Below are 56,200 nucleotides of genomic sequence, written 5' to 3' on the forward strand. Positions count from 1 at the left end.
CGTACATCGGCGCCTTTGTGGTGACCATTCCGGTGGTGGGCGTCGCGCTGTTCCAGTTCGGTCTTGGCACCGAGTTCTGGAGCTGCTTTGCGGTGTATCTGATCATTCAGGGGCTGGACGGCAACCTGCTGGTGCCGGTGCTGTTTTCCGAGGCGGTGAACCTGCATCCGCTGGTGATTATTTTATCCGTGGTGATTTTTGGCGGGCTGTGGGGATTCTGGGGCGTGTTCTTCGCCATTCCGCTGGCAACGCTTATCAAAGCCGTGGTTCACGCGTGGCCGGATGTTCCTGCGGTGGAAGAGAAGTAGAGCGTGTGTGGCCTGATGCCCTCACCCCGGCCCTCTCCCACAGGGCTGAGGGCGAAAACATGAAAAACGGCAACCTGGGTTGCCGTTTTGCTGTTTATCAGGCGCTTTGTTTCAGCCAGTTCAACACCACGTCGTGGTGGTTGCTGGTTTTGAAGTCGTCAAACACGTGTTCAACCTTGCCGTCAGCGTCAATCAGGAAGCTGATGCGGTGAATGCCGTCGTAGGTTTTGCCCATGAAGGTCTTTTCGCCCCAGACGCCAAACTGCTCGCAGACCTGATGATCTTCGTCAGAGAGAAGCGTGAAGTTAAGCAGCTCCTTTTCAGCAAAGCGGGACAGCTTTTCAGGTTTGTCGGTGCTGATGCCCAGCACTTCCACACCCACTTTTTTCAACTCATCCATGTTGTCGCGTAAGCCGCAGGCCTGCACGGTGCAGCCTGGGGTCATGGCTTTCGGGTAGAAATAGACCAGAACACGCTGTCCCTGGAAGTCGGTCAAATTTACTTGCTCGCCGTCTTGGTCCGGCAGGCTAAATTTCGGTGCGATGTCACCGGCTTTCAGTGGGTTCATTACTCAACTCCATCCTGTTCATGCTGCGAATAATTTACGACGTTTATACTGCCCTGCGCGTTTAATTCTGTACAGAGGGCTTTGAACGCTTGTTCGATATTTGATGCATCCTGTGAGGCAGGACTGTGAGCGGTAATTTGAATAAACAGCGTGGGAATCGCGTTTTCATCACCCGGCTGCGTTCGGGAAACCAGCTCGGCGATATTCATCTCGTGGCCATCAAACAGTGCGGTAAAGCGTTCAATGAGATGCGGAGAGTCAGGCACTTCAACCTGCACCCAGACGGTAGAAGGCATCGCCGGACGCGGTCGCGCGGTGGTGCGCTTCATTACGATCAGCAAATCCAGCTCTGCGCCTTTCAGGGGCAGGGTCGATTCAATCAGCGTGATGGCGTTCCATGTTCCGGAAAGCAGCATGATAAAGGTGAACTCTTCGCCAAGCATAGCCAGACGGCTGTCTTCAATGTTGCAGCCGCAGCTGCTTACGTGGCGGGTAATGGTGTTCACGATACCCGGCCTGTCGGCACCCAGCGCGGTGATAACCAGGTAATGTTGTGATGAGGTTGTCAAACCCGTTCTTCCTTTGCTTGGTTAAGTCTTCCTAAGGAAAGCATAAAAAAAACATGCATACAACCGCCTGAGGGCCTCAGGTCGCTTGCTTTTATTACAGTGACAAACGTAACATTGAGGCTCTTGTTCGCACAGAGGATGGCCCATGTTCACGGGAAGTATTGTCGCGCTTGTTACACCGATGGATGAAAAAGGTAATGTCTGCCGGTCAAGCATGAAGAAGCTCATTGATTACCATGTCGCCAACGGAACCTCGGCGATCGTTTCGGTAGGGACTACCGGTGAATCTGCAACGCTGAGCCACGAAGAACACGGTGACGTGGTGATGCTGACCCTGGAACTGGCTGACGGACGTATTCCTGTCATCGCCGGAACGGGCGCTAACGCCACCGCAGAAGCCATTAGCCTGACTCAACGTTTTAACGACAGCGGCATTGTTGGCTGCCTGACGGTAACCCCTTATTACAACCGTCCTACTCAGGAAGGTCTGTTCCAGCATTTCAAAGCCATCGCTGAACATACTGACTTGCCACAAATCCTGTATAATGTGCCGTCCCGCACCGGCTGCGATATGCTGCCGGAAACCGTTGGCCGTCTCTCGAAAGTAAAAAATATTATCGGGATTAAAGAGGCGACAGGGAACTTAAGCCGCGTTCATCAGATCAAAGAGCTGGTTTCAGACGACTTTATCCTGCTGAGCGGCGACGATGCGACTGCGCTGGACTTCATGCAGTTAGGCGGTCACGGCGTAATCTCCGTCACTGCCAACGTTGCAGCGCGTGATATGGCCGAGATGTGCAAGCTCGCGGCGGCCGGTCACTTTGATGACGCTCGCGTGATTAATCAGCGTCTGATGCCGCTGCACAATAAATTATTTGTCGAACCCAATCCGATCCCAGTGAAATGGGCATGTAAGGAGTTGGGACTTGTAGCAACCGATACGCTGCGCCTGCCAATGACGCCGATTACCGACCACGGTCGCGACATCGTCACTGGCGCGCTGAAACATGCCGGTTTGCTGTAAAGTTTAGGGAGATTTGATGGCTTATTCAGTACAGAAGTCGCGCCTGGCGAAGGTTGCGGGTGTTTCGCTTATTATGCTGCTCGCTGCCTGTAGTTCAGACTCGCGCTACAAGCGCCAGGTGAGCGGTGACGAATCCTATCTGGATGCGACGCCGCTTGCTGAACTTCACGCCCCTGCTGGCATGATCCTGCCGATTCAGAACGGCGACTACAACATCCCCGTGACCAACGGCAGCGGTCCGGTCGGAAAAGCGCTTGATATTCGTCCACCGGCACAGCCTCTGGCGCTGGTGAGCGGAGCGCGCACCCAGTTCACCGGTGACACGGCGTCTCTGATGGTCGAAAGCGCGCGCGGCACCTCGCTGTGGCCGCAGGTTGTCAGCGTGATTCAATCGAAAAATTACGCGATTGATAAACGTGACGACGCCAGCCAGACGTTAACCACGGACTGGATCGACTGGAACCGTCTGGATGAAGACCAGCAGTACCGAGGTCGCTATCAGGTCTCCGTTAAGCCACAGGGCTACCAGCAGGCGGTAACCGTCAAGCTGTTGAACCTTGAGCAGGCGGGTAAACCGGTTGCCGACGCGTCCGCTATGCAGCGCTACAGCACTGAAATGCTGAACGTCATTGCCGCCGGTCTCGATAAAAACGCAACCGACGCCGCGAACGCGGCCCAGAACCGCAGCGGGACAACGTTTGATGTCCAGAGCGCGGCCGACGATACCGGTCTGCCAATGCTGGTAGTGCGCGCACCGTTTAACCAGACCTGGCAGAAGCTGCCTGCAACGCTGGAAAAAGTGGGCATGAAGGTGTCCGACAGCACCCGTTCTACGGGTAGCATGACGGCCACCTACAAGCCGCTGTCCGACAGCGCGTGGCAGGAGCTGGGCGCAAGCGATCCAGAACTGGCCGCTGGTGACTACAAAATTCAGGTCGGCGACCTTGATAACCGCAGTAGCCTGCAGTTCATCGATCCGAAAGGTCACACGTTGACCCAGTCGCAGAACGATGCGCTGGTGGCGGTCTTCCAGGCTGCGTTCAACAAATAAATGTGAGGGCTGGTTAATCCAGCCCTTTTTATTTTCGTGCTACGCAAACGTGTGCGTGGCATAATATGCCCAGTTTTGAACACAAATCATCACACCAGGAGTAATGAAGATGCAGAAGCAAGCTGAGTTGTATCGTGGCAAAGCGAAAACCGTTTACAGCACGGAGAACCCGGATCTGTTGGTGCTCGAGTTCCGCAATGATACGTCAGCAGGGGACGGCGCGCGCATTGAACAGTTCGATCGTAAAGGGATGGTGAACAATAAGTTCAACCACTTCATTATGACGAAGCTGGCCGAAGCGGGTATCCCAACCCAGATGGAAGCATTGCTGTCCGATACGGAATGTCTGGTGAAAAAGCTGGATATGGTGCCGGTGGAATGCGTCATTCGTAACCGCGCCGCGGGCTCCCTGGTGAAGCGTCTGGGTATCGAAGAAGGGATCGAGCTCAACCCGCCGCTGTTCGATCTGTTCCTGAAAAACGACGCCATGCATGACCCGATGGTCAACGAATCCTACTGCGAAACCTTCGGCTGGGTGAGCAAAGAGAACCTGGCGCGCATGCAGGAGCTGACCTACAAGGCAAACGACGTGCTGAAAAAGCTGTTTGATGATGCGGGCCTGATCCTGGTGGACTTTAAGCTGGAGTTCGGCCTGTACAAAGGCGAAGTGGTGCTGGGCGACGAGTTCTCTCCGGACGGCAGCCGCCTGTGGGATAAAGAAACGCTGGATAAAATGGACAAAGACCGTTTCCGCCAGAGCCTGGGCGGGCTGATTGAAGCCTATGAAGCCGTTGCTCACCGTTTAGGCGTTAAGCTCGACTAACGCACTCCGGCGCCTGAGGACAATCGAATCCTCGGGCGTTTTACCGTTGTTTACTATGGTAATCTTGTCGTTAACCGCCTACGATCATAGCTATTAATAATGTAATCGTTTCGAGGTGGTTATGCGCTGGCAAGGGCGTCGTGAAAGTGACAATGTAGAAGACAGACGCAGCAGTAGCGGCGGCGGCCCGTCAATGGGCGGCCCGGGCTTTCGGTTACCGAGCGGAAAGGGCGGTATCATTCTGCTGATCGTGGTGCTGGTGGCGGGCTACTACGGCGTCGATTTAACCGGCCTGATGACAGGTCAACCGCTGCAACAGCAGCAGCAATCCCCGCGCTCCATCAGCCCGAATGAAGATGAAGCGGCCAAATTCACCTCCGTCATTCTCGCGACCACGGAAGATACCTGGGGCCAGCAGTTCGAGAAAATGGGGCGTACCTATCAGCAGCCTAAGCTTGTAATGTACCGCGGCGCGACGCGCACGGGCTGCGGCACCGGGCAGTCGGTGATGGGGCCATTTTACTGCCCGGCTGACGGCACCGTTTATATCGATCTCTCTTTCTATGATGACATGAAGCACAAGCTGGGCGCCGACGGCGATTTTGCCCAGGGCTACGTCATCGCTCATGAAGTGGGCCACCACGTGCAAAAGCTGCTGGGCATCGAGCCAAAAGTGCGCCAGATGCAGCAGAACGCCTCTCAGGCGGAGGTCAACCGCCTCTCCGTGCGCATGGAGCTCCAGGCAGACTGCTTCGCGGGCGTCTGGGGTAACAGCATGCAGAAGCAGGGCGTGCTGGAGGCCGGCGATCTGGAAGAGGCGCTAAACGCCGCAGAAGCAATTGGTGACGATCGGCTTCAGCAGCAGAGCCAGGGGCGCGTGGTGCCGGACAGCTTCACGCACGGGACGTCCGAACAGCGCTACACGTGGTTCAAGCGCGGCTTCGACAGCGGAGACCCGGCGCAGTGTAATACCTTCGGCAAAGCCATGTGATGGCGTCGTTTGAACGCCTGGCGGATTTTCTGCTGCGCAAAGGCCATCGCAGGCTGATTGTTCTCTGCGGCGATGGCGCGTGGGGGGATTCACAGGCGCAGGCGCTGCGCGATAGCGTGCCGGGGGACTGGCACTGGCTGGATGGCAACGCGCCAAAAAACCTCAGCGGTCTGCTGGGGCACGAATTTACCCACGCCGTTTTCGACGCGCGCATCGGGTTTGACGTCGCTGCCTTCGCCGCGCTGAGCGGCACGCTGCGCGCCGGAAGCCTGCTGGTGCTGCTGGTCCCGCCGCTCTCAGAATGGGCGCAGCGGCCAGACGCGGACTCCGTGCGCTGGAGCGACAGCGCGGAACCGATCGCCACACCCCATTTTGTTCACCACTTTTGTCGGACGATCGCTGCCGATCCGGATGCGATCGTGTGGCAACAGCATCAGGATCGGCCTTCTTTTTCCTCCTCTGACGCGCCCGACTGGCATCCGGCGACGGGCGAGCCCCTGCGCGAACAGGCTGCCATTCTGGATGCGCTGTTGAGCATGCCGCCCGGTATTGCTGCCGTGACGGCACCGCGCGGGCGCGGGAAGTCGGCGCTTGCCGGCATGTTGCTGAACCGCACGCGGCGCAGCGCTATCGTCACCGGTCCGGCAAAGGGGGCGACGGACGTGATTGCCCATTTTGCCGGCGATAAATACCGCTTTATGGCTCCGGACGCGCTGCTGGCTTCTTCGCAGACGGCCGACTGGCTGATTGTCGATGAAGCGGCAGCGATCCCCGGTCCGCTGCTTGAGCAGCTGGTCCAGCGCTTTCCGCGCGTGCTGCTCACCACGACCGTTCAGGGCTATGAAGGGACGGGCAGAGGGTTCCTGCTGAAGTTCTGCGCCCGCTTCGAGGGCCTGCGGCGCTATAGCTTGTCCGCGCCCGTGCGCTGGGCGGCAGGCTGTCCGCTTGAGCGGGTAGTAAGCAATGCGCTGCTCTTCGACGATACGCTGATTGACCATCGGCCTGAGGGCGTGGTGCAGTTCACCGCGCTGGAGCAGCAGGCGTGGCAAAGCGACCCCGCGCGTATCGCCAGCGTTTATGAACTGCTTTGCGCGGCGCATTACCGGACGTCGCCGCTGGATTTACGCCGGATGATGGACGCGCCGGGCCAGCACTTTTCCATCGCACAGGCGCAAACGTCGCTTGCGGGCGCGCTGTGGCTGGTGGATGAGGGCGGCTTAAGCGCAGGGCTTAGCCGCGCGGTGTGGGCAGGTTTCCGGCGCCCGCGCGGCAACCTGGTGGCGCAGTCCCTGGCCGCGCACGGCGGGTCTCCCCTGGCGGCGACGCTCCGGGGGCGCAGGGTGACGCGTATTGCCGTTCATCCTCACCGTCAGCGGGAGGGAATCGGTCAGGCGCTGATAAGCAACGCCCGCGGCGAGGATTACCTCTCGGTCAGCTTTGGCTACACCGACGCGCTGTGGCATTTCTGGCGGCGGTGCGGTTTTGTGATGGTGCGCATGGGCAGCCACCGCGAGGCCAGCAGCGGCTGCTTTACGGCGATGGCGCTGCTGCCGCTCAGCGAGGCGGGGCAGGCGCTGTGCGAGCAGGCGCATCGCCGCCTGTGCCGCGATGCGCGCGTACTGTCTGCGTGGAACGACGAAAAGATCCCCGTCGACGACGCCTGGGAAGCTACCCTTAATGATGATGACTGGCTGGAGCTTGCCGGGTTCGCCTGGGCGCATCGGCCGTTTTCAACGTCCGTCGCGGCGCTGACGCGCCTGCTGCTTGCGGTTAGCCTGCCGCTGCCCGCGCTGCGGGGTAAAGCCGAAGCGCGAAAGGACGATGTTCACCTCTGCGCGAAGCTTGGGCTCTCGGGGCGAAAAGCCCTGCTCGCCGCGCTTCGCCAGGAGGCGCGTGAGGCGCTGGAAACCCTGGACGCGAAGCGCAGCCGTCAGCTCAACGCCGACATTTTGCAATGGCAATTTTTTCAATGACTTCTTCAGTAAAGTGGCATGGTCATTACCCTCCAGAGGCGTAGAATCCAGGTCATCAATTAAGGAGACCGCCATGAAACACGACCATTTTGTTGTTCAAAGCCCCGACAAACCGGCAAAACAGCTGCTGCTGCTGTTTCATGGCGTTGGCGATAATGCCGTGAACATGGGCCAGATTGGCAGCTGGTTTGCGCCCATCTTTCCGGACGCGCTGATCGTCAGCATCGGCGGCGTAGAGCCCTGCGGCCCAAACGGGCGGCAGTGGTTTTCCGTGCAGGGCGTGACGGAAGAGACCCGTCAGGCGCGCATCGATGCCGTTATGCCCGCGTTTATCGACACGGTTCGCTACTGGCAGCAGCAGAGCGGCGTAGGCGCTGATGCCACCGCGCTGATTGGCTTTTCGCAGGGATCAATCATGTCTCTTGAGAGCGTGAAAGCGCAGCCAGGCCTGGTCTCCCGCGTGATTGCCTTTAACGGCCGCTTTGGGACGCTACCGACGAGCGCCACCACTCAGACCACGATCCACCTGATCCACGGGGGCGAGGACCGGGTGATTGAGCTGTCGCATGCGGTTGCCGCTCAGGAGGCGCTGTTACGCGCCGGAGGAGACGTGACGCTGGATATCGTTGAGGATCTGGGCCACGCGATTGACGATCGCAGCATGCAGTTCGCGCTCGACCATCTGCGCTATACCGTGCCGAAGCATTACTTCGACGAGGCGCTCAGCGGCGGAAAGCCGAATGATGATGATATCGTTGAGTTTATGTGAGGAAAATATGCCCCTCACCCTGACCCTCTCCCCAAAGGGGAGAGGGAACAAAGCTCCCCTCGCCCCTTTGGGGAGAGGGGCTGGGGGTGAGGGGATGGAAATTACTTCTTCTGGTCCTTATTCGGCCAGTCGTCGTCATCGTCCCACTTGTCGTTGAAATCACGGTGCGGAGGCAGATCCGGCTTGTTGGCGAGAAACTTTTTGTGGTCAACGCGCTTAAGGTCTTTAATCACGTTAAGCAGTACGCCTACCAGAAATACCAACACCAGAATCCACCAGTATTTTGTCAGCCAATCCATTCGCTATTCCTTCTCAGAGCAGTCGTCAGGCGACGAGCTGCTCCATTATACGTTGATACATGCGGGCCAGGAGTTGTAAATCCGCCGCGTTGACGCACTCATTGATTTTATGAATGGTGGCGTTTACCGGACCCAGTTCGACAACCTGTGCGCCCATGCGGGCGATAAAGCGTCCGTCTGAGGTGCCGCCGGTTGTCAGCAGCTGTGGCTTAATTTCATTATAGTGCGCGATAGCGTTCACCACCGCATCAACCAGCTTGCCGCGCTGCGTCAGGAACGGCTGGCCGGAAAGCCACCAGTCCACGGTGTAGCGCAGCTGGTATTTTTCCAGCAGCGCAACGACGCGCGCTTTGATCGTTTCGTCGGTCAGCTCGGTGCTGAAGCGGAAGTTGAACTGAACGAACAAATCGCCTGGGATCACGTTGTTGCTGCCGGTCCCGGCCTTCACGTTGGCGATTTGCATGCTGGTTGGCGGGAAGAATTCATTGCCTTTGTCCCACTCGATGCCCACCAGCTCGCTGAGCATCGGTGCCGCGCGGTGAACCGGGTTATCCGCCAGATGGGGATAAGCAACGTGCCCCTGCACGCCGTGAACGGTGAGATTACAGGTCAGCGAGCCGCGACGACCGTTTTTCACCACGTCACCCACCACTTCGGTGCTGGACGGCTCGCCTACCAGGCAGTAGTCCAGGCGTTCGTTACGCGCCATCAGGGCTTCTACAACCTTCACCGTGCCGTTGTGCGCGCTGGCCTCTTCATCGGAGGTGATCAGAAACGCGAGGCGGTTCTTATGGTTGGGATGCTGGGCCACAAAACGCTCGGCCGCCACGACCATCGCCGCCAGCGAGCCTTTCATGTCGGCCGCGCCGCGGCCAAACAGCATGCCGTCGCGGATGGTAGGTTCGAAAGGCGGGTTAATCCAGCGGTCCGCGTCGCCAGCCGGAACCACGTCGGTGTGCCCGGCAAACGCGAGCGTTTCGCCCTGGCCGCGCCATGCCCAGAAGTTCTGCGTGTCGCCAAAATCCATGCGCTCTACGGTAAAGCCGGTGGCGCGCAGGCGCTCAATCATGAGTGCCTGACAACCCGCGTCGTCCGGGCTAAGGGAAGGGCGGCGAATAAGCTGCTGAGTCAGCTCAATGACCGGGCATGACATACACTACACCTCAACAAAATAGTCTGAATAAAGGGTTTCACTAAAACCCAGCAGCATAGGACGCCCCGGCGCGCAGAGCAATGGGCGTTTGATGATTGCCGGCATTTCACGCATGAGGTTTGCCGCGCTGTCCGCATCATTAATGCCGGAACGCAGGGATTCGTCCAGCTTGCGCCAGGTGGTGCCGCGGGTGTTCAGCAGCGCTTCCCAGCCCAGCTCGCCGATCGCGTTATGCAGAAATTCTGCATCCAGATCGTCGGCGCGATAATCATGAAAACGATACTCAACGTTGTGGGCTTCAAGCCAGCGGCGGGCTTTTTTGATGGTGTCGCAATTTTTAATGCCGTACATCACAACCATGATGAATCCTTTTGTTCCTGTGGGGCCCGAATGTTCAATAATTTCGAGGATATATCCTTAAGTGAAATATAACACACTCAGGATTGTGCTTAATTTATTCCGTACATTAATTCAGCATACATATGTACGCCGAATAAGCTGTCACTATTTAAGCATAGATGTCCAAAATGTTTAAAGGGTGCGTAAAGTTTGCGGAAAATAAAAACTCGCCTCCCCGCGTGGCTATTTCAAAATATTGCTATGCGTCACATAAAGTTTAAAGGCTTACGCGCATATTTAGCGCAACAGCCGCGTTGCAGCCGAGAGGAATCACAGCGATTGGTCAAATTGTCTTCACAATGATGATGGGGTTTTGTAGAATGCGCATAATAATAAGAGAGGTTGTTATGATTGAACGTGAACTGGGGAACTGGAAAGATTTTATCGAAGACATGCTTCGTAAATGACATTCAGCAAGAATTGCAAAAGCACTTAAATAAGTAAAATAACCATAGTGTGAAACCATCACACAGTAAAAAGGCGGCCATCAAAGCCGCCTTTTTTATTTCACGCGATTATTCCGGTTTTGGCTTCAGCGGGAAGCGGCGGCGCACCAGCACAAAGAACAGCGGAACGAAATAGATGGCGAGGATCGTTGCGGAGATCATGCCCCCCATTACGCCCGTCCCTACGGCATGCTGGCTGCTGGAGCCCGCCCCGGTGCTGGTCGCCATCGGCAATACGCCGAAGACAAACGCCAGCGAGGTCATCAGAATCGGGCGCAGGCGCTGACGGCAGGCGTGCAGCGTGGCGGCCATCAGATCGTGTCCTTTGGCGTTCATCTCGTTGGCAAATTCGACGATCAAAATCGCGTTCTTCGCCGACAGGCCAATAACGGTAAGCAGCCCCACCTGGAAGTAAACGTCGTTTTCCAGGCCGCGCATCCAGGTGGCGAGCAGCGCCCCGATGACGCCAAGCGGCACTACCAGCATGACCGAGAACGGCACGGACCAGCTCTCATACAGCGCGGCCAGGCAGAGGAACACCACCAGCAGCGATAGCGCGTACAGCGCCGGTGCCTGAGCGCCGGAGAGCCGCTCCTGATAGGACATTGCCGTCCACTCCAGGCCGAACCCTGTCGGCAGCTGCTGGACCAGCTTTTCCATAATGTCCATCGCCGTACCGGTACTCACGCCGGGCGCGGCCTCACCCACGATTTCTAGCGCCGAGTAGCCGTTGTAGCGCTCCAGCCGCGGCGAGCCGGTTTCCCAGCGGGACGTGGCAAACGCGGAGAACGGCACCATGCCGCCGGCGTTATTTCGCACGTACCAGCGGTTGATATCGTCCGGCAGCATGCGGTACTTCGCCGCGGACTGCACGTACACCTTCTTCACGCGGCCGCGATCCATAAAGTCATTCACGTAGCTTGAGCCCCAGGCCGTTTGCAGCGTGTCGTTAATATCGTCGATGGACACGCCCAGCGCCTGGGCCTTTCGCTGGTCGATATCTACCTGCAGCTGGGGGCTATCGTCCAGGCCGTTGTGGCGCACGCGGGTCAACTGCGGTTCTTTCCCCGCCAGGCCGAGCAGCTTGTCGCGCGCGGCCATGAGCGCATCATGCCCGGCTCCCGCGTGATCCTGTAGCTCCATGTCGAACCCGGCCGAGCTGCCCATGCCGCTGATCGCCGGAGGGCTGCTGGCAAAGACGCGCGCTTCCTTAATCTGGCTGAAGGCTTTGGTGGCGCGCTCGATAATGGCAAATGAAGAGCCCGTATCGCTGTCGCGCTGATCCCAATCCTTCAGGCGCACGAACATGCGCGCCACGTTTTGTCCGTTGCCCCCGGGGCCGGAGCCGACGGTGGAGAACACGGAGACCACGTTATCCTTTTCCTGGGTATGGAAGTAGTTTTCGACCTTCTGCACCACCTTCAGCGTCTGCTGCTGGGTTGAGCCGCTCGGCAGCTGGACGGAGGTGATAAACATGCCGCGGTCCTCCAGCGGCAGGAACGACGTGGGCAGGCGCAGGAACAGGAAGACCATGCCGCCCAGCAGCAGCACGTAAACCACCATCCAGCGCACGCTGCGGTGAAGCACTTTGCCCACGCCCGCTTCGTAGCGCGCGGCGTTGCGGTTGAACATGCGGTTGAACCAGCCGAAGAACCCCTTCTGGCCGTGGTGCTCGCCCTTGTGCAGCGGTTTGAGAAGGGTTGAGCACAGGGCGGGGGTGAGGATCATCGCCACCAGCACGGAGAGCACCATTGCGGAGACGATGGTGATGGAAAACTGGCGGTAAATCGCGCCGGTGGTGCCGCCAAAGAACGCCATCGGGATAAACACGGCGGAGAGCACCATCGCGATGCCGACCAGCGCGCCCTGTATCTGCCCCATCGATTTTCGCGTCGCCTCGCGCGGCGAAAGCCCTTCCTCGCTCATGATGCGCTCGACGTTTTCCACCACTACGATCGCATCATCCACCAGCAGGCCGATGGCCAGCACCATGGCGAACATGGTCAGGGTGTTAATGCTGTAGCCAAACGCATACAGCACGGCGAAGGTGCCGAGTAGCACAACCGGAACGGCGATGGTGGGGATAAGCGTTGCGCGGAAGTTTTGCAGGAACAGGTACATGACCAGGAACACCAGCGCAATCGCTTCGAGCAGGGTTTTCACCACGTCCTCAATGGAGGCTTTGACGAAGGAGGTGGTTTCGTAGGCGACTTTGTACTCCAGCCCGTGCGGGAAGAAGTGCGACAGCTCGTCCAGCCGGCTCAGCACGCGCTCGGCGGTGGCCATTTCGTTGGCGCCGGAGGCCAGTTTCACCCCCAGCCCGGACGCGGCATTGCCGTTAAAGCGGCTCAGGTAGTCATATTTTTCCGCCCCCATTTCCACGGTGGCGACATCGCCCAGACGCACTTCCGAACCGTCCTGATTCACGCGCAGGGTGATATTGCGGAACTGTTCCGGCGTCTGGAGCAGCGACTGCGAGTTAATGGTGGCGTTCAGCGCCTGGTTATCCACTGACGGCGTGCCGCCCAGCTGGCCCACGGCGATCTGCGCGTTCTGGGATTCTATGGCATCGGTGACGTCTTTGGCCGTCATCTGCACGCTGTTCAGCTTGTTGGGATCAAGCCAGATGCGCATGGAGTACTGCGAGCCGTAGGCGTCGATATCCCCTACGCCGTTAATGCGGCTGAGCGGGTCCTGAATGTTACTGGCGACGTAGTCCGAAATGTCCTGCTTATCCATTGATCCGTCGGTGGAGACGAACGCGATGGTCAGAATGTTGGTATCGCCGGTTTTGCGCACCGTCACGCCCTGATTCTGCACCGCCTGCGGCAGCTTGCGCAGCGCGGACTGAAGCTGGTTTTGCACCTGCTGGACGGCCTCGTCAGGATCCGTACCCGCAGTGAAGCTCAGCGTGACCGTCGCCTGGCCGGTCGCGCTGCTCTGCGAGGACATATACATCAGGTTATCGAGCCCGGTCATGTTCTGCTCGATGACCTGCGTAACGGTGTTTTCCAGCGTCTGCGCCGAGGCGCCGGGGTAGTTTGCCGTGATCCGCACGTTTGGCGGTGCCAGATCGGGATATTGCTCAACGGGAAGAGACGTAATTGCCAGGACGCCCGTCAGGCACAACAGGATGGCCAGCACCCAGGCAAAAATGGGGCGATCGATGAAGAAATTCGCCATGTAAAAGTGACCTCGTTTTGCTGCATATCGTTGTTGTCTATTGCTCGCCTAACTTTAGCGGCAAGATCAAGGCCAAACGTGGAGAAATAAAGGAGATAATGTAAATTATCACACTATTCCCCCCTCCGGCACTGGCGTGCGGAACGTTACGCTGACTTCCGTTCCGCCCGCTTTCGGCTGCGAAAAGCGCAGGGTGCCGCCAAGCCGCTCCGCGCGTTCGCGCATGATGTTCAGCCCGTAGTGCCCCGGCGGCTCGCTGGCCTCACCGATGCCAATGCCGTCATCGCGGATGGACACCGTGTGCGTGCCGTCGGCAGAGGTGATCCCGCTGACGGTGATTTCGCTCGCACCGGCGTGCTTGATGGCATTAAGCACCGCCTCCCGCACAATCTGTAACAGATGTACCTGCTTTTGCGCATCCAGCGCCAGCGACGACAGGCGGCAGTCGAGGCGAAGGATCGCCTGCGTCTGGCTTTGCAGATTATCGAGCGACTCCTGCAGCGCGGCCGGAAGGTTGGCGTGGTTGAGCGTCAGGCGGAAGGTGGTCAGCAGCTCGCGAAGCTGACGCCAGGCGTTGTTCAGCTCGCGGGAAAAGTCGGTGATGATGGCCTGCGCCGGGGCGTTATCCTCCGGCACGGCGCGCTTGAGCAGCGTAAGCTGAATGCGCAGATACGACAGCACCTGCGCCAGGGAATCGTGCAGCTCGCGGGCAATCGTGGCACGCTCCTCCATTAGCAGCAGCTGCTGGAAGTGCTTCTGTCCTTCGTTGAAATAGAGCCCGCGCCCCAGCATGGTCGCCACGCTTTTCATCAGCGGCTGCAGGGCTTCGCCCGTTTCGCTCTGCCAGCGCAGCTCGCCGTACAGAGTATCCTGCATCAGCACCGGCAGGCTGTGCATCGGCGCGCCGGGCTGCGCGGCGCCTTCCGCGATCCGCCAGTCGTCGCGGGTGCGCAGCTCCAGATAGTTCATCCGGGTGTATTCATGGACAATCTGCAGGATATGCCGGAAGCAGTGGCCGTCTATCTGGCCGGTATTGAGCGCCTGCGAACAGGTAAAAAGCATTTCCAGCTGCTGGTGCGCCTCATGCAGGTGCTGCGTTTTTTCAGCAACTGACTGCTCTAGCGAGCGGTAGAGCGTGTGGAGCTCGGAGGACATATGGTTGAACGCGCGGGAAAGCTGGCCCAGCTCGTTGGGGAGCGCGGTGTCCGGCGCGGGCGTGTCGAACTGCCCCTGCTCAATACGCTCGCTGGCCGCGACCAGGTGATTGAGCGGCGCCACCACCGTGCGGCGTATCGCCCGCAGCGTGAGAAGCGTAAGCAGTAAAATGCCCGCGCCTCCCGCCAGGGAGATCAGGAGCACGCGCTGCATTTTATGCTCGGAGTAGTGCTGCAGCGCCAGAACGAAGGCGTCAATGCGGCCCACAAAATCCTCAATGTGGTTCTGATACCAGCCGATATCCCCGCGGGCGATATGCGTGTCCATCTCCTGCCAGGCCAGATGCAGCTGCTGGTAGCGCTGCTTGACGTCCTCCGGCACGTACCAGCGGTTCAGCCCCCGCAGCGCCGGGGCGCTCAGGGCCTGCTGCCAGCTTTCCCGGTGCGACGCAATGGCCGGGCTGGCGCGCTGCATTTCATATCCCAGGCGGTAGCTTTGCATGCGCAGCGAGCCCGCTATGTTAATCGCTTCCGCATCGCGCTGGCTGCTGGCAAGCGTGAGCAGCGCAACGGCGCTGGTCAGAATCGACAACACAATAATCGAAAAGAAAGCCCGAGCCAGGCTTCCCGATACGGGTCGTTTAACGGTCACAAACGGCTTCCTGAATAAAATTGATCTGCCACAGGTTCACTGCGAAAAGTGGGCCATTCTGGGCATGTGAACATTGCCAGAGGAGGTCACCCCGGTTTAATACGGTATTCATACAAAGAATAAGGTTATTGAACCAAAAACAGGTGTCATTATGAATCGTTTTATTATGGCTGATAGTGAGCAATGCATCGGATGTCGCGCCTGCGAGGTCGCCTGCGTGATGGCGCACAACGGCGAGGAGCATGTTCTGAGCGAGCGCCACTATCATCCACGCATTATGGTCATGAAATCCGGGGCTAACGCGCGTCCCGTGACCTGCCGCCACTGCGAAAATGCCCCCTGCGTACAAAGCTGCCCTAACGGCGCCATCGCCAGGCGCGATGACAGCGTACAGGTGAATCAGCAGAAATGCATTGGCTGCAAGGCCTGCGCGGTGGCGTGCCCGTTCGGCACTCTGGAGATCATCGTCACGCCGGTGGAAAACGGCAGCGTGAAGGCCACGGCGCACAAGTGCGATCTGTGCCTGACGCGCCCGCAGGGGCCCGCCTGCATCGAAAATTGCCCGGCGGACGTCCTTACGCTGGCCACCCCCGCGGCGCTGGACGCGCTGGCAAAATCCCGCCGCCAGCGCACGGCCTGTTCAGAAGCGCAGCCCTGGCACGCTTCGGTGGTGAAGCATGATGCACCGCAAACCAGGCGGCAGCAGATGCGCTTAACCCCGCCGCGCGGCGAGCCGGACAAGCTGAAGGCCGCAGAGCGCGCCTGCCATTTCAACGAAATTTACCTGCCGTTTCGCGCTGAGCAGGCCCAGCGCGAAGCCTCGCGCTGCCTGACGTGCGGCGAGCACAGCATCTGCGAGTGGACCTGTCCGCTGCATAACCACATTCCGCAGTGGATCGCGCGCGTGAAGGCGGGCGACATCGCGGGCGCGGTCGAGCTGTCTCACCAGACCAACTGTTTGCCTGAAATTACCGGGCGCGTCTGCCCGCAGGACCGATTATGCGAAGGGGCCTGCACGCTTCGCGATGCCTCCGGCTCGGTGACCATCGGCAATATTGAGCGCTATATCTCCGGTCGGGCGCTGGCGAGCGGCTGGATGCCGGACATGACCGGCGTCCGGCCGGTGGATAAAAAGGTGGCCATCGTCGGGGCGGGCCCCGCCGGGCTGGCGTGTGCCGACCTGCTGGTGCGCCACGGCGTGAGCGTGACGGTTTACGATCGCCATCCGGAGATTGGCGGCCTGCTGACGTTCGGCATTCCGGCCTTTAAGCTGGATAAATCCCTGCTGGCGCGGCGCAGGGAAATCTTTACCGCCATGGGCATCAACTTTGCGCTGAGCTGCGAGGTCGGCAAAGACGTGCCGCTCTCTCAGCTGCGGCGCGACTACGACGCCCTGTTTATTGGCGTCGGCACGTACCGCTCCATGAAGGCCGGCATTCCAAACGAGGACGCGCCGGGCGTGTACGACGCGCTGCCGTTCCTGGCGGCGAACACGCGAAACGTTATGGGGCTTGCGCCCGCTGACGGAGAGCCGTTTATCAATACCCAAGGGCTGAACGTGGTGGTGCTGGGCGGAGGTGATACCGCCATGGACTGCGTGCGCACCGCGCTGCGCCACGGCGCGGCGAACGTGACCTGCGCCTACCGCCGGGACGAGGCCAACATGCCCGGCTCGAAGAAAGAGGTGAAAAATGCGAAAGAGGAGGGCGCGAGCTTTGAGTTTAACGTTCAGCCCGTAGAGATCGTCCTTGCCCCGGACGGGCGGGTTAGCGGCATTCGGATGCTGCGCACCGAGCTGGGCGAACCGGATGCGCAGGGGCGGCGGCGTCCGGTTCCGGTGGCGGGCAGCGAGTTTGTGATGCCTGCGGATGCGGTGATTATGGCGTTTGGCTTTAACCCGCACGCGATGCCCTGGCTTCAGGCCGAGGGCGTGGATACCGACGCGTGGGGGCGGATTATTGCCTCCGTGGAAAGCCGCTATCGCTACCAGACGACCAACCCGCAAATTTTCGCGGGCGGCGACGCGGTGCGCGGCGCGGATCTGGTGGTGACCGCAATGGCGGAAGGTCGCCACGCCGCGCGGGGCATGATGGACTGGCTCGGAGTAGAGCAGCCGAAAGGGCACTAGCGCCTCGACGGGCGACAAGGCGGGCTTCACGGCGTAGACTACAGGCACTCATTTTGCCGTGGAGCCCGTATGACCCTGAAAATTGACGTAATCAAAGACAAAATCCTCTCCGAAAACTACTTTGTCCTGCGCAACATTACCTATGATTTAACGCGTCAGAACGGCGAGGTCATTCGCCACAGGCGTGAGGTTTACGACCGCGGAAACGGGGCCACCATCCTGCTCTACAATCGCGAAAAGCAGAGCGTGGTGCTGATTCGTCAGTTTCGCATTGCGACGTGGGTGAACGGCAATCCCGACGGCCGGCTGATTGAAACCTGCGCGGGCCTGCTCGACGACGATGAGCCGGAAGTGTGTATCCGCAAAGAGGCCGTGGAAGAGACCGGCTTTGAAGTGGGCGAGGTTAAAAAAGTCTTCGAGCTGTTTATGTCCCCCGGCGGCGTGACGGAGATTGTGCACTTCTTTATTGCCGAGTATCACGACGCCCAGCGTATTCATCGCGGCGGTGGCGTAGAGGATGAAGATATCGAGGTGCTGGAGCTTCCCTTCGCCCGCGCGCTGGAGATGGTGAAAAACGGTGAAATCAGGGACGGTAAGGCGGTGATCTTACTGCAGTATCTCCAGACCATCGGGCTGATGAACGGCGCTTTCGAACGATAAGAGAATATATTTCAGATAAATCTATCCGATAAATCCGATTGAGCGGGCCGGGATGGTCCATGAAGATACCGCCCAGATTTGCATTTTCGTTTCCGGGACCGTGCCATCCATGCGCTACAGCCTCTTTTTTCTCCTGCTTTCCTGCCTGTTCCCCGCCCCGTGGGCGCAGGCCGCGCCTGCCCAGCAGGCGTTCACCGACTGGCAGGTCACCTGCAATAACCAGAATTTTTGCGTTGCCCGCAACACCGGCGAGCATCACGGTCTGGTGATGTCGCTCAGCCGAAGCGCCGGGGCGAAAACGGACGCAACGCTGCGTATCGACCTGGACGGGCTTTCCGCGCCGCTTGTCAAAGAGCCCGCTATCGCGCCGCGCCTTCTGCTGGATAACACTCCCCTAAAGCTCGATCCGAAGCGCTGGCAAATCACCCCGTGGCATGTAAAAACGGATGACGCGGTGACCATCGGCGCGTTTCTGAAAACGATTCAGGAAGGGCAGGCGCTGACCCTGCGAGGCGGCAGGCAAATCGTTTCGCTGAACGGCCTGAAGGCCGCGCTGCTGTTTATCGACGCGCAGCAAAAGCGCGTCGGCAGCGAAACGGCGTGGATTAAAAAAGGCGATGAGCCGCCCCTGAGCGTGCCGCCGGCCCCGGCGCTGAAAAAGGTCGCTGTTGTTAACCCGACGCCCACGCCGCTCACCCACGAGGAGCTTAACGCGCTGCTGGATTACGGCACCGGGCGGATGAACAGCAGCCAGTGCTCGCTCGATCCGAACCGTCGGGAAGTGCGCGTGACCGCGCTAACGGACGACAAGGCGCTGCTGATCGTCAGCTGCGAGGCGGGAGCCTACAACACCGTCGATCTGGGCTGGGTGGTGTCGCGTAAAAAGCCCTTCTCGGCACGCAGCGTCAGGCTGCGCCTGCCCTTTACGCCCGCCAGCGGGGAGAGTGAGATGGAGCTGATGAACGCCAGCTTTGATGAGAAAACGCGTGAGTTAACCACGCTTGCGCTCGGGCGCGGCATTGGTGACTGCGGCATCCAGACGCGCTGGCGTTTTGACGGCCAGCGCTTTCGCCTGGTGCGCTATGCGGAAGAGCCAAGCTGCGATAGCTGGAACGGGCCAGACGCGTGGCCCACGCTGTGGATCACGCGGTAGTTTTTTTGCCGGGTGGCGCTATCGCTTACCCGGCAACGAAGACCGCACTAAAGCACGCTCAACGCCTTCTCAACCACGTTCTCAACCGTAAAGCCGAAATAGGGGAACAGCTTATCGGCAGGGGCCGACTCACCGTAACCGCGCATCCCGACAATCGCCCCTTTCAGGCCAACGTATTTGTACCAGTAGTCGGCAATGCCCGCCTCAACCGCCACGCGCGCCACGACGTTGGATGGCAGAACCGATTCGCGGTAGGCCTCGTCCTGCGCGTCAAAGATATCCGTAGAGGGCAGGGAAACCACGCGCACGGCGTGGCCTTCGGCGGTCAGCTTCTCGGCGGCCTTCACCGTAATCTCGATTTCTGAACCGGTGGCAATCAGGATCACGTCCGGCTTGCCGCCGCTGTCCTTCAGAACGTACCCGCCGCGGGCGATGTTTTTCACCTGCTCCGGCGTACGCTCAATCTGCGCCAGGTTCTGACGCGACAGGATCAGCGCCGTCGGCCCGTTATGCCGTTCAACCGCCAGCTTCCAGCCGACGGCGGCTTCCACCTGATCGCACGGTCGCCAGGTGCTGAAGTTTGGCGTCAGGCGCAGGCTCGCCAGCTGCTCGACCGCCTGGTGCGTGGGCCCATCTTCGCCAAGGCCAATCGAATCGTGGGTGTAGACCATAATCTGCCGCGCCTTCATCAGCGCCGCCATGCGCGCCGCGTTGCGGGCGTATTCCACAAACATCAGGAAGGTGGCGGTGTAGGGTACAAAGCCGCCGTGGTGGGCGATGCCGTTGGCAATGGCGGTCATCCCGAACTCGCGCACGCCGTAGTGAATGTAGTTTCCGGCCACGTCCTCCTTCAGGGACTTAGAGCCGGACCAGATGGTCAGGTTGCTTGGCGCCAGGTCCGCCGAGCCGCCCAGCAGCTCGGGCAGGAGCGGCCCGATGGCGTTCAGGGTATTTTGCGACGCCTTGCGGGTGGCGATCTTCGCCGGGTTAGACTGCAGCTCTTCAATCAGCGCCTGGGTTTTCGTCTCCCAGTCTTCCGGCAGGCCGCCGCTCATGCGGCGGGTAAACTCGGCGGCGAGCTCGGGATATGCTTTTTTATACGCGGCAAACTTCTCGTTCCAGGCGTGCTGTGCTTCTTCACCCGCTTCGCGCGCGTCCCACGCCCGATAGATCTCTTTAGGGATCTCGAACGCCGGGTATTTCCAGCCCAGCTTCTGGCGGGTCAGCGCCACCTCTTCTTCGCCCAGCGCCGCGCCGTGCGCCTCTTCTTTACCCGCCTTGTTCGGCGAGCCGAAGCCGATGGTGGTGCGGCAGATAATCAGCGACGGCTTATCCTTCACGCTCTGGGCTTCCTGAATCGCTTTTTTCACCGCCTCCGGATCGTGGCCGTCAATTTCGTGGACCACGTGCCAGCGGTAGGCCTCGAAGCGCTTCGCCGTATCGTCGGTAAACCAGCCCTTGGTCTCCCCGTCGATGGAAATACCGTTGTGATCGTAAAAACCGATCAGCTTGCCGAGCCCCAGCGTGCCCGCCAGCGAGCAGACCTCGTGGGAGATCCCTTCCATCAGGCAGCCGTCGCCCATAAACACGTACGTGTAGTGATCGACGATGTCGTGGTCCGGCTGGTTGAACTGCGCGCCCAGCGTGCGTTCGGCAATAGCCAGGCCGACGGCGTTGGCCAGCCCCTGGCCGAGCGGCCCGGTGGTGGTTTCCACGCCCGGCGTGTAGCCAATCTCCGGGTGGCCAGGCGTTTTTGAGTGCAGCTGGCGGAAGTTTTTGATCTCCTCAAGCGGCAAATCGTAGCCGGTGAGGTGCAGCAGGCTGTAGAGCAGCATCGAGGCGTGGCCGTTCGAGAGAATAAAGCGGTCGCGGTCGTACCACGTCGGGTCGTTTGGGTTGTGCTTGAGGAAGTCGTTCCACAGCACTTCGGCAATATCGGCCATGCCCATCGGTGCGCCGGGATGGCCGGAATTGGCTTTTTGTACAGCATCCATGCTCAGGGCGCGGATGGCGTTGGCGAGCTCTTTACGGGACATAGTTCACTCCGTGGCAAGGTTAAAGTTTGGCGGCAAGGAGATCTTCGAGTTTGCGCTGGTCAACGGCGAACTGGCGGATGCCGTCCGCCAGCTTCTCGACGGCCATTGCGTCCTGGTTGTGCTCCCAGCGGAACTCCGCTTCCGTCATGGCTTTGGGTTTCGGTAACACGGTTGAGGTCGGGACCAGCTTGCGGATCACCGTTTCTTCGCTCTCCTGCAGTTTTTTCAGCAGGTCAGGTGAGATGGTCAGTCGGTCGCAGCCCGCCAGGGCGAGGATCTGCTCGGTGCGGCGGAAGCTGGCGCCCATCACGATGGTTTCGTAGCGGTGCTGTTTGAAATAATCGTAGATGTTGCGCACCGACTTCACGCCCGGATCTTCCTCCACCACGTACGGGTCCATCGGCTGCTTCGCCTGATACCAGTCGTAGATGCGCCCGACGAACGGTGAGATGAGGAACACGCCCGCTTCGGCGCAGGCGCGCGCCTGAGCAAAGGAGAACAGCAGGGTCAGGTTGCACTTGATGCCCTCTTTCTCCAGCACCTCGGCGGCGCGTATCCCTTCCCAGGTGGAGGCGAGCTTGATCAGGATGCGCGCTTTGTCGATTCCCTGCTCTTGGTAAAGCTCAACCAGGCGGCGCGCCTTGGCGATGCTTTTTTCCTTGTCGAACGAGAGGCGAGCGTCAACCTCGGTTGAGACGCGTCCCGGTATGCTTTTCAGAATTTCCGCACCGAAGTTGACCGCCAGCTTGTCGCTCGCCTCGGCGACCTGCTGCTCCTGCGTCTTCCCGCGCTGCTTGCCGTACGCGATGGCGTCGTCTATCAGGTGGCTGAAATGGGAAAGCCCTGCCGCCTTCAGCAGCAGCGAAGGGTTGGTGGTCGCGTCTTCAGGCTGATAGTGGCGAATCGACTCGATATCGCCGCTGTCTGCGACCACGGTGGTGAATTGTTTGATGCCGTCAAGTTGGTTCATACGTCATTACTCCTTGGAAATAAAAGAGTTAGCCGAGTGCGTTAGTTCACACTTCTGGAAAAATCATGATGGACTTAACAAAAAAGCATAGCAGACGGGGGAGGCATTGCTTTCTGAGACGGGTAACATGCTTGTTATAAATTGATAACAATTTTTGTTTCGCAATGGTGAGAGTTTGGCAGCCTTCAAAGTTTAGGAGGTCGCCTGCGGCGATACTAGGCGGCACTCCAGGGTGTACATCAGGATCGCAAACCTCACCCTTTTTGACCGATACGAGAAAGGAATAACAAGATGGATGAGCAGTTGAAGCAAAGTGCCCTCGATTTTCACGAGTTTCCTGTCCCGGGCAAAATTCAGGTATCCCCGACCAAACCGCTGGCAACCCAGCGCGACCTGGCGCTGGCCTATTCGCCGGGCGTCGCGGCTCCGTGTCTTGAGATCGAAAAAGATCCGCTGGCGGCCTATAAATACACCGCGCGCGGCAACCTGGTGGCCGTGATTTCCAACGGTACGGCGGTGCTGGGCCTGGGCAACATCGGCGCGCTTGCCGGCAAGCCGGTGATGGAAGGGAAGGGCGTTCTGTTCAAGAAATTCGCCGGTATCGACGTGTTCGATATCGAAGTGGACGAGCTTGATCCCGATAAATTCATTAACGTGGTGGCCGCGCTGGAGCCGACGTTCGGCGGCATCAACCTGGAAGACATCAAAGCGCCGGAATGTTTCTACATCGAGCAGAAGCTGCGCGAGCGTATGAACATTCCCGTGTTCCATGACGACCAGCACGGTACGGCGATCATCAGCACGGCGGCCATTCTGAACGGCCTGCGCGTGGTAGAGAAAAACCTCTCCGACGTGCGGATGGTGGTCTCCGGCGCGGGCGCGGCGGCCATCGCCTGTATGAACCTGCTGGTGGCGCTCGGCATGCAGAAGCACAACATTGTGGTCTGCGACTCCAAGGGCGTTATTTACAAAGACCGCGAGCCAAATATGGCGGAAACCAAAGCGGCCTATGCGGTGGAGGACGATGGCAAACGCACGCTTGAGGACGTCATCGACGGTGCGGATATTTTCCTCGGCTGCTCTGGCCCGAAAGTGCTGACCCAGGAGATGGTGAAAAAGATGGCGCGCGCGCCGATGATCCTGGCGCTGGCGAACCCGGAGCCGGAGATTCTGCCGCCGCTGGCGAAAGCGGTGCGTGAAGACGCGATCATCTGTACCGGGCGTTCGGACTACCCGAACCAGGTCAACAACGTGCTCTGCTTCCCGTTCATCTTCCGCGGCGCGCTGGACGTGGGCGCAACGGCAATTAACGAAGAGATGAAGCTGGCGGCGGTGCACGCGATTGCCGAGCTGGCCCACGCCGAGCAGAGCGAAGTGGTGGCGTCCGCGTATGGCGATCAGGATCTGAGCTTCGGCCCGGACTACATCATTCCAAAACCATTCGACCCGCGCCTGATTGTGAAGATCGCGCCCGCGGTGGCGAAAGCGGCGATGGACTCCGGCGTGGCGACGAGGCCGATTGAGGATTTCGACGCCTACGTCGATAAGCTCACCGAGTTTGTCTACAAAACCAACCTGTTTATGAAGCCGATCTTCTCCCAGGCGCGCGCCGACGCGAAGTGCGTGGTGCTGGCGGAAGGGGAAGAGGCGCGCGTGCTGCATGCGACCCAGGAGCTGGTGAGCCTGGGGCTGGCGAAGCCGATCCTGATCGGTCGTCCGAGCGTGATCGAGATGCGCATCCAGAAGCTGGGCCTGCAGATTAAGCCGGGCGTCGACTTTGAGATCGTCAATAACGAATCCGATCCGCGCTTCAAAGAGTACTGGAACGAATACTACGCGATCATGAAGCGTCGCGGGATCACCCAGGAGCAGGCGCAGAAGGCGGTTATCAGCAACACCACGGTGATCGGCGCGATCATGGTTCATCGCGGCGAGGCGGATGCGCTGATCTGCGGCACCATCGGTGACTATCACGAGCACTTCAGCGTGGTGCAGGAGATTTTCGGCTATCGCGACGGCGTGCATACCGCCGGGGCGATGAATGCCCTGCTGCTGCCGAGCGGCAACACCTTTATCGCCGATACCTACGTTAACGACGACCCGACGCCGGAACAGCTGGCGGAGATTACCGTAATGGCGGCGGAAACCGTGCGCCGCTTTGGCATCGAGCCGAAGGTGGCGCTGCTGTCGCACTCTAACTTCGGATCGTCTAAATCACCTGCGGCCTGCAAAATGCGCCAGACGCTGGAGCTGGTGCGCGAGCGCGCGCCGGAGCTGATGATTGACGGCGAGATGCACGGAGATGCCGCGCTGGTGGAGAGCATCCGCAGCGAGCGTATGCCGGACAGCCCGCTGAAGGGGTCGGCCAACATACTGATTATGCCAAATGTAGAAGCGGCGCGTATCAGCTACAACCTGCTGCGCGTCTCCAGCTCTGAAGGGGTGACCGTGGGGCCGGTGCTGATGGGCGTGGCGAAACCGGTGCATGTGTTAACGCCGATTGCCTCCGTGCGCCGCATTGTGAACATGGTGGCGCTGGCGGTGGTGGAGGCGCAGACGCAGCCGCTGTAATTAAACCCACCCCTCACCCCGGCCCTCTCCCCAAAGGGGCGAGGGTGAAAAGACGGCTCGGAGCTGTCCCCTCTCCCCTCAGGGGAGAGGGTTAGGGTTAGGGTGAGGGGGGGGGTTACACCCAGTCCCGAACCTTAATAAACTCACTCAGGGCAGCCTCCGGGCTGCCTTCTTTTGGCTCGTAGCAGTACTCCCAGCGCACCAGCGGCGGCATCGACATTAAAATCGACTCCGTGCGCCCGCCGGTCTGCAGGCCGAACAGCGTGCCGCGATCCCACACCAGGTTGAATTCCACGTAGCGCCCGCGGCGATAGAGCTGAAACTCGCGCTCGCGCACGCCGTAGTCGGTATTTTTACGACGCTCGACAATTGGCAGGTAGGCGTCGGTAAAACCTTCACCCACCGCCCGCATAAAGCGGAACGCGGTATCAAAATCCGGGGTATTCAGATCGTCGAAGAAGAGCCCGCCGATGCCGCGCTGCTCGTCGCGGTGCCTGAGGTAGAAATAGTCGTCGCACCACTTTTTGTATTTCGGGTAAACGTCTTCACCGAACGGCAGGCAGAGGTCGCGCGCGGTGGCGTGCCAGTGCACCGCGTCCTCTTCAAAGCCGTAGTAGGGCGTGAGGTCGAACCCGCCGCCAAACCACCAGACCGGATCGGCCCCTGGTTTTTCGGCAATAAAGAAGCGCACGTTGGCGTGGCTGGTGGGCACGAACGGGTTGTGAGGATGCACCACCAGCGAAACGCCCATCGCCTCGAAGCTGCGGCCCGCAAGTTCGGGCCGATGGGCGGTCGCCGACGCAGGCATGGCGTCGCCGTGAACGTGAGAGAAGTTAACGCCGGCCTGCTCAAAGACGCCGCCGTTGCGCAGCACACGGCTGCGCCCGCCGCCGCCCGCTTCGCGCTGCCAGCTGTCCTCCTGAAACTCACCGCCGTCCAGCGCGGTCAGCTTTTGGCAAATCTCATCCTGCAGCTGAAGCAAGAACGCTTTTACCCGCTGTGCATTCGGTTTCATTAACGTTTCCTGGAGTGCGCTTTTTGGTTATCGAACCAGTTGAAATAGCTGATTACCCCGGAGGCAATCGCGTTGGCAATCTTCTGGCGGAAGGCGGTCGTGCCGAGCAGACGCTCTTCTTCAGGATTGGTGATAAACGACGTTTCCACCAGTACCGACGGAATCGACGGCGATTTCAGCACCACAAACGCGGCCTGCTCGGTGCTTTTACTGTGCAGACGGTGAACGGGCTTGATGCGCTTCAGGATATGCGAGCCGAGCGTGAGGCTATTCTTGATGGTGTCGGTCTGAACGAGGTCGAACAGCACCTGCTGCAGCAGATGATCTTTGTCGGTGGTCTTTTTCCCGGCCACCTCATCCGCGCGGTTTTCACGGTCGGAGAGGTATTTCGCCATGGCGCTACTGGCCCCGCGGTTGGAGAGCGCAAACACCGATGCGCCCGCTGCGGAAGGGTTGGTAAAGCCGTCGGCATGGATCGACATAAACAGATCCGCGCCGTGCTGGTGAGCGATTTCTACGCGGTCGTAAAGGGGAATGAACGTATCGCCGGAGCGCGTCAGGCGGGCGTCAATGCCGTTGCTGCGTAAAATCGACCGGACATTTTTTGCAATCGCCAGCACGACGTGTTTTTCTTTTGAGCCGTTGCGCCCGATAGCACCCGTATCGATCCCGCCGTGGCCCGGATCGAGCATGACAATCCGCTTTGCGCCCGCTTTTTTGGCTTTGGGCTTGCTGTGTCCGTTGCTGGTTTTTAGCGTCGCCTCTTCCTTAGCCTGCGCCTGCTGTGCGATGCCCGTTAACGTTAAGGCCGCCAGCCCCGCTTTGAGAACCTGACGACGCGATGTGAGTGCTTTTAATGGTTTGAATGTGCTCATGCGGCCTGAATTGTAAAAATTGGGGTCCTGGTGTTATATCGTATCGCGTTTGGCGTTACGACAGTCCTTATTGAGAATTGTTTTACTTTTCATTTCAATACGTGACAAAGTGACATTATGCCAAATTTTGGCGAGTTTTTCCCCGGATATTGGCGAAACGCGCCGTTCACGCCATAATCACTGTTTTTAAACCCGAAAAGGCGGTTAAGACCATGGAGATACGCGTTTTTCGCCAGGAAGATTTCGAAGAGGTGATCACCCTTTGGGAGCGCTGCGATCTGCTGCGTCCGTGGAGCGATCCGGAGATGGATATTGAGCGCAAGCTGAACCACGACGTCAGCCTGTTCCTGGTCGCCGAGGTCAACGGCGAAGTGGTGGGGACGGTGATGGGGGGCTACGACGGCCATCGCGGATCGGCCTATTATCTGGGCGTGCATCCGGAATTTCGCGGGCGTGGCATCGCCAACGCGCTGCTTAACCGTCTGGAGAAGAAGCTGATTGCCCGCGGCTGCCCGAAAATTCAGATCATGGTGCGCGAAGATAACGACGTAGTGCTGGGCATGTATGAACGCCTGGGCTACGAGCATTCTGACGTGCTGAGTTTAGGAAAGCGCCTGATCGAAGATGAAGAGTACTGAGTTTCACCCCGGCGATTATGACGGCCACGGCCGTCTTCGCCTGCCGCTTTTATTCTGGTGCGTCCTCCTGCTGCAGGCGCGAACCTGGGTGCTGTTCGTGATGGCCGGCGCGTCGCGCGGGCAGGGCGATACCCTGCTCAATCTGTTTTACCCCGATCATGACGCGTTTTGGCTGGGCCTGCTGCCGGGCGTCCCGGCGGTGCTGGCGTTTCTTTGCAGCGGTCGGCGGCAGGTCATTCCACGTCTGTGGGCCGCGCTGCGCTGGCTGCTGATCCTTGCCCAGATTGCGCTACTCATCTGGCAGCCGGTGCTTTGGTGGTACGGTGAACCGCTTACGGGCATCGGTATCGCGCTGGTGGTGGCGGATATCGTTGCGCTGCTGTGGCTGCTGACGAATCCTCGTCTTCGCGCCTGTTTTAGGCATCAGGATGATTAATCCGGCACTTTTTGCCGATGCCGCACTCCAACAAGCGTTGAATTAACAAGAAAGGACGTTTCAATGAAATCGCTGCGTTTAGTTTTATGCGCGCTTCCGCTGGCGCTAACCGGCTGTTCCACGCTTTCCTCCATCAACTGGTCTGCCGCGTATCCGTGGAACTGGTTTGGTTCCTCAACGGAAGTCACCGAGCAGGGCGTGGGCAACATCACCGCCGCCACCGCGCTGGATCAGGACGCTATCCAGGAAGCTCTGGGCAGCGACTACCGCCTGCGCAGCGGCATGAAAACCGAGAGCGGCAACATTGTGCGCTATTTTGAAGCGCTGAAAGGCGACAAGCTGGCGCTGGTGATTAACGGCGATAAGGGCACGGTAAACCGCGTGGCGGTGATGGATGAAGAGATCCCGACGGCGAGCGGCGTGAAGGTCGGTACGCCGTTTAGCGAGCTTTATCAAAAGGCCTTCGGGAACTGCACCAGCGTCCCTTCCGCCGAGAGCGTGGCGGTGGAGTGTAAGGCGCAAGGGAGCCAGCATATTCGCTATCTCTTCACAGGCGAGTGGAGCGGGCCGGAAGGTCTAATGCCGTCTGACGACACGTTAAAGAGCTGGAAAGTGAGCAAGATTATCTGGCAGCAGTAATTTGCGCCTGAACAAACTGCCCTGCTGAAATCCGGGTATAATAGCCGCCATCAATGCCACGCTGACGTGGCATCTTTATTTCAGGAGGAGCGATGTCTCAGGTTCAGAGCGGCATTTTGCCAGAACATTGCCGCGCGGCGATTTGGATTGAAGCCAATCTTAAAGGGGATGTGGATGCCCTGCGTGCGGCCAGTAGGGTGTTTATTGATAAGCTGGCGACGTTCCAGGCCAAATTCCCGGACGCGCATCTCGGCGCGGTTGTCGCCTTCGGCAACACCGTCTGGCGCCAGCTGAGCGGCGGCGAAGGCGCTGAAGAGCTGAAGGACTTTATCCCTTACGGTAAAGGCCTGGCGCCTGCAACGCAGTACGACGTGCTGATCCACATTCTCTCCCTGCGCCATGACGTGAACTTTTCCGTGGCCCAGGCGGCGGTTGAGGCATTTGGCGACAGCATCGACGTGCAGGAAGAGGTTCACGGCTTCCGCTGGGTGGAAGAGCGCGATCTGAGCGGCTTTGTTGACGGGACTGAAAACCCGGCGGGCGAAGCAATCCGTCGCGACGTGGCGGTGATCAAAGACGGCGTGGACGCGGGCGGCAGCTACGTGTTCGTGCAGCGCTGGGAGCATAACCTCAAGCAGCTTAACCGCATGAGCGTGCATGACCAGGAGATGATGATTGGCCGTACCAAAGAGGCTAACGAAGAGATCGACGGCGACGATCGTCCGGTCACGTCTCACCTGAGCCGCGTTGACCTTAAAGAGGACGGCAAGGGGCTGAAAATCGTTCGTCAGAGCCTGCCGTACGGCACCGCGAGCGGCACGCATGGCCTCTACTTCTGCGCCTACTGCGCGCGCCTGTACAACATCGAACAGCAGCTGCTGAGCATGTTTGGCGATACCGACGGCAAGCGCGATGCCATGCTGCGCTTCACCAAACCGGTGACCGGTGGTTACTACTTCGCGCCGTCAGTGGAGCGCCTGCTGGCGCTGTAATGGCTTTACTCCCTCTCCCTGTGGGAGAGGGGCGGGGTGAGGGCATCAGGCCGCACCCCTTATTCTCTTTTCTGCTTCTAAATCACCAAACGGTATATAAAACCGTTACTCCTTTCACGCTCGTTATAAATATTATGACCATAAGATAGTCATCATATTTATAAGGGTGCGCAATGGCCGTTACTGTACTGAAAAAAGGATCGCTGGCGCTGGCTGGCTTACTGCTGGTGGCGCAGGCGCAGGCAACCGAGCTGCTGAACAGCTCCTATGACGTTTCCCGCGAGCTTTTTTCCGCGCTTAACCCGGCGTTTGAACAGCAGTGGGCGAAAGACAATAACGGCGACAAGCTGACCATTAAGCAATCTCACGCGGGCTCCTCGAAGCAGGCGCTGGCGATCCTGCAGGGGCTGAAGGCGGATGTGGTGACCTACAACCAGGTGACTGACGTGCAGATCCTGCACGACAAGGGCAAGCTGATCCCGGCGGACTGGCAAAGCCGCCTGCCGAACAACAGCTCGCCGTTCTACTCCACCATGGGCTTCCTGGTGCGCAAGGGCAACCCGAAGAATATCCACGACTGGAACGACCTCGTGCGTTCTGACGTAAAGCTGATTTTCCCGAACCCAAAAACCTCCGGCAACGCCCGCTATACCTATCTGGCGGCGTGGGGCGCGGCGGATAAAGCTGACGGTAACGACAAAGCGAAAACCGAGCAGTTCATGACCCAGTTCCTGAGAAACGTCGAAGTGTTTGATACCGGCGGGCGCGGCGCGACCACCACCTTCGCCGAGCGCGGGCTGGGCGATGTGCTGATCAGCTTTGAATCGGAAGTGAACAACATCCGCAAGCAGTACGACGCGCAGGGCTTTGAGGTGGTCATTCCGAAAACCAATATTCTGGCGGAGTTCCCGGTGGCGTGGGTCGATAAAAACGTGCAGGCCAACGGTACCGAGAAGGCGGCGAAAGCCTACCTCAACTATCTGTATAGCCCGCAGGCGCAAACCATCATCACGGATTACTACTACCGCGTGAATAATCCGGACGTGATGAACGCGCTGAAGGACAAATTCCCACAGACCGACCTGTTCCGCGTGGAAGACCATTTCGGCGCGTGGCCTGAGGTGATGAAAACCCATTTTGCCAGCGGCGGTGAGCTAGACAAACTGCTGGCGGCGGGGCGTAAGTAATGTTTGCTGTTTCTTCCAGACGCGTGCTGCCGGGCTTTACCCTGAGCCTCGGCACCAGCCTGCTGTTTGTCTGCCTGATTTTACTGCTGCCGCTCAGCGCGCTGGTGATGCAGCTTTCCGAGATGAGCTGGTCCCAGTACTGGGAAGTGATTACCAACCCGCAAGTGGTGGCGGCCTATAAGGTTACGCTGCTGTCGGCGTTCGTGGCCTCCATTTTTAACGGCGTATTCGGCCTGCTGATGGCGTGGATTTTAACCCGCTACCGTTTCCCGGGCCGCACGCTGCTCGACGCGCTGATGGACCTGCCGTTTGCGCTGCCGACCGCCGTTGCCGGCCTGACGCTGGCGTCGCTTTTCTCGGTCAACGGGTTTTACGGCGAATGGCTGGCGAAGTTTGATATCAAAGTGACCTATACCTGGCTCGGGATCGCGGTGGCGATGGCCTTTACCAGCATCCCGTTCGTGGTGCGTACCGTGCAGCCGGTGCTGGAAGAGCTAGGCCCGGAATACGAAGAGGCGGCGGAAACGCTTGGCGCCACGCGCTGGCAGAGCTTCCGTAAAGTGGTGCTGCCGGAGCTGTCTCCCGCGCTGCTGGCGGGCGTAGCGCTGTCGTTTACCCGCAGCCTCGGCGAGTTCGGCGCGGTGATCTTCATCGCCGGGAACATTGCGTGGAAAACGGAAGTGACCTCGCTGATGATTTTTGTACGCCTGCAGGAGTTCGACTATCCGGCCGCGAGCGCGATTGCGTCGGTGATCCTGGCGGCGTCCCTGCTGCTGCTGTTCTCAATTAACACCCTGCAAAGTCGCTTTGGTCGACGCGTGGTAGGTCACTGATGGCGGAAATTACGCAATTGAAACGCTATGACGCTCCCCGCATTAACTGGGGAAAATGGTTTCTGATCGGAACGGGCGTGCTGGTCTCGGCGTTCATTCTCGTTGTGCCGATGATTTATATTTTCGTTCAGGCGTTCAGCAAGGGGCTGATGCCCGCGCTGGAAAACCTGGCGAACCCGGATATGCTGCACGCCATCTGGCTGACCGTGCTGATCGCGCTGATTACCGTTCCGGTAAACCTGGTGTTCGGCACGCTGCTGGCCTGGCTGGTGACGCGCTTTAACTTCCCGGGGCGCCAGCTGCTGCTGACCCTGCTGGATATCCCCTTTGCGGTTTCGCCGGTGGTGGCGGGCCTGGTTTACCTGCTGTTTTACGGCTCCAACGGCCCGCTCGGCGGCTGGCTGGATGAGCATAACCTGCAGATCATGTTCGCCTGGCCGGGCATGGTGCTGGTGACGGTCTTTGTTACCTGTCCGTTTGTCGTGCGCGAGCTGGTGCCGGTGATGCTAAGTCAGGGCAGCCACGAGGACGAAGCGGCGGTGCTGCTGGGCGCCTCCGGCTGGCAGATGTTCCGTCGCGTCACGCTGCCAAACATTCGCTGGGCGCTGCTCTACGGCGTGGTGCTGACCAACGCCCGCGCGATCGGCGAGTTCGGTGCGGTGTCGGTGGTATCCGGCTCGATCCGCGGCGAAACACTGTCGCTGCCGCTACAGATTGAATTACTGGAACAGGATTACAACACCGTCGGTTCCTTTACTGCCGCAGCGCTGCTGACGCTGATGGCGATTCTGACCCTGTTTTTGAAGAGTGTGGTGCAGTGGCGTTTAGAGAATCAGGAAAAACGTCAGCATCAGGAGGGAAATCATGAGCATTGAGATTGCCAATATTAAGAAGTCTTTTGGTCGCACCCAGGTGCTGAATGATATCTCGCTGGATATCCCTTCCGGACAGATGGTGGCGCTGCTGGGGCCGTCTGGCTCCGGTAAAACGACGCTGCTGCGCATTATCGCCGGGCTTGAGCATCAGACCAGCGGGCACATCCGCTTTCACGGCACCGACGTCAGCCGCCTGCACGCCCGCGACCGCAAGGTGGGCTTTGTGTTCCAGCACTACGCGCTGTTCCGCCACATGACCGTATTCGACAACATCGCCTTTGGCCTGACCGTGCTGCCGCGTCGCGAGCGCCCGAACGCGGCCGCGATCAAAGCGAAAGTGACGAAACTGCTGGAGATGGTGCAGCTGGCGCATCTGGCGGATCGTTTCCCGGCGCAGCTCTCCGGCGGTCAGAAGCAGCGCGTGGCGCTGGCGCGCGCCCTGGCCGTAGAGCCGCAAATTCTGCTGCTGGACGAACCGTTCGGCGCGCTGGACGCACAGGTGCGTAAAGAGCTTCGCCGCTGGCTGCGCCAGCTGCACGAAGAGCTGAAGTTTACCAGCGTCTTCGTGACTCACGACCAGGAAGAGGCAATGGAAGTGGCCGACCGCGTGGTGGTGATGAGCCAGGGGAATATCGAGCAGGTTGACGAGCCGGAGCAGCTTTGGCGCGAACCGGCAACCCGCTTCGTGCTGGAGTTTATGGGCGAAGTAAACCGCCTGCAGGGCACCATACGCGGCGGGCAGTTCCACGTGGGCGCGCACCGCTGGCCGCTGGGCTACACCTCCGCGCACCAGGGGCCTGTCGATCTGTTCCTGCGCCCGTGGGAAGTGGACGTCAGCCGTCGTACCAGCCTGGATTCACCGCTGCCGGTGCAGGTTCTTGAGGCTAGCCCTAAAGGTCACTACACTCAATTGGTGGTACAGCCGCTGGGCTGGTACACCGAGCCGCTGACGGTGGTGATGCGCGATGACGTGCCGCCGCACCGGGGTGAACGCCTGTTTGTGGGCCTGCAGCATGCCCGTATTTATCATGGCAACGAGCGCATCGAGACGCGCGAGGATATTGCTCTGGCGGAGTCGGCCTGATAGGTTATTAGAATGTCTATCGCCCGGCGGCTCAGCGCTTGCCGGGACTACAGTTATCACTGCGTCTTGTAGGCCGGGATCGCTGCGCGCGCCCGGCTTTTTATTGAGTAAAAATCGTGAATACACTCGAACACACCATCGGCAATACCCCTCTGGTCAAACTGCAGCGCATGGGGCCGGACAACGGCAGCGAAATCTGGGTCAAGCTTGAGGGCAATAACCCGGCAGGCTCGGTGAAAGACCGCGCGGCGCTGTCGATGATTGTCCAGGCCGAAAAGCGCGGTGAGATTAAGCCCGGTGACGTGCTGATTGAAGCGACCAGCGGCAACACGGGCATTGCGCTGGCGATGATTGCCGCCCTGAAGGGCTACCGCATGAAGCTGCTGATGCCGGAAAACATGAGCCAGGAGCGCCGCGCGGCCATGCGCGCCTACGGCGCAGAGCTGATTCTGGTGACCAAAGAACAGGGAATGGAAGGCGCGCGCGACCTGGCGCTTGAGATGGCCGAACGCGGCGAAGGCAAGCTGCTCGACCAGTTCAACAATCCGGATAATCCGTACGCACACTACACCACCACTGGCCCGGAAATCTGGCAGCAGACCAACGGGCGCATCACTCATTTTGTCTCCAGCATGGGCACGACCGGCACCATTACCGGCGTGTCGCGTTTTCTGCGCGAGCAGGATAAGAAAGTAACCATTGTCGGCCTGCAGCCGGAAGAGGGCAGCAGCATTCCCGGCATTCGCCGCTGGCCTGCTGAATACATGCCGGGCATCTTTAATGCGCAGCTTGTGGACCAGGTGCTGGATATACATCAGCGCGAGGCGGAGAATACTATGCGCGAGCTGGCCGTACGCGAAGGCATCTTCTGCGGCGTCAGTTCGGGCGGTGCCGTAGCGGGTGCGATTCGGGTGGCGCAGTCCACGCCGGGCGCGGTAGTGGTCGCTATAATTTGCGATCGCGGCGATCGTTATCTGTCTACCGGCGTGTTTGGTGAAGAGAGCTATTCGCAGGGGGCGGGGATTTAAGCGTCATGGAGATGATTTTATTTCGGGATAAAACCCGAGCGCAGCAAACCGATATTGTCGCGGTGCAGTCGCAGGTGGTGTACGGCAGCGTGGGAAACAGCATTGCGGTGCCCAACATCAGAACGCACCGTCTGAACGTGACGGCGGTGCCGACGGTGCTGTTTAGCAACACGCCGCACTACGACACCTTTTACGGCGGCGTTATACCCGACGAGTGGTTTAGCGGCTACCTGAAGGCGCTGGAAGAGCGCGAGATCTTACGCGAGCTGAAGGCGGTGACTACCGGCTATATGGGCAGCGCCAGCCAGATTGCTTTGCTGGCGCAGTGGCTGAAGGCGGTTAAAGCGCAGCATCCCGATCTGCTGGTGCTGGTCGACCCGGTTATCGGCGATATTGACAGCGGAACGTACGTGAAGCCCGAGATCCCCGAAGCGTATCGGGAGCACCTGCTGCCGCTGGCGCAGGGGATTACGCCGAACGTCTATGAGCTGGAGGTGTTAAGCGGCAAGCCGTGCCGCACGCCGGAAAGCGCCATCGCGGCGGCACAGGGATTGCTTTCTGACAGCCTGAAATGGGTGGCGATCACCAGCGCCCCGGTGGCTGACGACCCGCAAAACATCCACGTGGTGCTCGTGAAGCATGAGGGCGTGACCGTCAGCGCGCATCCGCGCGTAGAAACCGACCTGAAAGGGACGGGCGACCTGTTCTGTTCAGAGCTGGTGAGCGGCATTGTAGAGGGGAAAACCGTTGCCGATGCGATCCGCATGGCTGGCGACCGGGTGACTGACGTGATGCTTTATACCCAGTCTAAAGGCTACGACGAGCTTATCCTGCCGGCATAAACAAAAATGGCGCACGAAGGCGCCATTTTTCCGTGCGGCAAGAATTACTTCTTGATGCGGATAACCGGGGTTTCACCCACGGTCACGCTGCCGGACAGTTTGATCAGCTCTTTGATTTCGTCCATGTTGGAGATAACAACCGGAGTCAGGGTAGACTTCGCTTTTTCTTCCAGCAGTGGCAGATCGAATTCAATCACCGGGTCGCCAACTTTTACACGCTGGCCTTCTTCGGCGATACGCTTGAAGCCTTCGCCTTTCAGCTCAACGGTATCGATACCGAAGTGAACGAACAGCTCGATACCGCTATCAGATTCGATAGAGAACGCATGGTTGGTTTCAAAAATTTTACCGATGGTGCCGTCAACTGGAGCAACCATTTTGTTGCCAGTTGGTTTGATAGCAATGCCATCACCAACGATTTTCTCAGCAAACACTACATCCGGCACGTCTTCGATGTTGACGATCTCGCCGGAGAGCGGAGCAACAATCTCAATAGTTCCGGAGTCTTTCTTGTCATCAGAAACCAGAGATTTCAGTTTATCGAACAAACCCATGATCTTCTCCTAAGCAGTAAATTGGGCCGCATCTCGTGGATTAGCAGATTGTTTTTTCTTCAATGAACTTGTTAACCAGCGTCATTAACTCGTCCGTTGTCGGTTGAGCAAGAGCCTGCTCTGCTAATACCTTCGCATCTTCGAAGTTCGTGTTACGGATAATCTTCTTAATGCGAGGGATGGAAATGGCGCTCATAGAGAATTCGTCCAGACCCATACCCAGCAACAGAAGTGTAGCACGTTCGTCGCCTGCAAGCTCACCGCACATGCCAGTCCATTTACCTTCTGCATGAGAAGCATCAATAACTTGCTTGATCAAGTTCAGTACGGACGGTGACATTGGCTGGTAGAGATGTGAAATCATATCATTACCACGGTCAACTGCCAGGGTGTACTGCGTTAAATCATTGGTGCCGATACTAAAGAAATCAACTTCTTTGGCTAAGTGACGCGCAATTGTCGCCGCCGCAGGGGTTTCCACCATCACGCCGATCTCGATTGACTCGTCAAACGCTTTCCCTTCGTCGCGCAGTTCCTGTTTGTAGATTTCGATCTCTTTCTTCAGTGCACGCACTTCTTCAACAGAGATGATCATCGGGAACATGATGCGCAGTTTACCGAAAGCAGACGCGCGCAGGATAGCGCGTACCTGGTCGCGCAGGATCTCTTTACGATCCATCGCGATACGCACCGCACGCCAGCCCAGGAACGGGTTCTCTTCTTTCGGGAAGTTCATGTACGGCAGCTCTTTGTCGCCACCGATGTCCATGGTACGGACGATGACCGCCTGAGAGCCGCAGGCTTCAGCAACGGCTTTGTACGCAGCAAACTGTTCTTCTTCAGTTGGCAGCGCGTCGCGGTCCATGAACAGGAATTCAGTACGATACAGACCTACACCTTCCGCGCCGTTGCGCTCAGCGCCTTCAACGTCACGAACGGTACCGATGTTTGCGCACACTTCAACCTGGTGACCGTCCAGCGTGATGGCCGGCAGGTCTTTCAGCTTAGCGAGTTCTGCTTTTTCAGAAGCAACCTGCTCCTGAACGGCGCGCAGCTGATCGATCTCTTCGTTAGTTGGGTTGACGTAAACCACGTTGTTTACGGCATCCAGAATCAGATAATCGTCGTTTTTCACCTGAGAGGTGACGCTACCGGTACCCACGATGGCTGGCAGTTCCAGAGAACGCGCCATGATTGAGGTGTGGGAAGTACGGCCACCCGCGTCAGTGATGAAACCCAGCACCTTGTTGAGGTTCAGCTGTGCGGTTTCAGACGGGGTCAGGTCAGCAGCAACCAGGATAACTTCGTCCTGAATGGCGCTCAGGTCAATAATGGCCAGACCCAGGATGTTGCGCAGCAGGCGCTTACCGATGTCGCGTACGTCCGCCGCACGTTCCTTCAGGTATTCATCATCCAGTTCTTCCAGGGCAGTTGCCTGACCTTCGATAACTTCATGCGCAGCCGCGTCGGCCGTCATGCCTTTATCTTTAATCAGGGCTATGATTTCCTGCTCCAGCTCCTCATCTTCGAGCAACATGATGTGCCCTTCGAAGATGGCTTCTTTTTCTTCACCGAAAGTTTCGCCAGCTTTAGTTTTGATCGCTTCCAGTTGCGCAGATGCCTTGGCACGACCGCTCAGAAAACGTTCAACTTCCTGATCAACCTTGTCGGCAGAAATTTTTTTCCGGTCAATGACGATTTCGTCTTCCTTCAGCAGAAGTGCTTTGCCGAAAGCGATACCCGGGGATGCTAAAATGCCTGAAATCATAACCCTACCTTACTTGTGACTGATATTGAAAAGAACCCGGATACTTACTCGAGCTCAGCCATCAGTTTTACCAGATGCTCAACTGCTTTCTGCTCGTCTTCACCTTCTGCAGAGATGGTAACAACGGTACCCTGAGTCAGACCCAGAGTTTGCAGTTTGAACAGGCTTTTCGCGCTCGCGCTTTTGCCGTTGGAAGTCACAGTGATTTCAGAAGTGAAGCCTTTCGCTTCTTTAACAAACTGAGCAGCAGGGCGGGTGTGCAGACCGTTCGGAGCGGTAATGGTAACTTCTTGCTGGAACATTGTATTTCCCCAACTTATAGGTTTAGTGTTGTGGAACTAAAGTCTAGCCTGGCGACTGAACTTTAGCCTGTATTGTTAGCGCTGACGTTTCGATCGTCATTAAACATTATGCAGCGAAAGCAAGACTTGAACCAAATCATAAAATCGATTCAGCATGGCTATTTCGTGATCTGATTAATTTCGCGCTTCAAAATAATTGCTGGTTTAAATACCAGACCCAACGGGGTGAATCAATGCCAGGTGGAGTAAAACTTTGAAGCAGGCCACAAAAAAGCACCTGAAAAGGTGCTTTTTTACGCGTTTTTAACATGCTGGCATCACTGTTGCAGTTCTTTCTCAGTGAAGAGATCGGCAAACAGCGCAGTGCTTAAGTAACGCTCACCTGAGGACGGTAGGATAACCACAATATTCTTATTGGTAAAGGTCTCTTCTTCCTGCAGTTTAAGCGCCGCAGCAACGGCGGCACCGGAGGAAATGCCCGCCAAAATACCCTCTTCGTCCATCAGACGACGCGCGGTGGAAATTGCTTCTTCGTTGGTAATGGCCACGACCTTGTCGATCAGCTTCAGATCCAGGTTACCCGGGATGAAGCCTGCGCCGATGCCCTGAATTTTGTGCGGGCCAGGCTTAAGCTCTTCGCCTGCCAGCGCCTGAGCAATGACAGGGGAATCGGTCGGCTCAACGGCAACGGTGATCAGGTCTTTTTTACCTTTTGTGCCTTTAATGTAGCGGCTCACGCCGGTCAGCGTACCGCCGGTACCCACGCCGGAGATGAACACGTCAACCTGTCCGTCGGTATCTTCCCAGATCTCAGGACCAGTGGTTTTTTCGTGAATTTCCGGGTTGGCCGGGTTGCTAAATTGCTGAAGGAGCAGGTATTTCGCCGGATCGCTGGCGACAATTTCCTCTGCTTTCTGGATCGCACCCTTCATGCCCTTCGCACCTTCGGTCAGCACCAGGTTCGCACCCAGCGCCTTGAGCAGCTTACGGCGTTCGATGCTCATGGTTTCAGGCATGGTCAGCGTCAATTTATAGCCACGTGCGGCGGCCACATAGGCCAGTGCGATACCGGTGTTACCGCTGGTAGGTTCAACCAGCTCAACGCCCGGCTTCAGAACGCCGCGTTTTTCAGCATCCCAAATCATATTTGCACCGATGCGGCATTTCACGCTGAAGCTAGGGTTACGGGATTCGACCTTCGCCAGAATGCGTCCATTACCGATACGGTTCAGTCGAACCAGGGGCGTATGACCGATAGTCAGCGAGTTGTCTTCATAAATCTTACTCATGGCCTGTCCTTAACTGTATGAAATTGGGATACCGCCCCAGCATACCTGCTAAGCAGGGAGGGGGAAGTAAGGAATTCGCATATCTATATACTGCAAGGAAATAATGGGGATCAGTATGGAATAAGGGAGAGCATAAGCTACTCCCTCTTTACACATTTTTGCATTATTTCCATAACGCGTGCTTAGCACGGTAGCAGTCGACCCACATTGCCGTCGCGCCGCAGACGGCCACCGGCATGATGAATAAATTAAGGAAAGGGATCATCGTGAACAGGCTGGTCAGCGCACCGAACTGCATATTGGCCATCTTCTGCGTACGAAGCGCCGTGCGCATCTCTTTAAACGGCACCTTATGGTTGTCGAAAGGGTAGTCGCAATACTGAATCGCCAGCATCCAGGCGCTGAACAGGAACCACAGCACCGGCGCTACCGTTTGTCCAATACCGGGGATAAAGTAGAGCACCAGCAGCACAATCGCGCGCGGCAAATACCAGGCAAACTTCTGCCATTCGCGCTTCATAATGCGAGGGAGATCTTTCATTATGCCCAGCACACCGGTATCGGGAGGCGTCGCCCCGGTAAGGCGCGCCTCCAGCTGCTCCGCCAGTAGCCCGTTAAACGGTGCGGCGATCCAGTTGGCGATCGTCGAGAAGAAATAGCCAAAGACCAGCAGCAAAGAAATGACCGCAATCGGCCACAGCAGGTAGCTTAGCCACTGCAGCCAGTCAGGCACGTGGCTCATTAAGGAAGGAACCCAGCTTTCCAGCCTGGTGAAGAGCCACCAGAAGGCGCCGCCCATCAGGAGAATATTGATGAGCAGAGGCAGAATGACAAAGCGACGGATGCCCGGCAGGGAAACAAGCTTCCAGCCCTGAGAAAAATACCAGACGCCGCTGCGCGGGGCCGATGAAGAGGATGAAACCATAACCAGGCTGTACTCCTTTTTACACAACCAGTGGATTTGCTCGCCTATATTATCCAGTTGCGGGCGAATGACCAGTTAGGAAATGTTCGAAAAAACAGCAAAAAGCACGATTTCGTTCATCTTTATGCTGTGAATGCTCTGCACGCACTTGCACTTGACGTCAACGGCAAATACTCTTAGTGAGTAAATGTTTGCCGTGGTGGCAAGGTGTTAGAACAACAGAGAATATAATGATGCAGGATTTGCGTCTGATATTAATCATTGTTGGCGCGATCGCCATAATCGCTTTACTGGTACATGGTTTCTGGACCAGCCGTAAAGAGCGCTCTTCTATGTTTCGCGATCGCCCACTGAAGCGCATGAAGTCCAGTCGAGACGACGATGACGGCGAAGACGACATCGAAGGGTACGACGACGAAGGCGTGGGTGAAGTTCGTGTTCATCGGGTCAATACTGCGCCCGTCGCAGGCCATGGGGAGCATGAAGCCCCCCGTCCTCCGCAGCACCAGTATCAGCCGCCGTATGCTTCCGCCCAGCCGCGCCAGCCAGCGCCTCAGCCAGTGGAAGAACCGGTGCGCCAGCCGCCTCAGCAGCCTGTGCATCAGCAGCCTGCTGCGCCACAGCCCGTTCAACAGCCTGTTCAACAGCCTGTTCAGCAGCCGGCACACCAGCCTGTGCAGCAGCCAGAACAGACAGTAAATCAGCCGCAGCCACAGCCCGTTCAGGCACAGCCTGCGCCTGAGCCTGCTCCAGCCCCGCGCGTTGAGCCAGAGCCCGTTGCTGAGCCAGAGCCGGTAGTCGAAAAACCGCAGCGCAAAGAAGCGGTGATTATCATGAACGTGGCCGCGCATCATGGCACGCATCTGAACGGCGACGTGCTGCTTAACAGTATCCAGCAGGCCGGCTTTAAGTTTGGCGATATGAACATTTTCCATCGCCATCTTAGCCCGGACGGAAGTGGTCCGGCGCTGTTCAGCCTGGCGAACATGGTTAACCCTGGCACGTTCGACCCTGAAATGACCGGTGATTTCGTGACGCCGGGCGTGACAATCTTTATGCAGGTGCCGTCCTACGGTGATGAGCTGCAGAACTTCAAGCTGATGCTGCAGTCTGCTCAGCACATTGCTGACGAAGTGGGCGGCGTGGTGCTCGACGATCAGCGTCGAATGATGACGCCGCAAAAGCTGCGTGAGTATCAGGACCGCATCCGCGAAGTTAAGGAAGCTAACGCGTAATCGTCGCGTGACTTTCAACTCCTCCTCAACCCCCGCCTGTCGGGGGTTTTTTCTCATTGATGGTGTGATATGGACTCAATCGAACAACAACTCACTGAACTGCGAACCACGCTTCGCCATCATGAATATCTGTATCATGTTATGGACGCGCCGGAAGTGCCGGATGCGGAGTACGACCGTCTGATGCGCGAGCTGCGCGAGCTGGAGGCGCAGCATCCTGAGCTCATTACCCCTGATTCACCGACCCAGCGCGTTGGCGCTGAGCCGCTGGGCGCGTTCAGCCAGGTGCGCCATGAAGTGCCGATGCTCTCGCTGGACAACGTTTTTGACGAAGAGAGCTTCCTGGCGTTCAACAAGCGCGTGCAGGATCGCCTGAAAAGCAGCGAGTCGCTGAGCTGGTGCTGCGAGCTGAAGCTGGACGGTCTTGCGGTCAGTATTCTTTACGAAAACGGCGTGCTGGTGCGCGCCGCAACGCGCGGCGATGGCACCACGGGAGAGGATATAACCACCAACGTGCGTACCATTCGCGCTATCCCGCTGAAGCTGAGCGGAGACAACATTCCTGCGCGTCTGGAAGTGCGCGGTGAGGTGTTCCTGCCGCAGGCGGGCTTTGAGAAAATCAACGAGGAAGCGCGCCGCACCGGCGGAAAAGTATTCGCTAACCCGCGAAACGCGGCGGCGGGCTCCCTGCGCCAGCTCGATCCGCGCATTACCGCGAAGCGACCGCTTACTTTCTTCTGCTACGGCGTGGGTATTCTGGAGGGCGGCGAGCTGCCGGATACGCACCTGGGCCGCCTGCTGCAGTTTAAGGCGTGGGGATTACCGGTCAGTAACCGCGTCCAGCTTTGCGACTCACCGGAGGCCGTGCTGGCGTTCTATCGTAAGGTCGAGGAGGACCGCCCGACGCTCGGTTTTGATATCGACGGCGTGGTGATAAAGGTCAATTCCCTTGCGCTGCAGGAGCAGCTTGGCTTCGTCGCGCGCGCGCCGCGCTGGGCGGTGGCGTTTAAGTTCCCGGCGCAGGAGCAGATGACCTTCGTACGCGACGTGGAGTTTCAGGTAGGCCGCACGGGGGCCATAACGCCCGTTGCGCGCCTTGAGCCTGTGCAGGTCGCTGGCGTGCTGGTGAGTAATGCCACGTTGCACAACGCTGATGAAATCGCGCGTCTGGGCCTGCGCATCGGCGATAAGGTCGTGATTCGCCGCGCGGGTGACGTGATCCCGCAGGTGGTGAACGTGGTGGAATCCGAACGCCCTGAAGAGACGCGCGAAATCGTCTTCCCGGCCCACTGTCCGGTGTGCGGCTCTGACGTTGAGCGTGTTGAAGGTGAAGCGGTGACCCGCTGTACGGGCGGCTTAATCTGCGGTGCGCAGCGTAAAGAGTCGCTTAAGCACTTCGTTTCCCGCCGCGCCATGGACGTTGACGGCATGGGGGACAAAATTATCGATCAGCTGGTCGAGAAAGAGTACGTACACACGCCAGCGGATTTGTTCAGGCTGACGGCAGGTAAGCTCACGGGCCTTGACCGCATGGGGCCGAAGTCGGCGCAAAACGTGGTGAACGCGCTGGAGGTGGCCAAAGAAACCACCTTTGCCCGTTTCCTCTATGCGCTGGGCATTCGTGAAGTCGGGGAAGCGACGGCGGCAGGTTTAGCTGCTTACTTTGGCTCGCTGGAGGCGCTTGAGAAAGCGAGCATCGACGAGCTGCAGAAAGTCCCGGACGTGGGCATTGTGGTCGCTACGCACGTTTTTAACTTCTTTGCGGAAGAGAGCAACCGCGAGGTCATCGGCCAGCTCCTGGCTGAAGGTGTCAAATGGCCTGCGCCGGTTGTGGTGAACGCCGAAGAGATCGACAGCCCGTTTGCGGGTAAAACGGTGGTGCTGACCGGCAGCCTGAGCCAGCTTTCACGAGATGATGCGAAGGCGCGTCTGGTGGCGCTAGGCGCTAAGGTGGCGGGAAGCGTGTCGAAGAAAACTGACCTGGTGATTGCCGGTGAAGCGGCGGGCTCCAAGCTGGCTAAAGCGCAGGAGCTGGGCATTGAGGTTATTGACGAAGCGGAAATGCTGCGCCTGCTGGGGGATTAACGTGGAAAAAGAACAGCTTGTTGCAATTGCCAACACGGAAATGCCCTTCGGTAAGTACAAAGGCCGCAGGCTGATCGATCTGCCGGAGGAGTATCTGCTGTGGTTCGCCCGAAAGGATGAATTTCCCGCCGGGCGGCTTGGCGAGCTGATGGCAATTACGCTATTGATCAAAACAGAAGGGCTGACCCAGCTGGTTCAGCCCCTGAAACGCCCTTAGACTTTTGCGGCGCGGGTCTCTTCCTGCGCCCGCTTTTCCGTCTGCGCTTTGTAGCGACGCGCCAGCACGGCGCACACCATTAGCTGGATCTGATGGAAAATCATCAGCGGCAGCACCATCATGCCTATCACCGACGTCGGGAACAGAATGTTGGCCATCGGGATGCCGTTCGCCAGGCTTTTCTTCGACCCGCAGAACACAATCGTAATTTCGTCGGCTTTGTTAAAGCCGCATTTGCGCGCCACAAACACGTTAACGGCAATCACGATCGCCAGCAGGACAATGCTGACCACCACGATGAACAGCAGCGAGCCTGCGCCTACCTTATGCCATATGCCGTTGACCACCGCCTCGCTGAATGCGGAATAAACGACCAGCAGAATCGACGTCTGGTCGGTTTTCGAGATCCATTTCTTGTGTTTAGCCACAAACGCGCCGGTCCACGGACGCGAGAGATGCCCCAGCACAAACGGCAGCAGCAGCTGCAGACAGATTTTCCCCACCTGTTCCAGGCTGCCTTCCGCGCCGTGCATATTCATCAGCATCCCGACCAGCAGCGGTGAGACGAATATCCCGAGCAGGCTGGACGCCGAGGCAGAGCAGACGGCCGCCGCGACGTTTCCTCCCGCCAGCGACGTGAATGCAATCGCAGACTGCACGGTCGCGGGCAAAATGCACAGATACAGGAAACCATCATAAAGCGTCCGATCGACGTTGACCGGTGCCCACCAGGCGAACAGCACGCCGAGCGTTGGGAAAAGAATGAATGTACTGCACATCACCCACAGGTGAAGCCGCCAGTGGCTACCGCCCGCAATGATGGCCTCTCGCGAGAGCTTTGCGCCATGCATAAAGAACAGCAGCGCGATAGCCGCCGTGGTCAGCCCCTCAAAAAACGGTACAAAACCGCCCTGGGCTGGGAAGAAAGAGGCCAGCAGAACGGTGACGATGAGCGTGAGCGTAAAAGGATCAAGGATGCGAAAGAGTTTCATAATGACTCCTGAAATCAGATATCGCTATTGTGCTTTCTTACGTTTGAGAAATAAAATTGATTTATTGCATTCATTCATGAATTAAACAGATGAATTACTCGCTACGCCAGCTTCGAATTTTTGTCACCGTCGCCCATGCCCGCAGCTTTAGCCGGGCAGGGGAGATGATCGGTCTGAGCCAGTCGGCCGTCAGCCACAGCGTTAAAGAGCTGGAAAACCAGACGGGCGTGAGGCTCCTTGACCGCACCACGCGCGAAGTGGCGCTCACCGAGGCGGGCCAGCAGCTGGCTGCGCGGCTTGAAAGACTGCTTGATGAACTACATATCACCCTGCGGGACGTGGGGCGTATTGGGCAACAGCTTTCCGGCACCGTGCGCGTGGCGGCCAGCCAGACGATTTCCGCGCACCTCATTCCACAGTGCATTGCTGAAAGCAACCATCGTTTTCCGGAGATCGATTTCGTCCTGCACGACCGGCCGCAGCAGTGGGTACTGGAGAGTATTCGCCAGGGCGATGTGGATTTCGGTATTGTTATCGATCCGGGACCGGTCAGCGATCTGGCGAGCGAGATCGTGCTTTCAGAGCCGTTTTTGCTGCTATGTCGTGAGGACGACCCGCTGGCGGCGCTTGCGGAGGTACCGTGGCAGGCGCTGCAGGGAATGAATCTTGTGCTGCAGGACTATGCGTCGGGCAGCCGTCCGCTGATTGACGCCGCGCTTGCCGCGCAGAATATCAGCGCCCAGATTGTGCAGGAGATTGGCCATCCGGCGACCCTCTTTCCGATGGTGGAGGCGGGTATTGGTATCAGCGTATTGCCGGCGCTGGCGTTACCGCTGCCGCAGGGAAGTCACCTGACGGTGAAGCGTTTTACTCCCGCTATTGAGAGAAAGCTGATGCTGGTGCGACGTAAAAACCGTTCGCTATCGGGCGCGGCGCAGGCAATCTGGGACGTGGTGCGTATCCAGGCTCAGAGGCTTACCGAAGCCCGCATACGCGACCCGTTGTTTAATGCGTTTGATCGTTAGATATAGACGTCAACCTGACGATCGTCAGAGGGCATATTCACGCCCTCAATTTTACCCTGCTTCTGATCCTGCTTTTTCTGCGCTTCCTCGGCCTGCTGGCGCTGAAGCTGCGCCAGCTGTGCCTGCAGCACTTTGAGCTGCGTCTGGATTAACTCCTGCTGTTTTTTCTTTTCATCAACGCTGATGGGGCTATTCACCAGCTCTTTTAGCTGCTGCGTGAGCTTTGTGATTTTCGCCATGATGCGGCTAATCTGCGACGGGATATCGTTGCCGCTGCTGGCGCCACTGCCGCCGGTTTGAATTTGGGTGGTTGAAGCCTGAATGGTAGTCATGCGATTTCCTTTTGCCGTAAAACAGAGGTATCGGCAGATCGGGAATTAGCTTGAGTAATGAAAAGGAGTGTGGGGGAGAAGTTCGAATCACTAATTTTATTGCAGATAGCAAAAAAGCGCCTTTAGGGCGCTTTTTTACATTGGTGGGTCGTGCAGGATTCGAACCTGCGACCAATTGATTAAAAGTCAACTGCTCTACCAACTGAGCTAACGACCCGAAATGGTGGGCGATGACGGGCTCGAACCGCCGACCCCCTCCGTGTAAAGGAGATGCTCTACCAACTGAGCTAATCGCCCATTTCGGAACTGCTTTTGATAAGGTGAGAATGGTGGGCGATGACGGGCTCGAACCGCCGACCCCCTCCGTGTAAAGGAGATGCTCTACCAACTGAGCTAATCGCCCAATCTCAATTCTTATCTACACTGCGAGCCTACCGAAGTAGATGGTGGGTGATGACGGGCTCGAACCGCCGACCCCCTCCGTGTAAAGGAGATGCTCTACCAACTGAGCTAATCACCCCCGCTGTGTGGAGTCGCATTATAGGGAGAGTTGAAAATGAGTCAACGCATTTTCTAAAGTTTTTATTCGTTCGTCGTAAAATTAAACAAAACGATCGCGGAATGGGCTGTCGCGCATGATTTCTAAACAAATTTAGTAAACTCTTTCCTGATAAAGGGAACAACATTGAGGAATCGCCGCACGGTGATAGAATATTGCCCATTGTTTTTTCCCCCGGATTTGCCGGTGAGCGGCATCTGTATAACGTAAGGCCATTTCATGAAAATCAAAACTCGCTTCGCGCCCAGCCCGACAGGCTATCTGCACGTTGGTGGAGCACGTACTGCTCTCTATTCCTGGCTTTTTGCTCGTCATAATAAAGGTGAGTTCGTGCTGCGCATCGAAGATACCGATCTTGAGCGCTCCACGCCGGAAGCAATCGAAGCCATTATGGATGGTATGAACTGGCTGAATCTGGAGTGGGATGAAGGCCCGTACTTCCAGACCAAACGTTTTGACCGCTACAACGCCGTCATCGACGACATGCTGGTAGCGGGTACGGCCTATAAATGCTACTGCTCGAAAGAGCGTCTGGATGCGCTGCGTGAAGAGCAGATGGCAAACGGTGAAAAGCCGCGCTATGACGGCCGCTGCCGACACGATCACAGCGAACACGCGGCGGACGAGCCTTGCGTTGTGCGTTTTGCCAACCCGCAGGACGGCTCCGTTATCTTTGATGACCAGATCCGCGGCCCGATCGAATTCAGCAACCAGGAGCTGGATGACCTGATCATCCGCCGTACCGACGGTTCCCCGACCTATAACTTCTGCGTTGTCGTGGATGACTGGGATATGGAAATCACCCACGTTGTGCGTGGCGAAGACCATATCAATAACACGCCGCGTCAAATTAACATCCTGAAAGCGCTGAATGCGCCAGTGCCTGTTTACGCGCACGTTTCCATGATCAACGGCGATGACGGCAAAAAGCTGTCTAAGCGCCACGGCGCGGTGAGCGTGATGCAGTACCGCGACGATGGCTATCTGCCTGAAGCGCTGCTGAACTACCTAGTACGTTTGGGCTGGGCTCATGGAGATCAGGAAATCTTCAGCCGGGAAGAGATGATCGCGCTGTTCTCTCTGAGCTCTGTAAGCAAATCAGCCAGTGCGTTTAACACCGAAAAACTGCAGTGGCTGAACCACCATTACATCAACACCATGCCGCCAGAATACGTGGCAACCTATCTGCAGTGGCACATTGAGCAGGCAAACATTGATACGCGCACCGGTCCTGAACTGGCGGATTTGGTGAAACTGCTAGGCGAGCGTTGCAAAACGTTGAAAGAGATTGCCGATAGCTGCCGCTACTTCTATGAGGAGTTTGAAGAGTTCGATGCCGATGCGGCGAAAAAACATCTGCGTCCGGTAGCGCGTCAGCCGCTGGAAGTGGTTCGCGACAAGCTGGCTGCTCTGACGGAGTGGACCGCAGAAAATGTGCATCACGCTATTCAGGCTACCGCAGATGAACTGGAGGTTGGCATGGGTAAAGTGGGCATGCCGCTGCGCGTTGCCGTTACCGGTGCAGGTCAGTCTCCAGCGCTGGATGTTACCGTTCATGCAATCGGTAAATCCCGCAGCGTGGCGCGTATCAATAAGGCACTGGATTTTATTGCCCAGCGTGAAAGCCAGCAGTAATCAAGCTTGAGATGGCAAAACGGCAGGGGAAAAACCTGCCGTTTTTTTATGCGTCTAATTCAGCGATGCCGAGACGCGAAAGAAAGCCCCGAATGCCCTCGCGGGTCAGCAGGACATGGAGGCGCTCCTGTTCTGCAGGCGTCATGATTTCCAGCGCATCAATAATTTGCGTAAGCAGGGAAGGGGACGCCTGCTCTCCGTATAAAGACGGCGTTTCTGCCAGCTGGTAAACCGCCTGGCGATTACGTACGGCGGGAAGGCTCATGATGTGTTTCTTTACCCGCGCATCAAGATGAATCCAACGTGCGCGCCCGCCTTTCACGCCATTAATCTTTTCGGTTTTCCATTTCTGCTGGCGTATCCAGCGGTTAACGGTTTGCTTGGTTACACCTAAACTTTCCGCCAGCTCTTCTGTGGTCATTTTGCTGCGTAATCTGTTCATATCAGTTCTGGTCGCGTATGTCTAAGCGTTGTAACAATCCGGTTATCCCTTCCCGCAGCAGCAGAGATGTCATTTGCTTTTGCTCATCCGGCGTCATTTCATTGGCCAGCGTCAGAAGCAAAGTATGAAGCGTGCCGTCTTGATAAGCACCTTCAGGCATATCTGGAGATTCTGTCGCCCTGCGTGCGCTGCAGATAAATTCTCTTACCTTTGCATTCACATGCACCAGGCGCGCTTTACCCCCCTGAACGCCGGGCTTGGGCGACGTGATCCAACCCTCTTTTCGGACCCATTTATTGATGGTTTGGCGGCTATAGCCAGTGAGCAGGGCTAACTCTTCTGGTGTCATTCGTTCCTTGATCATGCCATTTCCTGAGTCTTCGTGTGGTTAATTAGTGGTTCATTTTATAGCACCGTTTTACATGAAAACGTGACAGGCTTAACTCCTGACTGCGAGCACCCTCGCAAAGTGATTCATTTGCATGAATTTTCGGCGGTTGAGCGGCTGGCGTTGATTTTGCCGTTGACACTCAGCGGCGGAATTCATATTATGCCGCCCGTCAACATGACAGCTTTACGACGGGGCTATAGCTCAGCTGGGAGAGCGCCTGCATGGCATGCAGGAGGTCAGCGGTTCGATCCCGCTTAGCTCCACCAAACTCTGAACCCAACAGAGTGCGGTGTGTAAAGTAACATGTGGGGCTATAGCTCAGCTGGGAGAGCGCCTGCATGGCATGCAGGAGGTCAGCGGTTCGATCCCGCTTAGCTCCACCAAAATTTAAACCCTCGTCGAAAGACGGGGGTTTTTTTTATGTCGCTGTTACATCCTTCAACACTTTTTGTTATTGAACCGTTTTTTTTCTATACTCTTCATAAACTCAAATCAATAAAACGATCTCTTTCTGGACTTCAACTTGCTTCGCGCAAATAATGAACTTATTATCCTTGACGTCAATGATTTAAATGAGTTAATAGATTATTAATCTTAATGAAAAGAAAATATGGTAATAATGTAAAAGTATTTATAATTGCCCTGCTGTTATGCATGTTTGCGGTTCCTTTTTCACGTTATATTTCACCGCGCGCAATCGTAAATGGTAATGAGGTCTATCTTGCATGGTTGCCCTTGAGCGTGATGCTGGCCATGATGTTATTGTTTGGCCGCCGGGCAATTATTCCTGTTTTGCTAAGTTTCATTATTACTAATGTTTATTATTTCCAGTTAACTCTTTTACAGCATGTCGTCATGCTCATGTGCCAGACTTTCGCGGTCTTCGCGATGTGTGGCGTTGCCCGCGTGCTGATTGGCAGGCGCTGGCGGCACAGCGTGCCTAATAAGTACATTGGCATCCGTATTTTCTGGCTGGGTTTCATGGTGCCGTTCGGCATCAAGCTTTCAATGTATCTTGCCGGCTATTTATTCGATTTCCCTGTTTCGCTTTCGACATTCTTTGGTGAAGGTACGGCTATATATAATGTAGTAGATATTCAAAGTCTAATCTGTGCTGCACTGATTTTCACGATGATATTCTATTACCCACTAAGAATGATTGTGAATCCCCGCTATGCCAGAACCTTTTGGCTGCGGAGCCTGAAGCCTTTCATTTTCAACAAGAAACCCTTTTTTATATTAGGATGGCTCATGCTTCTGGTCATCCTGGTGGCGATTTTATGCGTTCCCTTCAGGTCAACGATTATTGCCGGTTATTTAATGCCGCTCATCTTCATCCTGTTCACGCTTGGGATCAGTCGTATGAGCTATGCGCTCATCTCCCTTCTGTGGGCAGCATCGGCGTTTTTACTGTTAACCTATAACAACAATTTCCTCAGCGGCGTGGAGTCGGGTTATACCCTCGCATTCATCCTGTCAGTGCTTATCTCCTTCGCTATCTGTCTGCTTTATATGTCGAAGATCTATCGCCGCAGTGAGTGGATGAAGCAAGGATGGCAGGAAAGGGCGCTTACTGACCCGCTGACGGGGCTTCCCAATATTCGCGCGCTGGAGGATTTCCTGCTGGAGCATCCCACGGCCAAAGTGTGCTGTTTGCGCATGGATAACCTGGAGTTTCTGAGCCGCCATTACGGCATTCTCATGCGCGTTCACTGCAAGCGAATGATCACCACCTCACTGCAGCCTTTCCTGCAAAAAGATGAAAAGCTTTTTCAGCTTCCCGGTAGCGAGCTCGTCGTGGTGCTGTTGGGCCCTGAGACCGCAGAGCGGTTACAGCATATGGTTGACTATTTAAACAGTCGTAAGATCGTATGGAACAAAGCGCCGCTGGATATTGAGTTTGGCGCAGCGTGGGGAGAGGTTGAAAACGGTGAAAACCTTCACCACACGCTGGGACAGCTGAGCTGGCTGTCTGAACAAGCCTGTACCACCCATAACGCGCTGGGGTTAACAAACAGTCTCGAGACGGTGTCAGGCCAAACCACCGATCGTGTGCTGATGCTGAGCCGCGTAAAGCGGTCGCTGGATGAGGGTGGATTACGGCTTTACGCGCAGCCTATCCGTAACGCGGAAGGGAAGGGCTATTATGAAATTTTGGCCCGCCTTGAAAGCGATGGGGAAATTATCACGCCCGACCGCTTTATTCCTCTGATCGCCCAGTTTAACCTAAGCCATCGGTTCGATTTAAGCGTGGTCGAAAAGCTGCTGGAATGGCTTCGCGATCATCCGCACCCCCATGCTGACACCCGTTTTTCCGTCAACCTGATGCCGTTTACGCTGATGCTGAAAGACACGGCAACCGAAATTATTCAGCTCTTTGAGCGATATGGCGTAGCACCGGGCACAGTGGTCATTGAGATCACCGAAGAGCAGGCATTTTCTAACTCTGGAACGAGCATCAACAACATTCAGCAGCTCCGGGACTACGGATTCCGCATCGCCATTGATGATTTTGGCACCGGTTATGCCAACTATGAGCGGCTTAAGCGCCTGCATGCTGACATCATCAAGATTGACGGCTGCTTCGTGAAGGATATTTGCACCGACAGCATGGATGCAATGATTGTGCAGTCCATTTGTAATCTGGCAAAAACAAAGTCGCTGTGCGTGGTTGCGGAGTACGTGGAAACGGAGGAGCAGCGCGAGATGCTGCTGCGTTTTGGCGTGGACTATCTTCAGGGCTATCTGATAGGTAAACCCTCACCGCTTGCTGAACTGCATGCATAAAAAAACCGGGAGCCACTGCTCCCGGTTTTCAATTATGCGATCCGAATTACAGAACCAGCGCTGCGATAGAAGCAGACAGCACGCTAACCAGCGTTGAACCGTAAACCAGCTTCAGGCCGAAGCGAGAAACAACGTTACCCTGTTCTTCGTTCAGCCCTTTGATCGCACCGGCAATAATGCCGATGGAGGAGAAGTTCGCGAAGGAGACCAGGAATACGGACAGGATGCCTTCCGCGCGCGGGGAGAGCGTGCTGGCAATCTTCTGCAGATCCATCATCGCAACAAATTCGTTAGAGACCAGTTTGGTCGCCATGATACTGCCCACCTGCAGCGCTTCGCTGGCCGGGACACCCATCACCCACGCAACAGGGTAGAAGATGTAGCCCAGGATCCCCTGGAAGGAGATACCCAGCACCGCAGCGAACAGGGCGTTCAGAGCGGAAATCAGTGCGATAAACCCGATCAACATGGCGGCAACGATAATCGCCACCTTAAAGCCTGCCAGAATATATTCACCCAGCATTTCGAAGAAGCTTTGACCTTCATGCAGATTCGCCATCTGCAGGTTCTCTTCGCCTTCATCTACGCGGTACGGGTTGATAATAGACAGAACGATAAAGGTGCTGAACATGTTCAGTACCAGCGCGGCAACCACGTATTTTGGGTCCAGCATGGTCATGTACGCGCCCACGATAGACATCGATACGGTAGACATTGCCGTGGCCGCCATGGTGTACATGCGGTTGCGGGACATTTTGCCGAGGATATCTTTATACGCGATGAAGTTTTCAGACTGGCCCAGAATCAGGGAGCTGACGGCGTTAAAAGATTCCAGCTTGCCCATGCCGTTAACTTTGGAAAGTACGGTACCAATGGCGCGAATAACAATCGGCAAAATACGGATGTGCTGGAGAATACCGATCAGCGCAGAGATAAAGACGATAGGGCACAGGACCTTCAGGAAGAAGAACGCCAGACCCTGATCGTTCATATTACCGAAGACGAAATTGGTTCCTTCGTTGGCAAATCCGAGCAGTTTTTCGAACATTTCGGAGAAGCCTTTAACGAAGCCGAGGCCCACGTTGGAGTTCAGGAAGAACCACGCGAGTAAAACTTCGATAACCAGAAGCTGAATAACATAGCGAATGCGGATTTTTTTCCGGTCATGACTGACCAGCAGCGCAAGCGCAGTAACGACAACAAGTGCCAGGACAAAGTGAAGGACGCGGTCCATATTTGCTCCAAATATGAGGCAGGTTTAATTTCCGTGCACATTCTATGTAACAAGCGCAAAGAAAACGAGATCAAGACCACACTATAGTTACGTCCTGTGACGAGTCTCAAAAATAGTGATCAACAATACATTTTTGTTATGTTAGGTAAATGAGTGAAAAGTTAAGTTTGTGTGCTACCCTTCACAAATAACTGCGCATTTTCACATTCTGTGATGTTGCTCCACCTGCCCTTCTATTGTTCCTGGCTATCAGAGAAATCATTTTTAACCGCTTAAATGAACTTGATAATCATTCTCATTTTGATAGCATGAAACATAGCAAAGGCTATATTTCCAGAGGCAGACATGACAAACAGTCGCGTAGAGGGTAGCAGCGGCAGAGCCGCCCGGAAGCTGCGGTTCGCATTAATGGGTCCCGCTTTCATTGCCGCGATTGGCTATATCGATCCGGGTAATTTTGCGACCAACATTCAGGCCGGGGCCAGCTTCGGCTATCAGCTGCTGTGGGTGGTGGTCTGGGCTAACCTGATGGCAATGCTGATCCAAATGCTGTCTGCCAAGCTCGGTATCGCGACCGGTAAAAACCTGGCGGAGCAGATCCGCGATCATTATCCGCGTCCGGCGGTGTGGCTGTACTGGGTGCAGGCCGAAATTATCGCCATGGCGACCGACCTGGCGGAATTTATCGGTGCGGCAATCGGCTTCAAGCTGATCCTCGGCGTCTCCTTGCTGCAGGGGGCGGTCCTTACCGGGATTGCCACGTTCCTGATCCTGATGCTTCAGCGCCGTGGGCAAAAACCGCTGGAAAAAGTCATCGGCGGGCTGCTGCTGTTTGTCGCTGCTGCCTATATTGTTGAGCTGGTTTTCTCCCAGCCGAATATGGTTCAGCTGGGTAAAGGGATGGTCATTCCGAGCCTGCCAACGTCCGAAGCGGTGTTTCTCGCCGCGGGCGTGCTGGGCGCGACCATCATGCCGCACGTTATCTACCTGCACTCTTCCTTAACGCAGGATCTTCACGGCGGGACGCGAAAAGAGCGCTATTCAGCAACGAAATGGGATGTGGCGATCGCCATGACCATCGCTGGCTTTGTTAACCTGGCGATGATGGCCACCGCGGCGGCTGCTTTCCACTTTAATGGGCATACCGGGGTTGCCGATCTCGATCAGGCCTATCTGACTCTGGAACCGTTGCTGAGCCATGCCGCCGCGACAATTTTTGGCCTGAGCCTGGTGGCTGCCGGCCTCTCTTCGACGGTTGTCGGGACGCTGGCAGGGCAGGTGGTGATGCAGGGGTTTGTGCGCTTCCACATTCCGCTGTGGGTGCGCCGGGCCGTGACGATGCTGCCGTCCTTCATCGTGATTTTGATGGGGCTCGATCCCACGCGCATTCTGGTGATGAGCCAGGTGCTGCTGAGTTTTGGTATTGCGCTTGCGCTGGTGCCGCTGCTGATTTTCACCAGCGACAAATCGCTGATGGGCGAGCTGGTCAATTCCACGCTGGTGAAGCGTACCGGATGGGTCATCGTCCTTATCGTGGTGGCGCTGAATCTGTGGCTCCTGGTCGGCACCGCGCTGGGGCTGTAAATGAAAAAAGGAGCTGGAAGGCTCCTTTTCGCTATTAGTGGTGATGGCCGTGGCCATGACCTTTTCCGCGTCCCCAGCCGCCGCGGCGGTCGTCGCGGTCGTTCCAGCCTTCGCGATAGCCGCGCTCGTACGCTTTGCGGTTATCCCACCCGCGGTGACGGCCATTATCATGTTTCCACCAGCGATCGCCGCGCCACTGATAATGGCGATGCCAGTAGTCGCGGTCGCGCCAGTAGCCGCCGTCCCAGTATCTGCCATAGTCGTCGCGATCGCCGATGCTAAGTTTAACCGAGGGCAACAGGGTGATTTCGCCCGCATTGGCGACCAGCGGGGCCGCAGCCAGTAATACCGCTGCAAGAATCAGTGACCTGAACATACTCTTCTCCTTCACGATCGGGGCCGTTGTCCGGCCTGTTAACGCAATATTACGAGGTGGTAAAGCCACGTTTCATCGCCTTAACTCCGAATTCATGGTGGAGAGCACTTTTTGCTAAAGATGGCGCTAATTTGTGCTATGCAGAATGTGGTCGATGGAGGCCAGCTCGTCGGGCGTGAAGTGGCGATTTTCAAGCATGCCTACCGCATCGTCGATTTGCGAAACCTTACTGGCACCGATCAGCACGGACGTCACCGAATCATGGCGCAAGATCCACGCCAGCGCCATCTGCGACAGCTTCTGCCCGCGGCGTTCGGCCAAGGCGTTTAGACGGCGAACTTTCTCGAGCTTTTCGTCGGTCAGCTGGTCGGGATTCAGGAACTTGCTGCCGCTCGCCGCGCGCGAGTCGGCGGGAATACCGTTAAGGTAGCGGTTGGTCAACTGGCCGCCCGCCAGCGGCGAGAAGGGTATACAGCCCACTCCTTTTTCCTGCAGAAGATCCAGCAGCCCATCTTCCGGAGCGCGTTCGAACATAGAGTATTTGGGCTGGTGGATAACGCATGGCGTGCCGAGGTCGTTAAGAATATCGATAGCCTGCCTGGCCCGTTCAGCGGGATAGTTGGACAAGCCAACATAAAGCGCTTTGCCCTGGCGCACGATGTGGTCCAGCGCCTTCATCGTTTCCTGCAGCGGCGTTTCCGGGTCGGGACGGTGATGGTAGAAGATATCAACATATTCCAGGCCCATGCGCTTCAGGCTCTGGTCGAGGCTTGCGATCAGATACTTGCGCGAGCCCCAGTCTCCGTAAGGACCCTCCCACATGGTGTAGCCCGCTTTGGTCGAAATAATCAGCTCGTCGCGCCAGGGTAAAAAATCTTCCTGCAAAATCCGGCCAAAATGACGTTCTGCCGAGCCCGGAGGAGGCCCATAATTGTTAGCCAGATCAAAGTGTGTGATGCCCAGATCGAAGGCGCGGTGTAAAAGCTGGCGGCTGTTTTCGACCAGCGTGGTATCGCCGAAATTGTGCCAAAGACCGAGAGAGAGGGCGGGTAACTTCAGTCCGCTCTGCCCGCAGCGGCGATACTGCATTGTCTGATAACGATTTTTTTCCGGCTGATAACCCATTCTCATACCCCCAGGCGCT

Annotated in this window: 52 protein-coding genes and 6 tRNA genes (1 of these 58 only partly in view); 31 read left to right on the forward strand and 27 right to left on the reverse strand. The window is 57.3% G+C overall.

Features of this window, described 5'->3' with window-relative positions; all coding sequences use genetic code 11:
* Positions 1–308, forward strand: partial view of an AI-2E family transporter gene (locus DBY73_RS05850; RefSeq protein WP_112010257.1) — the final stretch only. 757 nt of this gene lie to the left of the window's left edge; 308 of the gene's 1,065 nt are visible here — the last part of the coding sequence; its start codon lies beyond the left edge, outside the window; its stop codon occupies positions 306–308.
* Positions 309–405: 97 nt separating this feature from the next.
* Here the strand turns inward: DBY73_RS05850 and bcp are convergent, their stop codons facing one another.
* Positions 406–876 (reverse strand): thioredoxin-dependent thiol peroxidase, encoded by a 471-nt coding sequence (bcp, locus tag DBY73_RS05855; protein ID WP_014171119.1) that lies wholly within the window; start codon positions 874–876, stop codon positions 406–408.
* Positions 876–1,445: a glycine cleavage system transcriptional repressor gene (locus tag DBY73_RS05860; RefSeq protein WP_112010258.1), complete on the reverse strand. Its 570-nt coding sequence runs from the start codon at positions 1,443–1,445 to the stop codon at positions 876–878. The genes bcp and DBY73_RS05860 overlap by 1 nt, the downstream gene beginning before the upstream one ends.
* Before the next feature lie 145 nt (positions 1,446–1,590).
* Between DBY73_RS05860 and dapA the strand changes: the two genes are divergently transcribed.
* From dapA to ypfH, 6 genes are all read left to right on the forward strand, one after another.
* The gene (dapA, locus tag DBY73_RS05865; RefSeq protein ID WP_112010259.1) at positions 1,591–2,469 is read left to right on the forward strand and encodes a 4-hydroxy-tetrahydrodipicolinate synthase; all 879 of its coding nucleotides are present in this window, start codon (positions 1,591–1,593) and stop codon (positions 2,467–2,469) included.
* A 16-nt stretch (positions 2,470–2,485) separates the two neighbouring features.
* Positions 2,486–3,520 carry an outer membrane protein assembly factor BamC gene (gene bamC / locus DBY73_RS05870; RefSeq protein WP_112010260.1) on the forward strand — a complete coding sequence of 345 codons (1,035 nt, stop codon included), beginning with the start codon at positions 2,486–2,488 and terminating at the stop codon, positions 3,518–3,520.
* A gap of 109 nt (positions 3,521–3,629) precedes the next feature.
* Complete coding sequence (gene purC, locus DBY73_RS05875) at positions 3,630–4,343, forward strand: phosphoribosylaminoimidazolesuccinocarboxamide synthase (protein ID WP_112010261.1); 714 nt, start codon at positions 3,630–3,632, stop codon at positions 4,341–4,343.
* Between the two features lie 121 nt (positions 4,344–4,464).
* A complete protein-coding gene (locus DBY73_RS05880) occupies positions 4,465–5,334 on the forward strand; it encodes a neutral zinc metallopeptidase (RefSeq protein WP_112010262.1) in 870 nt (289 codons plus the stop codon).
* A complete protein-coding gene (locus tag DBY73_RS05885) occupies positions 5,334–7,307 on the forward strand; it encodes a GNAT family N-acetyltransferase (RefSeq protein WP_112010263.1) in 1,974 nt (657 codons plus the stop codon). The genes DBY73_RS05880 and DBY73_RS05885 overlap by 1 nt, the downstream gene beginning before the upstream one ends.
* 73 nt (positions 7,308–7,380) lie before the next feature.
* Complete coding sequence (ypfH, locus tag DBY73_RS05890) at positions 7,381–8,076, forward strand: esterase (RefSeq protein WP_112010264.1); 696 nt, start codon at positions 7,381–7,383, stop codon at positions 8,074–8,076.
* 101 nt (positions 8,077–8,177) lie between these two features.
* Here the strand turns inward: ypfH and DBY73_RS05895 are convergent, their stop codons facing one another.
* The 3 genes from DBY73_RS05895 to DBY73_RS05905 are packed head-to-tail and all read right to left on the reverse strand — an operon-like array spanning position 8,178 to position 9,888.
* Positions 8,178–8,375, reverse strand: coding sequence for a hypothetical protein (locus DBY73_RS05895; protein ID WP_112010265.1), 198 nt, complete (start codon positions 8,373–8,375; stop codon positions 8,178–8,180).
* 25 nt (positions 8,376–8,400) lie between these two features.
* Positions 8,401–9,528: a succinyl-diaminopimelate desuccinylase gene (gene dapE, locus DBY73_RS05900; RefSeq protein WP_112010266.1), complete on the reverse strand. Its 1,128-nt coding sequence runs from the start codon at positions 9,526–9,528 to the stop codon at positions 8,401–8,403.
* Between the two features lie 3 nt (positions 9,529–9,531).
* Positions 9,532–9,888, reverse strand: a complete 357-nt coding sequence (locus DBY73_RS05905; protein WP_112010267.1) for an ArsC family reductase — start codon at positions 9,886–9,888, stop codon at positions 9,532–9,534.
* Positions 9,889–10,274: 386 nt separating this feature from the next.
* Here DBY73_RS05905 and ypfM point away from each other — a divergent pair, with 386 nt between their 5' ends.
* Positions 10,275–10,334 (forward strand): protein YpfM, encoded by a 60-nt coding sequence (gene ypfM, locus DBY73_RS05910; RefSeq protein WP_100780840.1) that lies wholly within the window; start codon positions 10,275–10,277, stop codon positions 10,332–10,334.
* A gap of 108 nt (positions 10,335–10,442) precedes the next feature.
* On the opposite strand, the gene acrD is transcribed toward ypfM, so the two are convergent.
* Positions 10,443–13,556 (reverse strand): multidrug efflux RND transporter permease AcrD, encoded by a 3,114-nt coding sequence (acrD, locus tag DBY73_RS05915; protein WP_112010268.1) that lies wholly within the window; start codon positions 13,554–13,556, stop codon positions 10,443–10,445.
* Positions 13,557–13,664: 108 nt separating this feature from the next.
* Positions 13,665–15,362, reverse strand: coding sequence for a nitrate/nitrite two-component system sensor histidine kinase NarQ (narQ, locus tag DBY73_RS05920; RefSeq protein ID WP_112010269.1), 1,698 nt, complete (start codon positions 15,360–15,362; stop codon positions 13,665–13,667).
* Between the two features lie 151 nt (positions 15,363–15,513).
* Here narQ and aegA point away from each other — a divergent pair, with 151 nt between their 5' ends.
* The 3 genes from aegA to DBY73_RS05940 all read left to right on the forward strand — a co-directional run bounded on the left by aegA (position 15,514) and on the right by DBY73_RS05940 (position 19,303).
* Positions 15,514–17,490 carry a formate-dependent uric acid utilization protein AegA gene (gene aegA / locus DBY73_RS05930; RefSeq protein ID WP_112010270.1) on the forward strand — a complete coding sequence of 659 codons (1,977 nt, stop codon included), beginning with the start codon at positions 15,514–15,516 and terminating at the stop codon, positions 17,488–17,490.
* A 69-nt stretch (positions 17,491–17,559) separates the two neighbouring features.
* A complete protein-coding gene (gene nudK, locus DBY73_RS05935) occupies positions 17,560–18,150 on the forward strand; it encodes a GDP-mannose pyrophosphatase NudK (RefSeq protein WP_112010271.1) in 591 nt (196 codons plus the stop codon).
* Positions 18,151–18,259: 109 nt separating this feature from the next.
* Positions 18,260–19,303, forward strand: a complete 1,044-nt coding sequence (locus tag DBY73_RS05940; protein ID WP_112010417.1) for a DUF1176 domain-containing protein — start codon at positions 18,260–18,262, stop codon at positions 19,301–19,303.
* Between the two features lie 47 nt (positions 19,304–19,350).
* Here the strand turns inward: DBY73_RS05940 and tkt are convergent, their stop codons facing one another.
* Positions 19,351–21,339, reverse strand: coding sequence for a transketolase (gene tkt / locus DBY73_RS05945; protein WP_112010272.1), 1,989 nt, complete (start codon positions 21,337–21,339; stop codon positions 19,351–19,353).
* Between the two features lie 19 nt (positions 21,340–21,358).
* On the reverse strand, positions 21,359–22,309 hold the full coding sequence (gene tal / locus DBY73_RS05950) for a transaldolase (RefSeq protein WP_112010273.1): 951 nt from the start codon (positions 22,307–22,309) through the stop codon (positions 21,359–21,361).
* Positions 22,310–22,600: 291 nt separating this feature from the next.
* Between tal and maeB the strand changes: the two genes are divergently transcribed.
* Positions 22,601–24,880, forward strand: a complete 2,280-nt coding sequence (maeB, locus tag DBY73_RS05960; RefSeq protein WP_112010275.1) for an NADP-dependent oxaloacetate-decarboxylating malate dehydrogenase — start codon at positions 22,601–22,603, stop codon at positions 24,878–24,880.
* Positions 24,881–24,995: 115 nt separating this feature from the next.
* Here maeB and hemF read toward each other — a convergent pair whose 3' ends face one another.
* Both hemF and amiA read right to left on the reverse strand, forming a co-directional pair.
* A complete protein-coding gene (gene hemF, locus DBY73_RS05965) occupies positions 24,996–25,895 on the reverse strand; it encodes an oxygen-dependent coproporphyrinogen oxidase (protein ID WP_112010276.1) in 900 nt (299 codons plus the stop codon).
* The gene (gene amiA, locus DBY73_RS05970) at positions 25,895–26,770 is read right to left on the reverse strand and encodes an N-acetylmuramoyl-L-alanine amidase AmiA (protein WP_112010277.1); all 876 of its coding nucleotides are present in this window, start codon (positions 26,768–26,770) and stop codon (positions 25,895–25,897) included. Before amiA ends, hemF begins: the two co-directional genes overlap by 1 nt.
* A gap of 212 nt (positions 26,771–26,982) precedes the next feature.
* On the opposite strand from amiA, the gene DBY73_RS05975 reads away from it, so the two are divergent.
* The 10 genes from DBY73_RS05975 to pdxK all read left to right on the forward strand — a co-directional run bounded on the left by DBY73_RS05975 (position 26,983) and on the right by pdxK (position 35,324).
* Positions 26,983–27,408: a GNAT family acetyltransferase gene (locus DBY73_RS05975; protein WP_112010278.1), complete on the forward strand. Its 426-nt coding sequence runs from the start codon at positions 26,983–26,985 to the stop codon at positions 27,406–27,408.
* On the forward strand, positions 27,395–27,844 hold the full coding sequence (locus DBY73_RS05980; protein WP_112010279.1) for a DUF2919 domain-containing protein: 450 nt from the start codon (positions 27,395–27,397) through the stop codon (positions 27,842–27,844). The genes DBY73_RS05975 and DBY73_RS05980 overlap by 14 nt, the downstream gene beginning before the upstream one ends.
* 63 nt (positions 27,845–27,907) lie before the next feature.
* Positions 27,908–28,483: an RpoE-regulated lipoprotein gene (locus DBY73_RS05985; protein ID WP_112010280.1), complete on the forward strand. Its 576-nt coding sequence runs from the start codon at positions 27,908–27,910 to the stop codon at positions 28,481–28,483.
* A 92-nt stretch (positions 28,484–28,575) separates the two neighbouring features.
* Positions 28,576–29,475, forward strand: a complete 900-nt coding sequence (locus DBY73_RS05990; protein ID WP_112010281.1) for a Dyp-type peroxidase — start codon at positions 28,576–28,578, stop codon at positions 29,473–29,475.
* Between the two features lie 173 nt (positions 29,476–29,648).
* On the forward strand, positions 29,649–30,662 hold the full coding sequence (locus DBY73_RS05995) for a sulfate ABC transporter substrate-binding protein (protein WP_112010282.1): 1,014 nt from the start codon (positions 29,649–29,651) through the stop codon (positions 30,660–30,662).
* Positions 30,662–31,495, forward strand: a complete 834-nt coding sequence (cysT, locus tag DBY73_RS06000) for a sulfate/thiosulfate ABC transporter permease CysT (protein ID WP_112010283.1) — start codon at positions 30,662–30,664, stop codon at positions 31,493–31,495. Before DBY73_RS05995 ends, cysT begins: the two co-directional genes overlap by 1 nt.
* Positions 31,495–32,370 carry a sulfate/thiosulfate ABC transporter permease CysW gene (cysW, locus tag DBY73_RS06005; RefSeq protein ID WP_112010284.1) on the forward strand — a complete coding sequence of 292 codons (876 nt, stop codon included), beginning with the start codon at positions 31,495–31,497 and terminating at the stop codon, positions 32,368–32,370. Before cysT ends, cysW begins: the two co-directional genes overlap by 1 nt.
* Complete coding sequence (cysA, locus tag DBY73_RS06010) at positions 32,360–33,454, forward strand: sulfate/thiosulfate ABC transporter ATP-binding protein CysA (RefSeq protein ID WP_112010285.1); 1,095 nt, start codon at positions 32,360–32,362, stop codon at positions 33,452–33,454. The genes cysW and cysA overlap by 11 nt, the downstream gene beginning before the upstream one ends.
* Positions 33,455–33,570: 116 nt before the next feature.
* The gene (gene cysM, locus DBY73_RS06015) at positions 33,571–34,482 is read left to right on the forward strand and encodes a cysteine synthase CysM (RefSeq protein WP_112010286.1); all 912 of its coding nucleotides are present in this window, start codon (positions 33,571–33,573) and stop codon (positions 34,480–34,482) included.
* Between the two features lie 5 nt (positions 34,483–34,487).
* Positions 34,488–35,324, forward strand: a complete 837-nt coding sequence (gene pdxK, locus DBY73_RS06020; protein ID WP_112010287.1) for a pyridoxine/pyridoxal/pyridoxamine kinase — start codon at positions 34,488–34,490, stop codon at positions 35,322–35,324.
* Between the two features lie 44 nt (positions 35,325–35,368).
* On the opposite strand, the gene crr is transcribed toward pdxK, so the two are convergent.
* The 5 genes from crr to cysZ all read right to left on the reverse strand — a co-directional run bounded on the left by crr (position 35,369) and on the right by cysZ (position 40,162).
* Entirely contained in the window at positions 35,369–35,878 is a 510-nt protein-coding gene (gene crr, locus DBY73_RS06025) for a PTS glucose transporter subunit IIA (protein ID WP_003861316.1), read from the reverse strand.
* Positions 35,879–35,918: 40 nt separating this feature from the next.
* Positions 35,919–37,646 (reverse strand): phosphoenolpyruvate-protein phosphotransferase PtsI, encoded by a 1,728-nt coding sequence (gene ptsI / locus DBY73_RS06030; protein ID WP_112010288.1) that lies wholly within the window; start codon positions 37,644–37,646, stop codon positions 35,919–35,921.
* A gap of 44 nt (positions 37,647–37,690) precedes the next feature.
* Positions 37,691–37,948: a phosphocarrier protein Hpr gene (gene ptsH, locus DBY73_RS06035; protein ID WP_000487600.1), complete on the reverse strand. Its 258-nt coding sequence runs from the start codon at positions 37,946–37,948 to the stop codon at positions 37,691–37,693.
* A gap of 317 nt (positions 37,949–38,265) precedes the next feature.
* The gene (gene cysK / locus DBY73_RS06050) at positions 38,266–39,237 is read right to left on the reverse strand and encodes a cysteine synthase A (protein WP_112010290.1); all 972 of its coding nucleotides are present in this window, start codon (positions 39,235–39,237) and stop codon (positions 38,266–38,268) included.
* A 163-nt stretch (positions 39,238–39,400) separates the two neighbouring features.
* Positions 39,401–40,162: a sulfate transporter CysZ gene (gene cysZ, locus DBY73_RS06055; RefSeq protein ID WP_112010291.1), complete on the reverse strand. Its 762-nt coding sequence runs from the start codon at positions 40,160–40,162 to the stop codon at positions 39,401–39,403.
* Positions 40,163–40,392: 230 nt separating this feature from the next.
* Between cysZ and zipA the strand changes: the two genes are divergently transcribed.
* The 3 genes from zipA to DBY73_RS06070 all read left to right on the forward strand — a co-directional run bounded on the left by zipA (position 40,393) and on the right by DBY73_RS06070 (position 43,699).
* On the forward strand, positions 40,393–41,397 hold the full coding sequence (zipA, locus tag DBY73_RS06060; protein ID WP_112010292.1) for a cell division protein ZipA: 1,005 nt from the start codon (positions 40,393–40,395) through the stop codon (positions 41,395–41,397).
* Positions 41,398–41,466: 69 nt separating this feature from the next.
* Entirely contained in the window at positions 41,467–43,482 is a 2,016-nt protein-coding gene (ligA, locus tag DBY73_RS06065) for an NAD-dependent DNA ligase LigA (protein ID WP_112010293.1), read from the forward strand.
* 1 nt (position 43,483) lies between these two features.
* Entirely contained in the window at positions 43,484–43,699 is a 216-nt protein-coding gene (locus tag DBY73_RS06070; RefSeq protein WP_014884735.1) for a DUF3820 family protein, read from the forward strand.
* On the opposite strand, the gene DBY73_RS06075 is transcribed toward DBY73_RS06070, so the two are convergent.
* Positions 43,696–44,691 carry a bile acid:sodium symporter family protein gene (locus tag DBY73_RS06075; protein WP_112010294.1) on the reverse strand — a complete coding sequence of 332 codons (996 nt, stop codon included), beginning with the start codon at positions 44,689–44,691 and terminating at the stop codon, positions 43,696–43,698. The genes DBY73_RS06070 and DBY73_RS06075 overlap by 4 nt on opposite strands.
* 89 nt (positions 44,692–44,780) lie before the next feature.
* On the opposite strand from DBY73_RS06075, the gene DBY73_RS06080 reads away from it, so the two are divergent.
* Positions 44,781–45,716 (forward strand): LysR family transcriptional regulator, encoded by a 936-nt coding sequence (locus DBY73_RS06080; RefSeq protein WP_112010295.1) that lies wholly within the window; start codon positions 44,781–44,783, stop codon positions 45,714–45,716.
* Here the strand turns inward: DBY73_RS06080 and DBY73_RS06085 are convergent.
* The 5 genes from DBY73_RS06085 to DBY73_RS06105 form a co-directional block, all read right to left on the reverse strand.
* Positions 45,713–46,048: a FlxA-like family protein gene (locus tag DBY73_RS06085; RefSeq protein WP_112010296.1), complete on the reverse strand. Its 336-nt coding sequence runs from the start codon at positions 46,046–46,048 to the stop codon at positions 45,713–45,715. The genes DBY73_RS06080 and DBY73_RS06085 overlap by 4 nt on opposite strands.
* 141 nt (positions 46,049–46,189) lie before the next feature.
* Positions 46,190–46,265, reverse strand: a tRNA-Lys gene (locus DBY73_RS06090).
* Between the two features lie 4 nt (positions 46,266–46,269).
* Positions 46,270–46,345 (reverse strand) — tRNA-Val (locus DBY73_RS06095).
* Between the two features lie 30 nt (positions 46,346–46,375).
* Positions 46,376–46,451, reverse strand: a tRNA-Val gene (locus tag DBY73_RS06100).
* Between the two features lie 41 nt (positions 46,452–46,492).
* Positions 46,493–46,568 (reverse strand) — tRNA-Val (locus DBY73_RS06105).
* A 258-nt stretch (positions 46,569–46,826) separates the two neighbouring features.
* Here DBY73_RS06105 and gltX point away from each other — a divergent pair.
* The gene (gene gltX / locus DBY73_RS06110) at positions 46,827–48,242 is read left to right on the forward strand and encodes a glutamate--tRNA ligase (protein ID WP_112010297.1); all 1,416 of its coding nucleotides are present in this window, start codon (positions 46,827–46,829) and stop codon (positions 48,240–48,242) included.
* A 46-nt stretch (positions 48,243–48,288) separates the two neighbouring features.
* On the opposite strand, the gene DBY73_RS06115 is transcribed toward gltX, so the two are convergent.
* Both DBY73_RS06115 and DBY73_RS06120 read right to left on the reverse strand, forming a co-directional pair.
* Positions 48,289–48,684, reverse strand: a complete 396-nt coding sequence (locus DBY73_RS06115) for a YfeC-like transcriptional regulator (protein WP_112010298.1) — start codon at positions 48,682–48,684, stop codon at positions 48,289–48,291.
* A gap of 1 nt (position 48,685) precedes the next feature.
* The gene (locus DBY73_RS06120; protein WP_112010299.1) at positions 48,686–49,048 is read right to left on the reverse strand and encodes a YfeC-like transcriptional regulator; all 363 of its coding nucleotides are present in this window, start codon (positions 49,046–49,048) and stop codon (positions 48,686–48,688) included.
* Between the two features lie 217 nt (positions 49,049–49,265).
* On the opposite strand from DBY73_RS06120, the gene DBY73_RS06125 reads away from it, so the two are divergent.
* The 3 genes from DBY73_RS06125 (at position 49,266) to DBY73_RS06135 (ending at position 51,862) form a co-directional block, all read left to right on the forward strand.
* A tRNA-Ala gene (locus DBY73_RS06125) sits at positions 49,266–49,341 on the forward strand.
* 41 nt (positions 49,342–49,382) lie between these two features.
* Positions 49,383–49,458: transfer RNA gene (locus DBY73_RS06130), tRNA-Ala, on the forward strand.
* A gap of 214 nt (positions 49,459–49,672) precedes the next feature.
* Positions 49,673–51,862, forward strand: a complete 2,190-nt coding sequence (locus tag DBY73_RS06135) for an EAL domain-containing protein (protein ID WP_112010300.1) — start codon at positions 49,673–49,675, stop codon at positions 51,860–51,862.
* Positions 51,863–51,908: 46 nt separating this feature from the next.
* Here DBY73_RS06135 and DBY73_RS06140 read toward each other — a convergent pair whose 3' ends face one another.
* Positions 51,909–53,096, reverse strand: a complete 1,188-nt coding sequence (locus DBY73_RS06140) for a NupC/NupG family nucleoside CNT transporter (protein ID WP_112010301.1) — start codon at positions 53,094–53,096, stop codon at positions 51,909–51,911.
* Between the two features lie 345 nt (positions 53,097–53,441).
* Here DBY73_RS06140 and DBY73_RS06145 point away from each other — a divergent pair, with 345 nt between their 5' ends.
* Positions 53,442–54,680, forward strand: a complete 1,239-nt coding sequence (locus DBY73_RS06145; protein ID WP_112010302.1) for an Nramp family divalent metal transporter — start codon at positions 53,442–53,444, stop codon at positions 54,678–54,680.
* A gap of 34 nt (positions 54,681–54,714) precedes the next feature.
* Here the strand turns inward: DBY73_RS06145 and DBY73_RS06150 are convergent, their stop codons facing one another.
* Both DBY73_RS06150 and mgrA read right to left on the reverse strand, forming a co-directional pair.
* Complete coding sequence (locus DBY73_RS06150; RefSeq protein ID WP_112010303.1) at positions 54,715–55,056, reverse strand: DUF2502 domain-containing protein; 342 nt, start codon at positions 55,054–55,056, stop codon at positions 54,715–54,717.
* 126 nt (positions 55,057–55,182) lie between these two features.
* Positions 55,183–56,181 (reverse strand): L-glyceraldehyde 3-phosphate reductase, encoded by a 999-nt coding sequence (gene mgrA, locus DBY73_RS06155; protein ID WP_112010304.1) that lies wholly within the window; start codon positions 56,179–56,181, stop codon positions 55,183–55,185.
* Positions 56,182–56,200: the final 19 nt, after the last annotated feature.

Origin of the sequence: Enterobacter sp. RIT418 (assembly GCF_003057745.1) — a bacterium.
Lineage (GTDB): Bacteria > Pseudomonadota > Gammaproteobacteria > Enterobacterales > Enterobacteriaceae > Enterobacter.

Excerpts from the sequence above, each read along its gene's own strand:
- bcp (WP_014171119.1), bottom strand. The coding sequence starts at position 876 with ATGAACCCACTGAAAGCCGGTGACATCGCACCGAAATTTAGCCTGCCG.
- dapA (WP_112010259.1), top strand. The coding sequence starts at position 1,591 with ATGTTCACGGGAAGTATTGTCGCGCTTGTTACACCGATGGATGAAAAA.
- bamC (WP_112010260.1), top strand. The coding sequence starts at position 2,486 with ATGGCTTATTCAGTACAGAAGTCGCGCCTGGCGAAGGTTGCGGGTGTT.
- purC (WP_112010261.1), top strand. The coding sequence starts at position 3,630 with ATGCAGAAGCAAGCTGAGTTGTATCGTGGCAAAGCGAAAACCGTTTAC.
- DBY73_RS05880 (WP_112010262.1), top strand. The coding sequence starts at position 4,465 with ATGCGCTGGCAAGGGCGTCGTGAAAGTGACAATGTAGAAGACAGACGC.
- DBY73_RS05885 (WP_112010263.1), top strand. The coding sequence starts at position 5,334 with ATGGCGTCGTTTGAACGCCTGGCGGATTTTCTGCTGCGCAAAGGCCAT.
- ypfH (WP_112010264.1), top strand. The coding sequence starts at position 7,381 with ATGAAACACGACCATTTTGTTGTTCAAAGCCCCGACAAACCGGCAAAA.
- DBY73_RS05895 (WP_112010265.1), bottom strand. The coding sequence starts at position 8,375 with ATGGATTGGCTGACAAAATACTGGTGGATTCTGGTGTTGGTATTTCTG.
- dapE (WP_112010266.1), bottom strand. The coding sequence starts at position 9,528 with ATGTCATGCCCGGTCATTGAGCTGACTCAGCAGCTTATTCGCCGCCCT.
- DBY73_RS05905 (WP_112010267.1), bottom strand. The coding sequence starts at position 9,888 with ATGGTTGTGATGTACGGCATTAAAAATTGCGACACCATCAAAAAAGCC.
- acrD (WP_112010268.1), bottom strand. The coding sequence starts at position 13,556 with ATGGCGAATTTCTTCATCGATCGCCCCATTTTTGCCTGGGTGCTGGCC.
- aegA (WP_112010270.1), top strand. The coding sequence starts at position 15,514 with ATGAATCGTTTTATTATGGCTGATAGTGAGCAATGCATCGGATGTCGC.
- nudK (WP_112010271.1), top strand. The coding sequence starts at position 17,560 with ATGACCCTGAAAATTGACGTAATCAAAGACAAAATCCTCTCCGAAAAC.
- DBY73_RS05940 (WP_112010417.1), top strand. The coding sequence starts at position 18,260 with ATGCGCTACAGCCTCTTTTTTCTCCTGCTTTCCTGCCTGTTCCCCGCC.
- tkt (WP_112010272.1), bottom strand. The coding sequence starts at position 21,339 with ATGTCCCGTAAAGAGCTCGCCAACGCCATCCGCGCCCTGAGCATGGAT.
- tal (WP_112010273.1), bottom strand. The coding sequence starts at position 22,309 with ATGAACCAACTTGACGGCATCAAACAATTCACCACCGTGGTCGCAGAC.
- maeB (WP_112010275.1), top strand. The coding sequence starts at position 22,601 with ATGGATGAGCAGTTGAAGCAAAGTGCCCTCGATTTTCACGAGTTTCCT.
- hemF (WP_112010276.1), bottom strand. The coding sequence starts at position 25,895 with ATGAAACCGAATGCACAGCGGGTAAAAGCGTTCTTGCTTCAGCTGCAG.
- amiA (WP_112010277.1), bottom strand. The coding sequence starts at position 26,770 with ATGAGCACATTCAAACCATTAAAAGCACTCACATCGCGTCGTCAGGTT.
- DBY73_RS05975 (WP_112010278.1), top strand. The coding sequence starts at position 26,983 with ATGGAGATACGCGTTTTTCGCCAGGAAGATTTCGAAGAGGTGATCACC.
- DBY73_RS05980 (WP_112010279.1), top strand. The coding sequence starts at position 27,395 with ATGAAGAGTACTGAGTTTCACCCCGGCGATTATGACGGCCACGGCCGT.
- DBY73_RS05985 (WP_112010280.1), top strand. The coding sequence starts at position 27,908 with ATGAAATCGCTGCGTTTAGTTTTATGCGCGCTTCCGCTGGCGCTAACC.
- DBY73_RS05990 (WP_112010281.1), top strand. The coding sequence starts at position 28,576 with ATGTCTCAGGTTCAGAGCGGCATTTTGCCAGAACATTGCCGCGCGGCG.
- DBY73_RS05995 (WP_112010282.1), top strand. The coding sequence starts at position 29,649 with ATGGCCGTTACTGTACTGAAAAAAGGATCGCTGGCGCTGGCTGGCTTA.
- cysT (WP_112010283.1), top strand. The coding sequence starts at position 30,662 with ATGTTTGCTGTTTCTTCCAGACGCGTGCTGCCGGGCTTTACCCTGAGC.
- cysW (WP_112010284.1), top strand. The coding sequence starts at position 31,495 with ATGGCGGAAATTACGCAATTGAAACGCTATGACGCTCCCCGCATTAAC.
- cysA (WP_112010285.1), top strand. The coding sequence starts at position 32,360 with ATGAGCATTGAGATTGCCAATATTAAGAAGTCTTTTGGTCGCACCCAG.
- pdxK (WP_112010287.1), top strand. The coding sequence starts at position 34,488 with ATGGAGATGATTTTATTTCGGGATAAAACCCGAGCGCAGCAAACCGAT.
- crr (WP_003861316.1), bottom strand. The coding sequence starts at position 35,878 with ATGGGTTTGTTCGATAAACTGAAATCTCTGGTTTCTGATGACAAGAAA.
- ptsI (WP_112010288.1), bottom strand. The coding sequence starts at position 37,646 with ATGATTTCAGGCATTTTAGCATCCCCGGGTATCGCTTTCGGCAAAGCA.
- ptsH (WP_000487600.1), bottom strand. The coding sequence starts at position 37,948 with ATGTTCCAGCAAGAAGTTACCATTACCGCTCCGAACGGTCTGCACACC.
- cysK (WP_112010290.1), bottom strand. The coding sequence starts at position 39,237 with ATGAGTAAGATTTATGAAGACAACTCGCTGACTATCGGTCATACGCCC.
- cysZ (WP_112010291.1), bottom strand. The coding sequence starts at position 40,162 with ATGGTTTCATCCTCTTCATCGGCCCCGCGCAGCGGCGTCTGGTATTTT.
- zipA (WP_112010292.1), top strand. The coding sequence starts at position 40,393 with ATGATGCAGGATTTGCGTCTGATATTAATCATTGTTGGCGCGATCGCC.
- ligA (WP_112010293.1), top strand. The coding sequence starts at position 41,467 with ATGGACTCAATCGAACAACAACTCACTGAACTGCGAACCACGCTTCGC.
- DBY73_RS06075 (WP_112010294.1), bottom strand. The coding sequence starts at position 44,691 with ATGAAACTCTTTCGCATCCTTGATCCTTTTACGCTCACGCTCATCGTC.
- DBY73_RS06080 (WP_112010295.1), top strand. The coding sequence starts at position 44,781 with ATGAATTACTCGCTACGCCAGCTTCGAATTTTTGTCACCGTCGCCCAT.
- DBY73_RS06085 (WP_112010296.1), bottom strand. The coding sequence starts at position 46,048 with ATGACTACCATTCAGGCTTCAACCACCCAAATTCAAACCGGCGGCAGT.
- gltX (WP_112010297.1), top strand. The coding sequence starts at position 46,827 with ATGAAAATCAAAACTCGCTTCGCGCCCAGCCCGACAGGCTATCTGCAC.
- DBY73_RS06115 (WP_112010298.1), bottom strand. The coding sequence starts at position 48,684 with ATGAACAGATTACGCAGCAAAATGACCACAGAAGAGCTGGCGGAAAGT.
- DBY73_RS06120 (WP_112010299.1), bottom strand. The coding sequence starts at position 49,048 with ATGATCAAGGAACGAATGACACCAGAAGAGTTAGCCCTGCTCACTGGC.
- DBY73_RS06135 (WP_112010300.1), top strand. The coding sequence starts at position 49,673 with ATGAAAAGAAAATATGGTAATAATGTAAAAGTATTTATAATTGCCCTG.
- DBY73_RS06140 (WP_112010301.1), bottom strand. The coding sequence starts at position 53,096 with ATGGACCGCGTCCTTCACTTTGTCCTGGCACTTGTTGTCGTTACTGCG.
- DBY73_RS06145 (WP_112010302.1), top strand. The coding sequence starts at position 53,442 with ATGACAAACAGTCGCGTAGAGGGTAGCAGCGGCAGAGCCGCCCGGAAG.
- DBY73_RS06150 (WP_112010303.1), bottom strand. The coding sequence starts at position 55,056 with ATGTTCAGGTCACTGATTCTTGCAGCGGTATTACTGGCTGCGGCCCCG.
- mgrA (WP_112010304.1), bottom strand. The coding sequence starts at position 56,181 with ATGGGTTATCAGCCGGAAAAAAATCGTTATCAGACAATGCAGTATCGC.